Source organism: Noviherbaspirillum sp. Root189 (assembly GCF_001428545.1).
GTDB lineage: Bacteria > Pseudomonadota > Gammaproteobacteria > Burkholderiales > Burkholderiaceae_D > Noviherbaspirillum.
Genome location: NZ_LMHZ01000012.1, coordinates 1 through 57,671 on the forward strand (window position 1 = coordinate 1; position 57,671 = coordinate 57,671).

The window sequence follows — 57,671 nt, forward strand, 5'->3', positions numbered from 1 at the left end:
GAGAATCGTGATGCAGAGTTCGGACCGAATGGATGACCGGCGCAAGACGGTAATATGGCGCGAATGGAAAAGGGGAAGCCCCATGAGCCTGATTGCGCGTGTTTTAGAGAAACCACCTGCCACGGTGTTTTCCTATCTTCTCTATCACGGTGGAATCCAGCCGCGAGTGCGCTGTCGGCGACCGATCGCATTGTCTATCGAGGAGCGAGAGGAAATTTCCAGAGGCTTGGCCAATCACCACAGCATACGCTCGATTGCCTTGCATCTGGGGCGTAGCGCGTCTACCATCAGTCGAGAAATAAGCAGGAACGGTGGCCTTTCCAGGTACCGTGCCACGGAAGCAGATAARTCAGCATGGAAACGTGCTACCCGACCTAAGGCCTGCCGTCTTGCCCTCAACACTAAGCTCAAGAGCTTGGTTACGCAGAAGCTGTCGGAGGACTGGTCGCCAGAGCAGATCTCCGGCTGGCTCAAGATTGCCTATGCGAATAATGTTGATATGCAGGTGTCGCATGAAACTATCTACAAGAGCCTGTTCATACAGMCCCGGGGCCTGTTTCGCAAAGAGCTACGCGAACATTTAAGGACCAAACGGAAATTCCGCCATGCCCGGGGCCATCGAGCCGGCTCGCGCGGCCAGATCGTGGATGGGATCTCGATTCGTGAGCGGCCAGCTGCAGTCGATGACCGTGCTGTACCCGGACATTGGGAAGGCGACCTAATTTGCGGATCAAGGAACAGCTACATCGCTACAGTCGTAGAACGGCAGACACGCTTCACGATACTGGTCAAGGTAGAGAGCAAGAATACCGATCACGTGGTCAGCGCACTCTCCAAACAGATGAGCAAACTACCTGAACTCCTACAGCAAAGCCTGACGTGGGATCGTGGACAGGAGATGGCCAGGCATCACGCTTTTACGTTAGCGACAAATATGGACGTGTACTTTTGCGATCCACAAAGTCCCTGGCAGCGTGGGACTAACGAAAATACGAATGGGCTACTACGACAGTACTTTCCAAATGGGACTTGCCTGTCGGTTTTTACCCAGCAAGAGTTAAACAGGGTCGCATTAAAATTGAACACTCGACCAAGGAAAACGCTTGGCTTTCAAACGCCAGCCGATAAACTGGCCGAGGTGTTGCACTGACCGATTGAATGCATCGGGCATTAAAATTGAACACTCGACCAAGGAAAACGCTTGGCTTTCAAACGCCAGCCGATAAACTGGCCGAGGTGTTGCACTGACCGATTGAATGCATCGGCTTTGAAAGTAGAATTTCTCAACATTGAATCGAGGAAGTTTTACATGAAGAAGTCACGGTTTTCGGAAAGCCAGATCATCGTCATTCTCAAACAAGCCGACGGTGGCACTCCAGTTCCGGAACTGTGCCGGGAACACGGCATGAACTCGGCACTGTTTTACCGCTGGCGCAGTAAGTTCGGTGGCATGGACGCCTCCATGATGGCGCGGCTGAAGGAGTTCGAAGAGGAGAACGGCCGCCTGAAGAAGATGTATGCCGAAGAGCGCCTGAAGGCTGAGATCGTCGCTGAGGCGCTGGAACTGAACCTGCGCATCAAGCCGAAGAAGCGCCTGGTGCGCGAGAAGCCGGAGCCTCTGTCCGAGCCGACGGCACTTAACCAGGTGTGGTCAATGTACTTCATGCATGACCAACTGTCGGACGGCCGCAACATTCGGTTGTTCAACGTGATCGATGACTTCAACCGCGAAGGCTTGGACATTGAAGTGGATTTTTCCCTTCCATCCGAGCGCGTAATCCGTTCACTGGAGCGCATCATTGAATGGCGCGGCAGGCCGGATCGGATACGTTGTGACAATGCTCCTACTCTTGATGGCTGACATTCTGCATGTACAATGGTCCGGAATACGTCAGCGCAGCACTGATGGCGTGGGCAAATCGGCGTGGCATTCATGCCGAGTTCATTCGACCCGGCAAGCCGCAGCAGAATGCCTACATCAAGCGTTACAACCGGACAGTGCGTTACGACCGGCTGGCTCACTACCAGTTCGACAGCATCGAAGAGGTGCAGGAATTCGTAACCCGTTGGCTATGGACCTATAATCACGAGCGCCCCAATATGGCCATCGGCGGCATCACGCCGCAACAGGAACTGGCCTTGGCCGCATAGTTTCTACTCTCAGGCCGCATCAAAAATGGGGGGATTACCATCTGGAAGAGATGTACGGTACCGAGGTGTCGCCTATGCTCATTTCTTCGGTCACGGATGCGGTCATGGACGAAGTCAAGGCATGGCAGGCCCGTCCCCTGGATGCGCTTTACCCGATCGTCTATCTCGACTGCATTCATGCCAAAGTGCGTGACGGCGGCGCGGGCGAGTCAAGGCGGTGTATCTGGCATTGGGTGTAAACCTCAATGCCGACAAGGAGTTGCTGGGCCTGTGGGTGGCCCAGACCGAGGGTGCCAAGTTCTGGCTGCAGGTCGCCACAGAGTTGAAGAACCGCGGCGTGCAGGACATCTTCATTGCCTGCGTGGATGGTCTCAAGGGCTTTCCTGAAGCGATTGAAGCGGTGTTTCCGAAGACGGCGGTGCAGCTGTGCATCGAGCACATGGTGCGCTACAGCCTGAACTTCGTCGGCTGGAAACTGCGCAAGGCGGTGGCCGCGGATTGTGCGTTCTTCGACTACCCCGCCGAGATCCGAAAAGTGATCTACACAACCAATGCCATCGAGTCGGTCAACATGGGTATGCGCAAAGTCACAAGGAGCCGCGGCGCATTTCCCAATGACGATGCCCTGATCAAGCTGTACTATCTGGCACTGCGCAACATCAGCAAGAAATGGACGATGCCGATTCAGAACTGGAAAGCCGCCCTGAACCGGTTCACCATCATGTTCGATGAGCGTATGCCACAGCATTAAACAGTTTCCCGATTACACAAAATCGCGGACACCCCTCGTTCGCCCATAATTTAAATCTTGGAAACGGTTTATCTGGCCTCTTCTTTTGCTCTATCGTTTTGCTTCATTGATTAAATAACGCGTTTGTAAGGTTTGCTGAGGCATTTACATGCATATCCCGCTCGTTCGCCCTCGCCGATCCGACCAGTTTCGGCGGGTCGTTCGTTTATGATTAGAGCTGCTCGCTCTTCGTCAACAGTTCGCTGATCGACGCCATGAGCCGTCTATCTTTCCAGACCAAATATACTGCCTACGCGCTCCACGCATTCACTCCTATACGTGCCTACAAACTAGTAGGGTTCCTATTTGCATTTATCAACTCCAACCATCCCATCAAAGATCTCGCCCGTCCTCTCATCAAGTCATATAGCCGCCCAATCCGTTTTACCTTTCCAAATTAGCCCTAGCTTCACCTGCCATTCGCCCTTCCCTAAAGAACGATTCCGTACCGCAATATCTTTGCGTAAAATCAATTCCCTGAGGTAATCGCCTGCTACATTGAATTCATTGCACATGAGCAATAAGAGGTCTCTGTGTTTACCCTGCTTTATTGCCCTGCCTGGTTCGGCGTATTTAGATACGTTGGCGCCGATTCGCACAACGAAGTGCACAGGTATCCCTCGGCAGATATGACGCACTGCGTCTCAGTCAACCTTCCGATGGAATCCTGTCTGTCTTTCCCTTAATGCATTTCCGTAATTGGCATCAGCTTGAGGAGAAACAGATCATGACAAAAGCATACTCGAAAGTCGAGACGACAGAGGGTAGGTCCCAAGCACATGGATCGCGCCTCGGTTTGCATTGTCCGGTGGCCAGCCTGGCTGGGCTGCGCGCGGCGGTAAACAATGGTGCCGACGGTATACTTCTCGATTTCGACCAACCCTCTTCCTTACGCAGTCATTGCGCCGGACACGACCAGTTTCAAGCCCTTGCACGGGGCATACGTTATGCAGCAGAACAGCAAGTCGATACTGTCCTGGCGATCAAGGCATGCCATCTGGACGCATCATGGTCTTTGGCGCGCCTGGCAATCGACACTGCGGCGGATCTCCGCATGGATGCCGTCGCCATGTCGGATCCGGCGCTGATGCTCTACACCGCTGCGCGTTATCCCGATCTACAGCAACACTATACCGTCCCTCCTTCGGGCGTCTCTGCCGAGGCGATTGGCTTTCTTTGCAAGCAAATCGACATCAGCAGGCTGGTGCTCCCACGGATGGCATCTCTGAGTCAGGTGAAACGTGTAGCGGAGTACACGGGCATCAACGTGGAACTCGTAGGTTTTGGCCCATTGTGCAACATCATTGACAACCTTAAACCTGCGTTCGGGTTACGCGACAACGAAGCGGTAGATTGGCATTCCAGTCCTGAAGCTGCTTACTTGGACTTCGCCGCGCTCAACGCCAGTGGAGGTCGTTGCGCACTGGATGAAACGCCAAGCAACGATCATTACTACCTCGACATCGGAAATGCCGATGCAAGCGCACTGCGCCTTCTGCCACGACTCTCGGACGCCGGCGTTCGCGTCCTGCGCATCGAGGCGCATGTACATTCACCTGTTAAGCTCGGTCAGGCAACGAAGGTCTGGCGCGAAGCCATTGACCACTGCCTGGAAGATAGAGAAGGTTATACAGTACGCATGGCATGGGTTGAGCGACTAAGCCATTTGTCACCAGTACTTCGTGTCTGTCATGAGGGTTAGTGTGATCCATACTGCAAGTCGCCCGAAACTTAGTGCGACTCGTTATAGGGCGCTAATCGCCTTGCAAGCAGCGCCACTGCATAACGGAGATGGAACAAAGTCCATCGCTGCAACTTTAAATTCGGACGCGATAATCATTCACATCAACGATGTCGACAACGCAATCAAGCTCCAGTGAAATGAGCGATCACTGACCCGGGCCTTGACTATCCTGCTGTTGAAGGCGATTCCAGTCTGATTTAGCCAGCGCTAAGATTGCTTCTGCCTTGAATGTATGTTGCGCATTGATACTGTTTTGGTTGCGACGAAAATTTCGCGAAGCAAATAAACGAAACTTCCGATCAGGCAAAACATCCCGAGCACAAAACAAAAGGCAATGAAGCTAGCCAGGCCCAGATTCAGTGCATCGCCGATAAAAAGTGCCGCTACAACGATGCAAACTAACAGGCCACACGACGTACTCAAAGTGATAGCCCGGTTGATCAGGTGCGAACGTCGGTACAAGGTATCCAGTTCAGCATAAGCGTCCGTATGGTCGGCACCCGTCGTTGCCTGGATACGATCTTCAAGGACACGCGACCGGTCAATAATCCGGGCAAGGCGATTGGTCAACACCGAGAGCTTGGTACCCACGCCAGTCAGCAAAAACACAGGAGCAATCGCAAGCTGGATGATATGGCTGATCTCGCCTAACTGGATGTCGATATTCATGAGGTTGGCTTGGTTCGTAAAGCAGATCTGTCTTAATTGCATCTTCCTGGTGCCGTAGTCTATCAGCTCACCTCTGCAACGTGCCAATCTGCAGTCATGGACCTTTTGCCTACGTACGGCAAACGATTGAGCGAACGCAAACGGCTTTGTCACATGGGGAATCATGTTTACGCTGTGCTTACTATGCAGCAACCGCGCGATTGTGATTTCTCAACGGCGGTTGATTTCGCCCCGCTACTTTGAATTTCGCACTGTCTGATGCTGAGATATCTCTGAAGTCCCAACGCAAAGATATTGGTTTCGTCAACATGAGCGGCGTCGGGCGCCGGTATGATCAACCTGCATGTCTACAAAAGCGATACGTACCACTAGCAAGCCTTCGGGCGCAGATCTGAATAATGCGCACCTGCGGCCATATCATGCGGCGCGGCTCCCATCGGTACGCCGCCTTGCAACCAATCATTCGCGAATGCATAGCGCCGACCATCGGCCCTCAGGCAACAGAGAAATTGTGATGACAACCTATTTGGAACCCAGCACCGGCAAGCTGACAAACATCATCACCACACTTGCCCGATTTCCCACGAGCAAAGTGGGATCATCACTTCTTTCCGTCATCCAGTCCGCGATGGATGGGGTCATCATTATCGACGCCATGCGACAGATCGTACTGGTAAATCAGACGGCGGAGCGCATTTTCGGACACCCCGCGCAAACTCTGCTCGACCAGCCACTGGATATCCTGATGCCTGCACATTACGTTGATGAGCAATGCCAGAGAATGGACCGACTGGCAAGCGCACGCATTACCGGCCGTCGCGCCAAGGTCGAACTCAAAGGCCTGCATGCGGCAGGCAACCTGCTTTCCCTCAATGCAAACGTCGCGCGAGTAAATGTCTGCGGCGAGTTGTTCCTTGCGCTTATTGTCCAGGACCCATCTATGCACCAATCCGTTGCAGAATCCAAGCAAAGGCCTATACGGCCTTCCGAACTACGTAAATGGGCGGCATCAACGCAGCAGGCAACCGAAGTCGAGAAAAGGCGATTCTCCAAAAAACTGTACGATGACATCGGCCAGCGACTCAGCGTACTCAAGTTGGACCTTGACTGGCTGGAAAACAGCCTTGCGCAAACAGATGACGGCCTACCGGCCCGCGTTGCGCAAATGCAAGGTTTGCTGGACAACGTGATTACAATGACTAAAACGATGGCCTCTGCCTTGAGGCCGCCGTTGCTGGACGATTTCGGCCTCCTGCCTGCGGTGGAATGGATGGCCGAGAATTTTCAGAAAAAAACAGGCATTTCTTGCCGCGTCGAAAGCCAGGGGTTCTACAAGAAGCTTGAAGACCCAATTGAATCAGCGATTTTTCGGGTGATTCAGGAAGGGTTGTCAAATATCGAACGGCATTCACATGCTTCTCATGCGCGAATTTCCTTTGCGCATACAGGGAACCAACTCGATGTTATGATTGAGGATGATGGTATCGGCATAGAAGCCGGGAGCGAAAGCAAACCGGGATGCTACGGGCTCATTGCGATGCAGGAACGTATCTTTGTATTGGGGGGTACAATCAGCATCCGGAGCGCCGAACCACATGGTGTTGTCATTTACGCATCGATTCCAGTGGAGCCGATTTTTCCAAACGACCAGTCAACTTCAACGCCCACAAACCGCCTATGATTCGCATTGTTATTGCCGACGACCACACCATCATGCGTGAAGGACTTAAGCGCATTCTCGATGGAGCCGACGATATTGAAGTCGTTGGTGAGGCAGTAGATGGTTTCGAGGCATTGGCACATGTGCGGAAAGGCGGTTTCGACCTGCTGATGCTGGATCTGTCCATGCCGGGGCGTAGCGGCGTGGAATTGATTCGCCAGATCAAGGATGAAGTCCCCAAACTCCCTATCCTCATCCTGACCATGCATGAGGAAGAACAATACGCCGTACGCGCGATCCGCGCGGGCGCACGTGGTTATCTGACCAAGGAAAGTGCCGGTACGCAGCTGGTCAGTGCGATCCGTAAAGTCGCTTCCGGTCGCCCCTATATCAGTCTGGAAGTCGCTGAACAGTTGGCGATGGATGTGATGCCCGCCAATGAGGACCTGCCACACAAGCAGCTGTCCAATCGTGAATTTGAAGTATTTACCCTCCTGGTCAGTGGGAAATCGATTACCGAGATCGCCGACTTTCTTCACTTGAGCGCGAAAACCGTCAGCACCCACAAGACCCGCATCCTTACCAAAATGAATATGAACTCGCTGGCTGAAATGGTTCAGTATGCCGTTCAGCACCGCCTTCTCGGCCCCTTGAGAAATTAAGCCTTTCAAGTTCCTGGTACGGAACCTTGCTCTTCACACTGGGCTGTTCTGGCCTGTCGTATGCATGTTATCTCGCATTTTTTCTATACCGGCGAGCCACCATTTTTTGTAACTCGCTTGTCATACTTTCCCTACAGACTCTTGCTTGCAAGTTCCTGCGATTTTCTGTCGATGTGGACTAAGAACCTTATTCCTTGCGGGTTCTCAAGGAATGCAACAGATTCTTCTAACTTTTTTATCAGTAAAGTTCCCATACGCTTGTAAGGATAATCCTACGAGAAGCGCGAGTCTCCTACATTTCAATTCAGCCCACACCGATAGCAATTCGCTGTTGCGATTGCGATACTGGCCATTCATTCGAAGCATGACAGGCTAGAAACCCGCCACTGATTCTGGACAACCTGATACTACGTAGTTAGTACATAGGAAATTTTCCAAAAATCATAACTGGTGAAGCACTGATAATCATGCGGGCATTCCTGCCCCCGCATGAACTAAACTGATTGATCTGAATTAGGAGATGACCATGTTGTCAACGCAAACCCCCGACGTCCGCCCTGAGTCCACTTCGTCGACCATGCACTCCCCATCGATGGAAGCGGGCTGGCAGCGTCAAGGCAAGCTGTGGTCCAATCTTAAGGAATTGTGCGAAGTCCTTCGCATCCCTTCGGCGGCGATCCATACCGACGAAGAATTGCTGTTTCAGCATGTCCAGTTCAAGACCGGGCAGCGCATCCACACAATCGGCCAGCCATTCGACACCTTGTACATTGTGCATTCCGGCTTTTTGAAAACCGTTCTGATCGACGAATTTGGTAATGAACAGGTGTTGAGCTTTCCAATGAAAGGCGATCTGTTCGGCGTCGATGGGATCCATACCAAGCGCTATGCATCCGAAGCTGTTGCCCTGTCGAACTGCGACCTGATCCTGCTTCCATTTAAGAAGTTGACTGCGCTTGGGCGTGCGCATGTCGAATTCGAACACGCCATGTATAGCGTCATGAGCCGCGAACTGGTGCGCGAGCAAGCGATGGTCAGTATGCTCGGCGCCCTAAGTGCGGAAGCGCGCGTGGCACGCTTCCTGGTGAACCTGTCGGAGCGCTATGCCGACATGGGTTACTCGAGCAAACTCTTCAATCTCCGCATGACACGCCATGAAATCGGCAGCTATCTTGGCTTGACTCTGGAAACTGTCAGCCGCACGCTGTCTGCCTTCAATGAAATCGGTCTGATTACCGTAGACCAGCGCTCCATCGGCATTAAAGATCCGGAAGCCTTGCGGACCTTGCGCCGCCTGCCGCCGTCGAGCTCGCGTGCCAAGCAAGTCGCGGCCAAAAAATCCAAGCAGGCTGCTCAAAAAAATGACCAGCCGGATGGTGAAGGCGATTGGGGCCAACTCGCAACTGCCTGACACCTTATACCAATCCCAACCCATAACGCACCATGAGATCGCGTCTTTTTCCGCCTGCCTGCGTTGCACTCGTCGTCAATAGCTCGCTATTGACTCCTCGTCAGTCAAAAAAATCCATCGATCTCATTCGTTACGTTATAGCTTGGGATTGGTATTAGCGCATTTTCGCAAGATGAAAAAAGCCCGCATGATGCGGGCTTTTCCATTTCACAAAAATCCTTCGATCTAATTTTTTACGTTACAGGTCGGGATTGGTATTATTTCTTTTTGCCGCCTGTCGTCGGATAGATTTTCTTATCCGAGCCGCTTGCGTCGGCGGCGGCGTCGACTGCTGGCACGAGCACCTCCGGTGCGGATGCCGTTGCCTGGATACCGGAAGAGGCCGCTGTGGCCGCTGCTGCCGTCGCTGCGTCTGCCACATTGGTCGCAGCATCGGATGCTGCCTGTGTCATATTATTTGCGGTTGCCGCTGCTGCGCCCATGTTACGTTGGGCCAGCGTTGCGACATCCTTGAATGCGTTTTCCCACATCGAAAACATGCTGGCCATCGGGTTGGCATTCGTCGTGGCATTACTGCTTGTGTTTGCTGCAGTTGAAGCGGTGGAGGTTGTTCCCGCAAACGGCGTCTTGATGCCATTCACGGCCTGGTTACGAAATTGCTCAACATAATCCTGCATGCTTTGACCGATTTCGCTCTGCATCTCGACGACGATGCGTACTAGTTCACGCTGGTACTCAGTCGCCGGGCTCGAGTTGCGCGACATCATGCGTGATTGCAGCGCCGAACCGATGGCACCCGGATCGCGGGCGGTTGCCAGTTCTCTGACGAAATCAAGCTGGTCAGTGAAAAGTTGATGCGTCGCACCGATCATCACGCTGTCTATCTTTTGTGTGCCGGTGAAGAAGGCGTCTGCAAGACGGCGCGAAGCTTCAAGTTGCGTCTGATAGACGCCGGCAAGCGGGTTAAGTGCGTTTTGCATATGTTCAATCCTGATATGAAATGTTGAAGGAAAGCGAGTTCAGCGAGCCTATTTTCTGCGTTTTCTGACTGCACGCACGTACCCGTTCGATGCCTGGTTGACGTATGTCAATCAAGCATCGACGCAGTTCATTGCATGTGCTGTCCGCCATTGATAGCGATATTTGCACCGGTCACAAACCCAGCCTCGTCAGAGCAAAGATAGACGACAAGACCAGCGACCTCTTCGGGTTCGCCAAGTCGGCCCAGTGGTATTTGGGGAAGGATTTTTTCTTTGAGAATGCTTTCTGGTATCTGCGTCACCATCTTGGTTTTCAGATAGCCCGGCGATATGGTGTTGACGGTAATGCCTTTATTGGCGACTTCCAATGCAAGCGCCTTGGTAAAGCCGTGCATTGCCGCCTTCGCCGCCGCATAGTTGGTCTGGCCAAACGCGCCTTTCTGCCCGTTTACCGAGGAGATATTTACGACGCGACCCCACTGGTTTTCCAGCATGCCATGCAAAGCCAGCTTAGTCATATTGAAGACACTGTCAAGATTGGTTTTGCGGACGATTTGCCAATCCTCGAATGTCATCTTCTTCAATGTTGCATCACGCGTCACACCGGCATTGTTGACGAGAACATCAATACGGCCCTGATCACGCAAGACTTGCATAATGCCGGCTTCACAGGAAGAGAATTCCGCGACATCAATGCAGACGGTGCTGAAGTCGTATCCTTCGCTACGATGGGAAGCAATCCACGCCGATGCGTCCTTGTTTCCAGGTGAATGCGTTGCGACAACGCGAAATCCTGCGTCATGCAACTTCCTGCAAATGGCCTCCCCTAGCCCTCCCATTCCACCCGTCACGATGGCCACTCGTTTTTTATCCATGGCTGTCTCCTTGTGTTGAATGAAGATAGATTTCTAGCGATCGCTTCGGCATGGTTGGGGGCAATGCTCGATGTCCACGACCAAGGAATATTTAAAGCTCATCAAATGAATAGGCACAGATGTGCAGCAAGACGCTCTCGCTGTCTTGCCGGGGAAGATTCGAGTATGAGAATGTAAATTAGTTCGGATGCAATCCCGATCCAATGTCTTGCATCACGGATGCCAATGAATAGCCATGGTGCAGGGCGATATGCCGAGCCATTGCAGCAATTGCAGCCATTGCGGTTTTGACGCACGAATAGAAACGAAACGCGGGCCTGCCTGTTCGGCTGGAATCATTTGCCTGTTCTTATTCACGTCCGTGTCGAGTGGACTGGTCCATCACAGAACCATCAAACCTCAATTAGTCGCTCAATAGCTCAGGCGCGATCGCCTGAGTGTCCTTCAGCGTCTGCAGAACAATATTGGACTTGATGTCGAGTACACCCGCAGTCTTGTATAACTTCTCCAGGACAAACGAAGAAAAATGCTTGAGGCTGCGTGCCCTGACGCGTAACAGGTAGTTCGCTTCACCGGCAATGATGTACGAGCCGACCACCTCGGGCCAGGCGGCAATGGAAGCTGTAAAGTTTTCATGCCAGTGTTCGACATCACGCCGCATCGTGACCTGTACAAAGGCATCCACCTCAAGGCCCAGAGCGGCGGCATTCAGCACTGCGCTATAGCGGCTGATCATGCCACTTTCCTCCAGCATACGGACGCGGCGCAGGCAGGAGGAAGGCGACAAAAATACCTTCTCCGCCAGTTCAAGATTGCTCATCCTTCCATCTTGTTGGAGCAGGTTGAGTAACTTGAGATCGGTCGCATCAAGCTTCATGGTGTTTTCATTCATTTTTTCACGGATTCCTGCAATGATATTCTAATTGTCTTGCATTTGGCCGATCAGATTGCGTAAAAAATGCGGCGTTTACGGCTTAAAATTCGAGCAGAACATCAAGGAAATCTTATGCCCTCTTCCAATACCCTTTGGGATATCAGCCCTGTCCTTTCTCCTGCAATTCCGGTCTGGCCAGGGGACACGCCGTTCAGCACCGAGCCCACCTGGAAAATTGAAGGCGGTTGCCCCGTGCAGGTGAGCCGCATCACCATGTCAACACACACGGGCGCGCACTGCGATGCGCCGTCGCATTACGACGCCCAGGGTGAATCTATCGATAGCGTAGCCCTGCATGCCTATCTCGGCCCTTGCCGCCTGATCGACTGCATCGGCGTGAGCCGCGTCGAGCCGTATCATGTCGAAACCGCGTTGACCGATATGCCGCCACGCGTGCTGTTCCGCACCTATGCGACGGCGCCCCAGGACCGTTGGGATGCGCAGTTTGCGAGCGTATCCCCCGCCACGATCGCGTTGCTGGCCAGGCAAGGAGTCGTACTGATTGGCATTGATACGGCCTCACTTGATCCACAGGAATCCAAGACCATGGATGCACATCGCGCGGTTCGCGCCAACCGCATGGCTATCCTTGAAGGCATCATCCTTGACGGTGTGCCGGCGGGCGACTATGAATTGATTGCATTGCCCCTGAAGCTGGCGGGAATGGACGCCAGCCCCGTGCGCGCCATACTACGCAGCTTGCCAGGAGGTGCGCAATGATGACACGTGACGATTGCGTCGCTCGGGATAAGGCCGACAAACTTTCCTCGCTGCGGGACCAGTTCGACCTGCCCGATGGCGTCATTTACCTAGATGGCAATTCGCTGGGCGCACGCCCGAAAGTCGCGCTGTCCCGCGTACAGCAGGTGGTGAACGACGAATGGGGAAAGGACCTCATCCGCAGCTGGAATAAAGCGGGCTGGTTCGATCTGCCGTCCCGCCTGGGAGACAAGCTTGCTACGCTGATCGGCGCCAATCCGAATGAAGTCGTGGTGACCGATTCCACCTCGATCAATCTCTTCAAGACGCTCGCCGCAGCGCTTCACAAGCAGTCCCGTGCTGAAGGACGATCGCAGCGCCATGTCATCGTGACCGAACGCGCCAATTTCCCAACCGACGTGTACATCGCGCAGGGACTGACGTCCTGGCTGGATAGCGGCTATGAGATCCGAATGATCGATTCGCCGGACCAGTTAAATGCCGCCATCGACGAGGATACCGCTGTCGTCATGCTGACTCATGTCAACTACCGCACCGGACATATGCATGACATGCGCGAGGTCAGCACTCTTGCCCACGCGCGCGGCGCTCTGATGCTGTGGGATCTTGCCCATTCGGCCGGTGCCGTGCCGGTTAACCTGAATGCGGATGGTGCCGATTATGCGGTCGGCTGCACTTACAAGTACCTGAATGGCGGTCCAGGGTCGCCGGCCTTCATCTGGGTCGCGGCGCAGCATCAGAAGGATTTCCGTCAGCCGCTGTCCGGCTGGTGGTCGCATGCAAGCCCGTTTGCCATGCAGCCGCAGTTTGAAGCGACCGGCGGCATACGGCGCGCATTATGCGGCACGCAGCCAATCGCTTCGCTGGCGATGGTCGAATGCGGGCTCGACATTTTTGCGCAAACGTCGATGGCGGCGCTACGCGAGAAATCGCTGGCGTTGACCGATCTCTTCATCGACCTGGTGGAATCGCGCTGCCGCGTTCATCCGCTGGAACTGGTAACGCCACGTGAACATGCACATCGCGGCAGCCAGGTGAGCTTTGCCCATCCGCATGGTTATCCGGTCATGCAAGCCCTGATTTCGCGCGGCGTCATCGGCGACTACCGGGAACCACACATCATGCGCTTTGGCTTTACCCCGCTTTACACGCGTTTTATTGACGTGTGGGATGCGGTCGACATACTCGTCGATATTCTGGACAACAAGCGTTACGATCCGGCCGCCCTGCGCGACGCCGTGACCTGAGGAGGCAAACATGGACACAGACAAGAAAGCCACATCCTGGCATGGCGCGCAGATGGATTTCTCGAAGTCGATGAGCTATGGGGATTATCTCGGCCTTGAGCAGATCCTGTCGGCGCAGCATCCGCGTTCACCCGACCACAATGAAATGCTGTTCATCATCCAGCATCAGACCAGCGAACTATGGATGAAGCTGATGTTGCATGAGCTTTACGCGGCAAGACAGCAAATCCGTCAGGATGAACTGCAGCCCGCATTCAAAATGCTGGCCCGCGTGGCACGCATCATGGATCAGCTGGTCCATGCATGGGATGTGCTGGCAACCATGACGCCGCCCGAGTACAGCGCCATCAGGCCGTATCTCGGCCAGTCCTCGGGCTTCCAGTCCTGCCAGTATCGGGAGATCGAATTTATCCTCGGGAACAAGAACCCTTCACTGCTCGCCGTCCATGCAGCAGTGCCCGACAACTATCAGCATCTGGAAACAGCGCTGCGCACGCCCTCCATTTACGACGAGGCGATCATGCTGCTTGCCCGCGAAGGCTTCCATATCGATGCCGAGCGTCTCAACGCTGATCCGACCCAGGCGACGGTGGCCAACGAATCCGTCAAGCAGGCATGGCTTGATGTCTATCGCGAGCCCACGAAACACTGGGCCTTGTATGAACTTGCGGAGAAACTGGTGGATCTGGAAACAGCGTTCCGCTTCTGGCGCTTCCGCCATGTGACGACGGTTGAGCGCATCATCGGATTCAAAACCGGGACCGGCGGCACCGCCGGTGCAAGCTACCTCAAAAAAATGCTGGATATAGTGCTATTCCCCGAGTTGTTCGCACTCCGGACCGCACTGTAACGAAAAGAAAAAGTATGGGGAATCAGGAGGATAGCTCCGCAGCAGCAGGTATAATACGGCGCAAAGCACAGAGCGAGTGGTGAGCAATTGTTCAATGCGCCGTAATGAAATCCGCTTTCCCCAGACCGTTCGGGCCGCTTTCCATGCGGCCCGTTTCATTTGGCAAGCGGTGCATTCCATTTTGCTCACGGTGCGGCCGCGTCTACCGATAAGGCGATTACCCGATGAGCCGATAAGCGTTTATGTCAACGAAACAAAATAGCAAACCGATAGAGATCAAGATTTCAACCGTTGTCGCCGTGTCGGCCATACTGCGCACGGCCGACCTGGAAACGCTCGACGCCACCCTGAAGAAAACCACGGGTGGCGCGCCGGATTATTTTGACAACGACCTCGTGGTGATCGACGTCAGTGCCATCGACTTCAGCGGAACTGCCATTGATTGGTCTGCCCTGACCTCGCTGTTCAGCTCGTACAGCCTGAATCCGGTTGCGGTGCGCGGCGCCCCGCCCGAACTCGAACACCAAATCGTCGCCCATGGCATGAGTATCGATACGCTCGCCCCGCAGCGCCAGGAAGCTTCATCCGAAGAAACCGGGGCCGCACCGGCGCCCGTCATTGCACCGCCCCCTGCGTCGACACCGGCGCCGGCGCCGGTTCAGCAATCTCCCGAAGTGCATAGCCCGGTCGCGGCAGCAGTCCCCGCCATGATCATCGATTCCCCGGTACGCGCCGGCCAACGCATTTATGCTCGCGGTTGCGATCTGATTGTCAATGCCATCGTCAACAATGGTGCCGAGCTTATTGCAGACGGCAGCATCCATGTATATGCTCCGCTTCGCGGGCGGGCGCTTGCAGGGGCCAGCGGCAATGCGGAGGCACGTATCTTCACACTCAGCATGGAGGCCGAACTGGTATCCATTGCAGGCATTTACCGCACGTTTGACGGCGGGTTACCGAAGGATCTGGCGAAGCAACCGGCGCAGGTCCGTCTTCAGGGCGACCGGATAGATGTCCTGTCCATTCGCGCCTAGTTATTTGTCAATTAAGGAGTTTTTTGTGGCCAAAATCATCGTTGTAACGTCAGGTAAAGGAGGCGTGGGCAAAACCACCTCCAGCGCCAGCTTCGCGTCAGGACTCGCCCTGCGTGGGCACAAGACCGTTGTGATCGACTTCGACGTCGGTCTACGTAACCTTGACCTGATCATGGGTTGCGAGCGACGTGTCGTCTATGACCTGATCAACGTGGTCAACAACGAAGCCACCCTCAACCAGGCCCTGATCAAGGATAAGCATTGCGACAACCTGTTTGTGCTGCCCGCCTCGCAGACACGTGACAAGGATGCGCTGACCGAAGCAGGCGTGGAGCGCGTCCTGAACGACTTGCGCAAGATGGATTTTGAATACATCGTCTGCGACTCACCAGCGGGTATCGAACACGGTGCGGTCATGGCGCTGACATTCGCGGACGAGGCGATCGTCGTCACCAACCCGGAAGTTTCCTCGGTGCGTGACTCGGACCGCATTCTGGGCATCATCCAGGCTAAATCGCGCCGTGCCCTGGCCGGCGACGAACCGGTCAAGGAACACCTGCTGATCACCCGCTACGTTCCCAAGCGGGTGGAAGCCGGCGAAATGCTGTCGTTCACCGACGTCCAGGAAATCCTGCGCATTCCGCTCATAGGCATCATTCCGGAATCGGAGTCGGTATTGCACGCGTCAAACCAGGGCAATCCGGCGATCCACATTACAGGCAGCGATGTTTCGGAAGCCTATCAGGACGTCGTTGCGCGCTTCCTGGGACATGAAGTGCCAATGCGCTTTACCGCCTACGAAAAGCCCGGGTTGTTCCAGAGAATCTTCAAGGGTAAGTGATATGGCGCTACTCTCATTCCTGTTTAACAACAAACCCAAAACCGCAAGTGCGGCGAAAGAACGCCTGCAGGTAATCATTGCCCGCGAACGCAATGGCCGAGACGGTCCGGACTTTCTCCCCGCGCTGCATAAGGAATTGATTGCGGTGATTTCGAAGTACGCGAATGTGAACGCCGACGATATCAAGATTTCACTTGATCGCCAGGGCAATCTGGAAGTCCTGGACGTAAACGTCGTGCTGCCGGATGCGGTTCCGGGCAAGTAAGCTGCGTCAGACCAACTTACCAGCTTAATTTGATGAAACTCCTCTGAAGCCGACCAACCGGCCTTCAGAGGAGCCTTGCGTCATGAGATCCTATCGATTGGCCCTCAGCCTTGCAGGGCAATACTGTCAGCGTTTGCTTGCGCCGCAGTGCTCGGTTCAGCATTACAGTTCAATAAGACAACTCCACTATCCGCATCAGTGCAACTGGTGTTTCAGGTCAGATAGTTCACGGTGAGCCTGCATCACCACATCCCTGAGCTCGCTGTCGACCATCGGTGCGTTTTCGCAGGCATCCTTGGCGCGATCACCCAGCTGCTCCAGATCATCGACACATTGCACGATCTGTTGCTCATCTTGCGATTTCATCATGCCTCGCGCCTGGTCTATTCTCTGATCCAGCTGCTGCATGCAATTTTTCAACTCCATCGGTACGCTTTGCGTCGATTCGCAGCGCTGTGCAGCTTCGTGAATCATGCTTTCCACATGACTAAAGCGTTGCTGCAGTTCGTTTGCTTGCATCATGGTAGATCTCCTGTCATTGAGCGATGCCGGTAGCGGCAACGGGAAAGTTTTGATGACGGGCTGACAAGCGAGTTCCACCCGTTATGACCTGCAGCCATCAGGAAAAGAAATCACGGGTGAGTATTGATAGCCCGTAGTGCAACGGGTTTCGCACGGTGCCCTGCTGCGACGCAAGCACCTCATATTGTCGAACTCATCACAAATGAATATGTCCAATAACATGGCCCGACTGCACAATCGTGCAGGCCGTTGCACGGAGGCGTCCATGAAAACAATCAAACCACGGTTTCTCATTATCCTGGTCATTGGATTACTCTTCAGCGAACTAGCCTGGGCGCATGGTGGATACGGACATTACGGGCGCTGGCACGGACGGTCGCATGCTTCGGTCGGCATCGTCCTTGGGGTTCCACTGGTCGGCGCATGGGGCTACTACCGCCAGCCCGGCATTTATACCTATCCCCCCGTTGTCACCGTTCCCAATGTCCCGCAGGCCTACATGGAAAAGAATGCGCGTGAGCAGCAGGCAAATTCATGGTGGTACTACTGCCGTTCCGCCCAAGCTTACTATCCATACGTTCGCGAGTGTCCCAATGGTTGGGAACTGGTTTCGCCACAACCGTCAGATTTGCGGTGAACAGGAATGGTCATGACGCCGCATAGCTTGCTGGTTGGCATTACCCTCGTTTTCGTCGCAGGATGCACAACTGTGCCACCGAACCAGCCTAGCGTCATGGTGCTTCCCGGCACTGGGAAGAGTTTTGAGGAGTTCCGGGCCGACAACGAATTATGCAGGCAGTTCGCCTCCGAGCAAGTCAGTGGTGGTACGCCTGATAGTGCCGGAATTGACAGCGGTACGCGCTCCGCAGCGCTCGGGACTTTACTTGGTGCCGCAGCGGGCGCCGCAATCAACGGCGGACGTGGAGCAGCGGTCGGGGCCGGCAGCGGCTTGGCGCTTGGCGGGCTTGCCGGAGCCGGTGCAGCCGAAAGCAGTTCGGCGCAACTCCAGCGGCGTTACGATATCGGCTTCCAGCAATGCATGTATGCCAAGGGCCACCGGATTCCTTCCGCAGGAGGCATTATGGGGCAGTTTTTCCGTGATTTCCCGGCGCGGTCGACGGCAGCACCTCCCTTACCGCCACCAGGTCGCATTGTTCGCTGAAAATCTGAATATTGCCTCCAATTGCCCCTTCCCGAGCAACTCCTGACCGTGCTTCCTGTCAGAGCACACTGGCCTCTTGACATGCCCGCTCGGAAGCCGTCCGCAACGCATTTCCGGTACAATCCGCCCCAACATGAACACACCCAAAAACTTGTTTTCCTATCCCCGCTATCGAGCCGATTACACCTCGCCCGTTCCTTATCTGCCGATGTCGCGCGCAGAAATGGATACGCTCGGATGGGATTCCTGTGACGTCATCCTGGTCACAGGGGACGCCTATATCGATCATCCAAGCTTTGGCATGGCGCTGGTCGGACGTCTGCTTGAAAAACAAGGCTTCAGGGTGGGCATTATCAGCCAGCCGGACTGGCATTCTGCGGACGCATTCCGCGCGCTTGGACGTCCGAATCTGTATTTTGGCATTACCGCCGGCAATATGGATTCAATGATCAATCGGTACACCTCTGACCGGAAGATCCGCTCCGAGGATGCCTATACGGCCAATGGCGATCCCAACAGGCGTCCAGACCGTGCGCTCGTCGTCTATGCGCAGCGTGCGCGCGAAGCCTTCCCGGATGCCAGCATCGTCGTCGGCAGCATTGAAGCAAGCCTGCGCCGCATCGCCCATTATGACTACTGGTCTGATAAGGTCCGTCGTTCAGTACTGCCAGACTCCAAGGCCGATATCCTGCTGTACGGCAATGCAGAGCGCGCTCTGGTTGAACTGACACACCGCCTTGCTGCCGGCGAATCAATCAGGGAAATCCGTGATCTGCGCGGAACTGCGTTTATGGTGCCAAGCGGCTGGAAGCCTGCAACCGACTGGGCAGAAGCTAATTCGACCCGCTATGACACGCCCGGACGCGTGGAGCCGCATCCGGATCCGTATGAAATGAAAACCAAGGAACCGGAAAGCTGTGCCACTGGACCGGTTCCCGCGGCTGAAAAACCGATTCTGATCCTTAGCCGTGAAGAACGCCAGGCAGCATTAAAGGAACAGCGCAACAAGACCGTTGTACGGTTACCGGCTTATGAGTCCGTCAAGGATGATCCTATCCTGTATGCCCATGCGTCACGCATTCTGCACCTGGAGTCCAACCCCGGCAATGCCCGCGCGCTGGTGCAGGCGCATGGCGAGCGAGACGTCTGGCTGAACCCGCCGCCGCTGCCACTGGCGATGGATGAAATGGACGGTGTCTACGACATGCCCTATGCGCGTGCTCCGCACCCGGTGTATGGCAAGGCGAGGATTCCCGCGTGGGAAATGATCCGCTTCTCGGTCAACATCATGCGGGGTTGCTTCGGTGGTTGCACATTCTGCTCGATCACTGAACACGAGGGTCGCATTATCCAGAGTCGCTCGGAGCCATCGATCCTGCGTGAAATTGAACTGATCCGCGACAAGACCAAGGGCTTTACCGGAACGATTTCCGATCTTGGCGGACCGACTGCGAACATGTACCGCCTTGCATGCAAGGACAAGAAAATTGAAGAGTCTTGCCGCAGACTATCCTGTGTGTATCCGAGCATCTGTTCGAACCTCAATACCGATCACAGCAAGCTGATCCAGTTGTACCGGAAGGCGCGAGCCATTCCCGGCATCAAGAAGATTCTGGTCAGTTCGGGGCTGCGCTACGATCTGGCAGTCCGCTCGCCGGAATATGTGAAAGAACTGGTGACTCACCACGTCGGCGGTTTGCTGAAGATCGCGCCGGAGCATTCAGAGGATGGCCCGCTCTCCAAGATGATGAAACCCGGCATGGGCTCGTACTATGCGTTCAAGGAAATGTTCGAGCGTTTTTCGAAAGAAGCAGGCAAGGAACAGTACCTGATTCCCTACTTTATCGCTGCGCATCCAGGCACAACCGACGAAGACATGCTCAACCTCGCTATCTGGCTGAAGAAAAACAACTTCCAGCTCGATCAGGTGCAGACTTTCTTACCCACGCCAATGGCGATGGCGACCGCGATGTACCATGGGAAAAAGAATCCGTTGCATAAAATTTCCGCAGATTCTGAAGCGGTTGAGACTGCGCGTGCCGGCAAGATCAGGCGCCTGCATAAGGCTTTTCTCCGCTATCACGATCCGGAAAACTGGCCTATCCTGCGCGAAGCCTTGCAGCGCATGGGCCGTTCCGACCTCATTGGCAACAGCGACCGACATTTGGTGCCGCGCTATACGCCCCCTGCAGTAGGAACGCCGGCGCGAACTGGTCAACGCCCGGGTTCTGTTGGAACGGCAACCAGATCACGCAAGATATTTGCAGGTGCTGCCCCCGCTACACCAGTCAAGAATGCCCGTAAACCATTCGGTCAGGTGGCGAAACCCGGTCGAAAAGGATAGTCGTTGCCGCTATAGCAATATCGAGGCGACTATTTTATAAAGTCGTGCGAACATTTTGCTTCAAACAGCGGTACGACACTACACGTCATGCCTGTTATTCAAATTTCATATATCAGTTATTGTGAGAAAAAAGCAGACGAGTTCTAAACGGTGGACTATAGTGAATGTGTCTCCTCCAACTCTTCTTGAATTGGATTCAGCCCGCAACCGAAAGGTACGCGGGCTTTTTTTCGTCTGATGTACTTATCTGATGTACTTACAGAGAGGACGCATACGAGTTCCGTGAATGTGCGCACGCGACCAGCCATCCTTACATCAACTTGCCTGACTTCCTGCCAGCATCGTGAGGCAGAGCTTGTTTTTGATCAAAAGTAATTTCATGAAAGTTGCCTGTTGAACTATTGATTAGTGGCATGATTTCGTTAGAATGACATAAGGCAAGCAATTGCCATTTATCAACGGAGATGCCATGAGAAACGCAAGACGAGATGCAGTTGCTTATCAAGCCGAATCCGGATTTAACTTTAATAAGCTGCAAGCTGCCCTTTGCATTGCAACGTCCTCAGCAGTCAGTATTGGTTTGATGTATCTCGGCATTCGCTGGCTGAGCTAAGCATTAGATTTATATATCGCGCATCGGCGAGCGCTTGTTCGCTGAACGCCGCATGATCATACGTATTCGCGGCCGAAGCGCCCTCCTCAGCTGTACTCACATACTTTTCTTCCCAAGCGTCTTCGTAATTCTGTAAATCGAAGCAGATAACTTGGCACGCAGGGCAAAGCGCGCGTATTGAAATGTCGTTGTGCTCCGTGGCACACAGATGACAAATAATACCAATCCCAACCCATAACGCACCATGACATCGCGTCTTTTTCTGCCTGCCTGCGTTGCACTCGTCGTCAATAGCCCGCTATTGACTCCTCCTGCGCCTTGCCAGTCAAAAAAATCCATCGATCTCATGGTATAACGCGGCCATCCGCCCTCGGAGCGGCCCAGGGCGATAGTATTCTTAATACAAAATCAAATTCCCAATTTACCCAGGTCAAGGGCTAAACGACCGCTAAGCAGCGCTCCATCGTGATACATAAACAGTACATGGGTGTTTTCTGCTGTCTGGAGGAATGCCGACCGTAGCGCATGAACTTCGGAATCGTCCAGTTGAGCAAGATTATTGGTCGACAGATGGATCACTTCACGATAATAAGGGGCGTACCAACCCGCGATATGCCGCCCAAACGAATCAGACAACATGACCAAACGGCGATTGGGGGCAAGCGGATTGGTATAACGTGATACGTCGCCAAGTTTGGCCATGGGTGCCTGAAGTTGCGGGAAGCAGGTTGGCCCGCCGCACTCCGTAATACCTGAAGCCTTGAAATCGGCGACCTCGACCGAGCTGTCCAATTCAACGCCAGGAAAAAGATGGGAAATATCTGATGGCAAAGACTGCTGCGACGTTTGGAGTGTCGGTGTGGCACGCGCTTTGGCATCCCAGAAATGGCGCACGCTGGCTTCGGCAACCATACGTGGTCCGGTCCCGGACCAATGAAACCAGGTTGCGGGGATCACGTTTGCAGTGCGCTCGATGGCACGCATGTCGTCTATTGGATAATAGATGCGCTGACGTGCTTGCGGCGTCATGCTATCCGACGCAAGCACACGCGGGATTGGCTCAGCGGACGGGTCACATCGCTGAGCAAGCCAGGTCGGCAATTCATCCCGATAAAGGACTGGCGAACTCGGGGCGATCAACATCTTTGCATCGACTCCCAGCTTGCGAAATCCCGCATCAAATGCGCTAAGGTGCTTCGCAATTAAGTCGGTCTGCTCATACTGGTAGCCGCAAGCCTGAATAATCGCTGCATAGGGCGCATGCGCTGTCGAATGCGCAGCGAGGAATATTCTTCCCCCTTTGCCTTCAATGACTTGCATGGTCGGGAACTGCTTGAACAGCGTATAGCGGACCCGGTTATTCAGCTTGACAAGCAGGTCGCGAAACCCGAAATGGTCGTTAATCCAGAGATCAAGTTGCGCGGGAAATTTGACGATGCTGTCCCAGCTGTGCGGCCGCTCCGGGAAATTGGCAAGCTTGCGATTCTCCCCTACCCCTTCCTGCCGGCCGCCGGTCGCCAGCAGCGCGGGAATGAGCAGCACGGTCACAACCATAATCTTTGCAGCGTTTGCAGCAATCTGCGGTGCGAAGCCTGCCATGTCAGAAACGGAAATAGATAAACGGGTTATAGGTACCGGCAGCAAGGCTGGCCGCGCAAAGTACAAATGCCGCTGCCGCGCCAACCGCTCGCAACGGCAGGGAAGAAAGTGCCAGTTGCAGGCCCTTTCGCGGTGCGGCACTCTGGGTTGGCATATCTCCGGAAAAACGCCAGGTTGCGATCAAGGTGCCGGTGATCAGCGCTGCCGCAGCGGCTGCACCAAAATCCATCTGCCAGGGATGTGCGCCGCTGGATGCGCCGCCAAACATCACGCCCAGGAACTTCAACGCATGCGGCACATCATTGGCCCGGAAGAATACCCACCCGATCATCACCACAAGCAGCGTATAGGCGTGCGACACCATCGGCGGCAATCTTTCCAGCATACGGCCAAGTCCCATGCGTTCTATGATCAGCAACGCACCATGCCAGGCGCCCCAGATGATGAATGTCCATGCCGCACCATGCCACAAGCCGCACAGCAAAAACACAATACCAAGATTTGCGTAGGTCCTGAACGGTGAAACGCGATTTCCGCCAAGCGGAATATAAAGATAGTCACGGAACCAAGACGACAGACTAATGTGCCAGCGCCGCCAGAATTCAGTCACTGAGGTGGAAGAATACGGACGATTGAAATTGGGGGGATAACTAAAGCCGATCATATGACCGATGCCGATGGCCATGTTTGAGTACCCGGCAAAGTCATACAGGATCTGAATGGAATAGCACGCGATTCCTATCCACGCCCCGGTGGTCGACAGCTGGTCAGGTGCCACCGCGAAGAGCTTGTCTGCCGACAGTGCCACGGTATTGGCAATCAGCACCTTCTGGGCGAGTCCGACGATAAACTGTTGCAGACCTGCCAGTACCCGTGCATTCGGTATCGATCTGTGGTCAACTTCGTCCGCTATCTGTCGGTACCGGACGATAGGCCCGGCGATCAACTGGGGGAACATCGCCTTATACATTGCGAAGGTCCAGAAACTCTTTTGTGCATTGACGTCGCCCCGGTACACATCGATAAGATAGGAAATCCCCTGAAATGTGAAAAACGAAATCCCTAGCGGGAGGATGATTTCCGGGACATATAGCGGGCTCGAAAACAACGAAACCAGCTCATTAGCGATGGTTACAAAGAAACCGATGTATTTGTAATACATCAGGAAGACAAGATTGGCGGCCACGCCAAACCACAACAGCGGCTTTTTCCTGGCTGCAAAACGCTGGATCGCGTAGCCAACGCTGTAATTCAGCACCGCCGAAAACATCAGCAAAGGGACGAATCGTGGCTCACCCCATGCGTAGAACACGAGACTGGCGATCAGCAGTACCGGATTCTTCCATGGCAGAACATAGTAAAGAATCAGGAATACAGGAAAGAAGTAAAACAGGAAAGTTGCGGAGCTGAATACCATGTCACCCGGATACCGTTCTTGTAATAGCGGCTATATTGCCACATGAGAATGGGCGACACTTTACCATGCCTTAGCCTAGATTTTATTGACCGGAACGATGACAATCAAGGCTGTGCGACGAAAGAGTAAGCAACGAACCAGATGGATTATCGCTTTACATAGGTGAGATACAGATAACTTGCTGAAAGCACTGTCAGGACAATACAGGCAAACGCAAAGCCGATTCCGGCGCTCATGCAGAAGAACGCCGCACACAGGTAGTTGGTGCTTTGGGTAGTTGCCGTTGCCATCAGATCAGACAATACCTGGGTGAGCTGCATCATGCAGATGGCAATCCCAATCCATTTCCCCATAAAGAATGGCAAAATTTTGCGTTGCGCCCGGTTATACCGATAGTTTGCAATGCGCTGCTCCACGGTTCCCCGCCCGGCGTCGCGAAACATCCAGAAAGGGATGGCAAGTCGCCACAAATATTGAAGAGTAAAAGCCAGTTTTTTAACTAGCGTCTGATCGTTGCTTTTCATAGGGCCTTGCACCTCCTGCTACTTAGTCAGGATTTGAAGGTCGTTGTTCACGAGGACATGGTGTCTGAATCGATCAACCGCAAACAATGCCAGGGAAATGTCGAACGACTGAAGAATAGTGCAGGCACGAAAAAATTCCGCATTGCATGATGACCCATCATGCTACATGCCGTCACAGCGTGGTGCCTGAAGACCGCGTCCAGAGTGCTTGCATTCAGGACCGGCAAATCGCGCGATTCCCCCTTTTACAACTCACGAGCGCACCCCAAGCAACCTTTGAAATTGTGCACTGACGATGCCATAGCACTCGCAAGCCACCTCTTCGAGTCCTTTGCGATCAAGGATATGCACAACACCTCGCTTGTACTCGATGAGGCCAGCACGTTGCAGCGTCCCGGCAATCAAACTGACACTAGGGCGATGGACGCCTAGCATCATCGCCAGGTACTCCTGTGTAATTTGAAAATCATCACGTTTCATCCTGTCGTGGCTCATGAGCAACCAGCGCGACATCCGTTGTTCAAGACCATGTAACCGGTTGCAAGCAACCGACTGGGAAACCTGGCTCAGATACGCCTGAAGATACTTCAACACGACGCGTCGCAAGACGGTGTCCGTTGCAGTCATCTCCTTGAAAACGCTCGCAGGCATCCTCAGAGAATTGCCGGGGATTTGACACACAGTACTTTCAATCGCCAGGTCTCCCCCAAGAATGAGGTCAATTGTAGACATGCCCTCATAACCAACCGTACCAACTTCGACAGCTGCACCGTCCTCCATTGTCGCCAGAATCGAATGCTCACCGATCAGAGGAAAGTAGGCATAGTTAATTGGCTTGCCCCGCTCGAAGAGCACAAAATGAAGCGGCGTATCGATAAACACAAGATGTGGAAGCAATGCCTGATAGTCGGGCACAGGCAACATTGACAGCAAAAGATTGCTGCACTCCGACGGGGAGCCAGGGACAGTGCTCATTCAAGCCTCCTGATAGATCTGCCAATCTGATTGACAAAAATGCAATCCATAAGATCGCGACGCCCATGCTTCGCCTTACCACCAGTGTATCGAGCTTCAGAGGTGGGAGGAGTTCATGGCATTACCGGCAGTTTTGAATAAACTTGGGCTTCAAGCAAAAAGGCCAGCATGCCGCTAGCCTTTTCAGGTTAGGAAATGGTCACTTTAGTCAAGTTTGATCCCTTTGGAATGGATGACCTTGCCCCATTTCTCACGTTCGGCTTTTGCATATGCTGCCATGTCTTGCGGCGAACTTGGAATCGCTTCCAGCCCCAATGCCTGGAAACGCTCCTTGACCGCAGGTGTATCAATGGCTTTCAATAACGCCTTATTCAATACATCGACAGCAGCAGCCGGCGTCTTGGCGGGCGCCACCATGCCTTGCCATGCATAAGCTTCAAATCCCTTCAAGCCTTGTTCATCAAGCGTCGGTACTGTATCGAAGCTTTGTATGCGTTTCGGGCTGGCAACGCCGATTGCCCTGAGTTTTCCTGCTCGAATATGAGGAGCGCCACTTGCGGTGTCGACGAACATCATCGGTACTTGTCCAGCGATCACATCCTGCACGGCGGGTGCAGCGCCTTTGTACGGAACATGAGTGAGCTTGATCCCTACCAGGTCGGAAAACAGTTCAGTGGCGAGATGATGGGGGCTTCCTGCCCCGGGAGTGCCATAGGCAACGGCGTTCGGCTGTGCCTTTGCCCATGCGAGGAACTCCTTCAAGTCCTTTACCGGTACGTTCTGTGGATTGACGACCAAGATCATCGGAAAACGGGCCATCAATCCAATCGTCACGAAGTCCTTTTCCGCGCTATATCCTGGCTTACTGTATAGGAAAGGATTCGCAGCCAGCGTTGCTGTATCTGCTGTCAAGACCACATGACCGTCTGCACTTGCCTTGGCAACGTAAGCAGCACCAATGTTGGTGCCGGCACCTGGTTTGTTGTTGATAATAATCGGCTGACCAAGCGTCTTTGTCATTTCCGATGCGATGGTCCTCGCGACAACATCGGAGCCGCCGCCTGCGGCATAGGGAACGACCCATTCGATCGGTTGAGTTGGAAAGGCAAAGGCGGCGATTGGTATTGTGAGCGCAGCCAGTGCGGTCGAACGGTAAAGCAGTTTAAAAAAATTCATCGTGTGTCTCCTTAAGATTATGGTGATGATTGATATCAGGAACGATCAGGCCGGTTACAAATCCTTGGCCGCACTCCCGATCATGCCAAGGACAATTTCTTTATCCCCGATCTGGTTGGCCAGCAGCAAGCTAAGTTTTGCGAGGAGCAGTTCAGAACGCTCACCAGCTTGATCGATTTTCAGCGCTAATTCGTCGTAGATCATTTCCAAGTCCTGAGTAGGCATACCGGTATTCATTTGCACAATTCCTTACAGAAGTCAGTGGAGGTACGCGAATGCGCTCAAAGTGCGCCGTATCTGCTCAATACAATATGCATCGGGTTCCTGCCAGCAGCCTGCAATATGCTGGTCCGGGCGCACGAGAAAAACACGCGGCCGCTTGTCTTTGTTGCCCCAAACTGTCGCTCCAAAATTGCCAGCCGGGTCGACCAGGGACACGACTCCGTCGATCGCTGCTTGCTTGCCGCCTGCCATCGTGCGAATGGCTAAAAGCTCAAAAGGGCTTCCCTGCTCATTCATTTCGTGCTGCAGTCTGCATAGCATATCCATTCCGCTGATATCGGTGCTTCCTGCGTCGTCGCTAATGATTACCACGAATTTGGGTGAAAGATAATCAAGCAGATACGAACCATCACCGAGCTTCACGTTAGGCATGACCGCACCGACTTTGACGTCCGCAGCAAGTCCGACTGGCGTGGTCGAGGCATTGATTGGCGAGTCTGTATAGGTATGCGCGCGCGAAGTCCGCCAATGGAACAAAGGCCTGACGAATTCATGTTGCAATGCCAGTGACAATGTCGCATTGCGCATCAGCCTGAATCCATGACTGGGCGGGGTCATGAAGCGGGTGCTTCTGCCACCTTCCTGAATGATTTCGCGCGCTGCGCCGACGCGCTCGTACGAATAGGTTTCGAGACAATCCGGCTGCGCTCTCTTCTGGCAGACCAGCGCAAGCTTCCAGGCAAGGTTCTGTGCGTCCTGGAATGCGGTGTTCGCGCCTCGCACACCAAAGATCGGCAACATATGTGCGGCATCGCCAACAAACAGAATGTGTCCATGCCGGTAGTCCGGCAGGGTCATGGCCCTGGCAGAGTAGACCGAACACCAATCCATTTCCCACGGCAATCCACCTTTGCCGATCATTTCAAGCTGGGCATCGATGCGCGCTTTCAACGATTCGGGCCTTAATGCTTCCTCCGGCGACTCGCCTGTCGGCAACTGATAGTCGATACGCCAGATGCCATGTGGCTCCCGATGCATCAGCACGGTATTGCCCGGGTTCCAGGATGGATCAAAGAAGGCCAGGCGTTCAGTCGGATAATCCAGATCGATCCTGATATCGGCAATCACAAACTTGCCTTCATAAGAATCGCCTTCCATTTTCAGCCCATACTTTTGGCGGATCGCCGAGCGCGCTCCGTCTGCTGCAATCAACCAGTCGGCCTGCATTTGATATTCGCCTTCTGGCGTATCGATCCGCAGCGTCACGACCGGCTCATGCGCGATGATGTCTTCAATCTTGTTGCCCCACCTGATTTCAATTCCCGCTTCGCTGCACGCGTCGACCAAATACTCTTCGAGGTACTGCTGCTGGATATTGATCAATGGTGGAAACCGGTCATTTTCGCTCAGCGCGGCGTCCATGCGGAATACCCGTTGCCCCCTGTAGAACGAATTGCCTGCATGCCAAGGCAACCCATTTTCCATAATACGATTCGCCACCCCAGCTTGCTGCAGGATTTCCATGGACCGCCGTGTAAAGACAATGGCACGACTTCCCTGGCTAACCTGGCGTTCTGCTTCGAGAATCACACAATCGACCCCCATACGTTTGAGAATCAGTGCAGCAGTCATCCCCGCCGGTCCGGCACCAGCGATGACAACTTGCTTGTGCGGCTGCGCCTTTAATGTGGCCAGTGGCAGGCACGGGTAAACCTGATAGTGGTAATAGATGGAAGGACGAGGCGAAGCGTCGGGCTGGTGCATAAGGATCTCGCAAAGATGCAACGTTTTCTGGACATTCGAGGAGCTGTAGCAATTTTTGCCTTATAAGCGTACAGTTTTCTCATTATCTGATAATTAAGTCTATCTTTCGACGTATTTGATGTCAACGAATTCTCAGATGCGATAATGAACTTCTTGTTTAATTAATCAGTTGCAATATAGTAAAAATGGCAAACTCTTCTTCGCCTTCAGTCATCGGTCGGGTCATGGTGATCCTGAACTTGTTTCGTGAACACAAACCATGGATTACAATCGAAGACGTTGCTACCGCTTTGGAAGTGAGTGCTCCATCGGCATACCGCTATGCCGGCGAGCTAACGCAGGCAGGCCTTTTATTGAGAACCTCCGGACGTTACCGCTTGGGGCCAAAAATCATCGAGCTGGAATACCTCATTCGTTCATATGATCCGATCATCCAGGCAGCACACAACCTGTTGTATGGCTTGGCCGAATTAACCGAGTGTGATGTATTGCTGTGCAATGTCTATGACCAGACCATCGTCAATGTTTTTCACGTTCCTGGCAAGCATCCAGTTAATCTGACCTACACAAAAGGGCTGCCAATGCCGCTTTTTCGCGGGTCGCAGGCACATGTCATTCTTGCCCATATGGAGCGCCGCAAGCTCAAACGTATCTATGATGCAGCAATGGCGGATCCCGCTCTTGCTGCCGACGCTAGAGCAATCGGTTCCGACTGGGCCGCATTCTCGAAGGAATTAAAGCGCATTCGCAATAGCGGCTATTACATTTCGCGCGGAGAACTTGACAAGGATGTAACCGGCGTTGCGGCACCCGTGTTTGATGAAAAAGGAGAAATTGTAGGAAGTTTGGTATTAAGTCTGAACATAAAAGCATCGCCGCCGATCAGTGAAGAAATGCTGATTGGGATGGTCATCCAGACCGCAAACGAAATCACCAAGCGCATCGAACAGATGGCCGTCGAGCCGACGTTACCATCGCCATGACCCATGGCTGCTTAATGCGTTACATGGACGCCGCCAGTGCCCGATACGCCCGGCTGGGATACTGACTGCTCTGATCTCACAGAACAGTGCGAATAGCTGTAGAGTTGCACCGACCGATGCCTTTTACTTCATCGGATGGGCAGGAAGCACTTGTCCAGTACAGAGCCCGAAGCCAACCCGGTATCCTTCACCCTGACACCATCCACGCAGCGTTAGCTCATCACCATCTTCGATAAAGGATCGTGTCTCGCCTGACTGCAGCTTTATTGGTTCACGTCCGTTAAACGTCATCTCTAGTAATGATCCGAGGGAACCCGGGGTTGGACCGCTGATTGTTCCCGAACCCATCAGATCGCCTACCCGTGTATTGCATCCGGATACGGTGTGGTGAGTAAGCTGCTGGGCCATGGTCCAGTACATATACTTGAAATTGGTTTGCGTAATCGTGGTCGCTTCTGCCGCAGTTTCTGGCTTCAGCGTTGCCTCGAGGTGAATATCAAATGCATGCTCGCCTGTGTGCTGAAGATAGGCAAGCGGCAGTGGGACTTGAGTTGGTTGAAGTGTGCGAAACGGCTCGAGCGCATCCATCGTTACTATCCACGGTGAAATAGTAGTCGCAAACGTTTTTGCATTAAACGGTCCAAGGGGAACATATTCCCACGCCTGAAAATCTCGCGCGCTCCAATCATTGAGCAATACCATACCAAAAATATGCTTCTCGGCTTCTTCGATCGGAATTGGTTCGCCTAGTGCATTGGGGATGCCGACAATAAAACCGGTCTCTAATTCAAGATCGAGCTTACGGCATGGACTAAACACTGGACGATCCTGATCGGGCAGTTTGATTTGACCATTCGGTCGCCGTACAGGTGTGCCGCTGACAATCACCGATGAAGCACGTCCGTTATAACCGATCGGGATTTCGGACCAGTTTGGCAGCAATGCATTCTTTGGATCACGGAACAACATGCCCACATTGGTTGCGTGTTCCCTGGATGAGTAAAAGTCCGTATAACCCTGAATTTCCACCGGCAGGTGCATCGTAGCTGCCGCCTGCTGAATCAGGGCTTTTTCGCGCAGCGCCGCATTGCCTTGCAATGTATGGTTGGACGCTGATAGCAGTGCACTGATTTGTTCACGGACTTTGCGCCATACGATTGGGCCTAATGCAATGAAGTCGTTGAGACGGACTTGCGTAACAACCGTTAGGGGACACGCAATCAGACCCTCTTCAGCTAGAACTGTCAGATCGAGAATACTATCGCCAATCGCCACACCAACACGTGCTGCCGAGTGCTCAGTGCTGAAGATCCCGTACGGCAGGTTTTGGATGGGAAATTCGCAATCTGGTGCATTGGCACGCTCGACCCAGCTCTTCAGTTCTGGCGCCGTAGTTTGGTCATGCGCGCTCATTTCTTCTCCGGATTGAAATTCTTCTTCAGGTTTTGCCAGCATTGGTAATACTCGTTCTGCAGTTGCGAGGTTTCCAACGCAAATTGCGTCGGCTTGATCACTGCCGGCGTCTCGAACATAAAAGCCATGGTGTGGTCAACCTTGCCGGGCTTGGAGGTGTCCGACTGGCTGGCCTTCTCGAAAGTATCGGCGTCCGGGCCATGCCCGGACATGCAGTTGTGCAGGCTCGCGCCGCCCGGGACGAAACCTTCGGCCTTGGCGTCGTACTCACCATGAATCAAGCCCATGAATTCGCTCGCGAAGTTGCGATGGAACCAGGGCGGACGGAACGTGTTTTCCGCCGCCAGCCAGCGTGGTGGGAAGATGACAAAGTCGATCGTGTCCACGCCCGGGACTGCGCTCGGTGCCTGCAATACCAGGAAGATGGACGGATCGGGATGGTCGTAGCTGATCGAACCGATTGTGTTGAAGCGCCGCAGGTCGTACTTGTACGGCGCGTAGTTGCCATGCCAGGCAACTACATCCAGCGGGGAATGATTGATGGACGCACTCCACAGCCGGCCATTAAATTTGGCCAACAATTCGAAGTCGCCCTCCACATCTTCAAAAGCAGCAACCGGGGTCAGGAAATCGCGCGGATTTGCCAAGCCATTGGAACCGATCACGCCCAGGTCAGGGAGGCGAAACAGCGCGCCAAAGTTTTCACAGATGTATCCCCTCGCCTGGCCATCCGGCAGTTTGACCTGGAAACGGACGCCGCGCGGAATAACGGCAATCTCCTGTGGTTCGACCTCAATTAATCCCAGTTCAGTCGCGATCTGCAGTCGACCCTGCTGAGGCACGATGAGCAATTCGCCATCGGCATTGTAGAAATAACGGTCTTGCATCGATTGATTGGCCGCATACAGGTGAATGCCGCAACCGGTCATTGCCTCCGGCGAGCCATTGCCTGCCATCGTGACCCAGCCATCGATGAAGTCAGTGGACGCATCGGGCATGGGGAGCGGGTCCCATCGCAGCTGGTTGGGCGGCGTCGGGGGCGTGGCCGTAAAATCAGAGACGATGCGAGGACCTTCAACTTGCTTGAAGGGCTGGTGCACTGCAGCCGGCCGGATACGGTATAGCCAAGAGCGGCGGTTGTGGCTGCGCGGCGCGGTAAAGGCCGTGCCGGAAATCTGTTCGGCATACAAGCCATAGGGCGCACGCTGCGGCGAGTTTTGTCCAACCGGCAAGGCGCCGGGCAACGCCTCGGTCGCAAATTCATTACAAAAACCCGACAGATAATGCATCTGCTTCGGCGTATCGTTGAATCCATTCATCTTTGTGTCCCCATGTTGGATTGGTTTCTACCTCTGAAGCTTGGCTTAAGCGTGAGCGCTGTGGTTCGTCCTATGCAGTCTTACCATGAGGCCGACAAGCGCCCGTTCTCAATGATGGTCTCAACATGAATGGCTGGCGAATGCATTGGCGTCTCCGTTTGCAATTGTTGTGACGGACAGTGGTAGCTCAATGCTGCTATCACGTCACTATAGTTAATCGTATTATTGTTTAAAATAGAAATTCCTAAATATCAATTATTGATATCCTAAATAATGATCGACATCGCACACATCGACCTCAACCTGCTTGTCGTATTCCATGAGATGTATCGATTAAGAAATGTTTCTCAAGTAGCGAAACGGCTCGGGCTATCACAACCGACAGTAAGCAATGCGCTGTCGCGCCTTCGCAAGACGTGCGGCGATGAATTGTTCGTGCGGACCGGGCAAGGCATGCAGCCGACCCCGTATGGACAGCGAGTCTCCGAGCCGATCGCCCATGCGCTGTCCAGCGTGACCCAGGCGCTTAACCAGGAAGACCATTTCAATCCAGCCACCAGCAAGCGCAATTTTGTAATTGCGATGACGGATGTTGGAGAAATCCATTTCATGCCGGCCTTGGTGGATTTATGTCGGCGCACTGCGCCCTATATAGGGATCGGTTCGGTGCGAGCAAGCGCGGTCGACTGGCAGCAAGGAATGGAAACGGGGCAAATAGATTTGGCCATCGGGGCGTTTGCCAATGTGCCGGAAAGCCTATATCACCGGAAACTGTTTAGCCAGGGCTATGTGACCATGTTTCGCCGAGGTCATCGCTTCGGAAAAGGTTCGGTTGACTTGAAGACCTTCCTAAGCGCAACGCATTTGCTTGTCACTTCACGCGACAGCCCTTACGACCAGATCAATGCCCGACTCGAAAAGGCGGGCGTTGCCAGCACAGTAAGTTTTCAGGTACCCCATTTCACCGCGGTTCCCTACATTATCAGTACCACCGATATGGTCGTCACCGTGCCGAAGAAACTGGCCGAACAGACTGTCATGCCATTTGCGCTAGACTTCATCGAGCCTCCGTTTCGACTGCCAATGCTCAATACCAATATCCTTTGGCACCGACGCTATAATCAAGATAAAGGAAATCAGTGGCTACGCGGACTGATCGCGGAAAGATTCAAAGAATAAAAACCATTCGCAGTTTACGAGCAATAGACATCGGCGTCGCGCCTTCTCCTCGAAAAGCATACGCTACCTCATGCTTTAAAGGAGCCACAATGAAAAAAGCCTGCTCAATCGGCAGGCTCTTTTTGACTCAACTATGCCCCAACTGAGTGGGTTTGCGCAGTAAAACGTTGTAGATACTGCGGCTGAAGTTCTTGAATTCTTGGTGGACAGTACTGGGATTGAACCAGTGACCCCCGCCGTGTGAAGGCGGTGCTCTACCCCTGAGCTAACTGTCCGGGAGGCGGCATTATCGCACAGATGCCACGATGAATCAATTTGCTGTGGGTGCCGGCTCCAGACGCCAGACGCAGCTACCCTTCGCTTCCTTGTCGAGCCGATCCAGCAAGGCTTCATGTTCAGCAACTTCATCATCGCTCGCGCGCACGATGATCATCTCCGAGACTGAAATTGATTCTATCAATTGCTCACCGCCGGACGTATTGGACTCCACGGCCAGATCGATTGTGAGGCTGTTCTGGCCGCGTGTCATCGCCAGATAAACCTCGGCGAGCAGCTCGGCGTCGAGCAGCGCGCCGTGCAAGGCACGATGCGCGTTCGAAATACCGTAACGGTCGCACAAGGCATCAAGCGAATTACGTTTTCCAGGGTGCATTTCCTTTGCCTGCACCAAGGTGTCGGTTACCGCCGCGACGTGGGTAGCGAAACGCGGAAACCCGAGCCGTGCAAACTCGGCATCGAGAAACCCGAGGTCGAATGGCGCGTTGTGGATGATGACTTCGGCATCGCGCACGTAATCGCGCAACTCATCCGCGATCTCTGCAAATTTCGGTTTGTCGCTGAGGAATTCAGTCGTCAGGCCGTGTACGGCGAGCGCACCCTCTTCCGAGTCGCGCTCGGGGTTGATGTAGGTATGAAAGTTGTTGCCGGTCAGGCGACGATTGACGATTTCCACGCAGCCGACTTCAATGATGCGGTCGCCGGAGCGTGGGTTAAGGCCTGTGGTTTCAGTATCGAGAACGATTTGTCGCATGTTTAATGTGCAGTAGCGGCAATCGGCGCCACGGGCTCGGCCGGATCAACCGGCGCCGGCAAATGGGCCTTCTTGCGCGCAAGGAAAGTGTAAAAGGTGGGGACGACAAATAAGGTCAGCAAGGTACCAAAACTCATGCCGCCTACAATCACCCATCCAATCTGGATGCGCGATTCTGCACCCGCACCGGTGGCGAGCGCAAGCGGAATCGCACCGAGCACCATCGCACCTGTTGTCATGAGGATAGGACGCAGACGCAGTACCGCAGCCTCAATGATGGCGTCATGCATGGACTTGCCCTCTTCCCGCAATTGATTGGTGAATTCCACAATCAGGATGCCATGCTTGGTAATCAGCCCTACCAATGTAATGAGGCCGATTTGGCTGTACACGTTCAACGTCCCGCCAGTCCATTTCAATGCTGCCAGCGCACCTGCCATCGACAACGGAACGGTCAGCATGATGATGAATGGATCGACGAAACTTTCGAATTGCGCCGCAAGCACCAGGTAGATAAATGCCAATGCCAGGATAAAGGTAAGTGCCAGGCTGCCGCTGGACGCACGGAACTCACGCGACGAGCCGGACAGGTCCGTTGCGTAACCCGGCTTGATAATGGACTTGGCAGTCTGCTCCATGAACTCGATTGCCTCGCCCTGCGTATAGCCATTGGCAAGGTTGGCCGAAATCACGACCGCGCGCCGCTGACCGAAGTGATTAAGCTCGCGCGGGGCGACCGTTTCCCTGACCTTGAGCAGGCTGGACAGCGGGATCATCTGATCGGGCGTGCCATTCTTGCCGACGCCGCGGACAAAGATGTTATTGATATCGTCGGGCGCGTCGCGCTCACCGTTACGAATCTGGACCACGACATCGTACTGGTCGCCGCCCTTTTTGAAGCGCGTTACGTTGCGTCCGCCAAGCATGGTTTCCAGTGTGCGGCCAACGGTTTCGATTTGAACGCCGGCATCCGCCGCCTTGTCCCGGTCCACGTCCACGTTGACCTGTGGCTTATTGAGTCGCAGGTCTGTGTCGATGTTAACAAGTCCGGGGTTCTTGCTGGCTTCAGTGACGATATTTTGCACCACGCCCTGCAGTTCCTCGTAGGAGGCGTTGGTCATCACGACCAGGCTCACCGGGCGCTCCCGGATCGATTGGCCGAGGGACGGAGGTGCATTCGGAAATGCCAGCAGGCCGGGTATGCCTGCCATCTTCGGTTGCATTTCCTTAATCATGTCCAAGGTTGATCGATCACGGTCGGCCCAGTCGACCGTGCGGAAAATGGCGATACCGCGTTCCACTGTCGGATTGCCGGCGATGATGAACATGCGGTCAATTTCCTTGGTTTCGTCGGCGATTTTCTCAAGACGGTTCGCATATTTTTCAGTGTATTCCAACGATGCGCCGTCAGGTCCGGTCAGGGAAGTGAAGATCGTACCGCGGTCTTCCACCGGTGCCAGTTCTTTTTTGAGGTTAAGACCCAGCCACACAAGACCACTGATCACTAGCAGGTAGATCAGGGTAACTAGCCAACGGCTGGACAGGCTCGCAGTTAACAGGCGGCGATACCCGTTGGTCAAGCCGTTCAGACCGCTCTCGATCGTACGATACAAAAATCCGTGCTGTTCCTGGTGGCGCAAGAGCACCGAACACATCATCGGGGACAGCGTCAGCGCGATGAGTCCGGACACAACGACAGCACCTGCGAGCGTCAACGCGAATTCAACAAACAATCTGCCAGTGCGGCCGGGGGTAAATGCAACCGGCGCATACACGGCGGCAAGCGTCAGCGTCATCGCGACGACCGCGAAGCCGATTTCCTTTGCGCCTTTGATCGCGGCGTCGAATGGTTTCATGCCGTCTTCGACGTGACGATAAATATTCTCAAGCACGACGATTGCGTCATCAACCACAAGGCCAATGGCGAGAACCAGGGCCAAAAGCGTCAGCGTATTGATACTGAAGCCTGCCATCGACATCACGGCGAACGCCCCGATCAGCGACACGGGAATCGTTACCAAGGGAATGATGGCGGCCCGGAAAGAACGCAAGAAAATAAAGATGACAATAGCGACCAGAATCACAGCTTCGCCGATCGTCTTGTACACCGAATTGATGGAGCGGTCGATGAACAACGTGTTATCCACCGAGATATCGATACGCACTCCCTGGGGCGCCAGCTCCTCGTTCAGCCTCGGCAACTCCGCCTTGACATAGCTCGCGAGCTCAAGCGGATTGGCGGTCGCCTGGCGAATGACGCCCAGCGATACAGCATTCTTTTTATTGAACCGGACCGAAGAGCGCTCGAGCGCCGGCCCTACCTCAACCTGCGCCACGTCGCGTATGCGCACAGCATAGCCATTGACAGTACGGACGATGATGTTTTCAAACTGCTCCGGCGTTGTCAGGTCGGTTTGCGATACGACGGAAAATTCTCGCTGGCGTGATTCGATACGACCGGCTGGCACTTCGATGTTTTGCTTTCGCAAAGCATCTTCAACATCAGCCGGCGTCAGTCGATACGATGCAAGCTTGTCGCGATTGAGCCAAACGCGCATTGCATACTTGCGCTCGCCGCTGATACGCACGTCGGCCGCACCCGGCAGCAATTGCAGGCGCGGCTTGACGATACGGTTGGCCACATCGCTCAGGTCAAGCGCGGACCTGGTGTCGCTTGAAAACGAAAGCCACATGATGGGGCTGGCATCGGCTTCGACTTTGGCGATGACCGGCTCTTCAATGGTTTGTGGCAGCTTGGAGCGCACGCGCGATACGCGGTCGCGCACATCGTTGGCGCCGGAATCCGGATCTTTCTCGAGGCGAAAACGTACCGTGATCTGGCTTTGTTCAGCGCGTGAAATCGACGTCAGGACATCGATGCCGTCAATGCCGGCAATCGAATCTTCCATTGGCTTGGTTACCTGCGATTCAACAATTTCGGAACTCGCTCCCGGATACCGGGTTTCCACCGTGACCACCGGTTCGTCAATCTTTGGATATTCGCGTACCGCCAGCCTGTTGTAACAGACAAGACCGATCAGCACGATAATGAGGGACATCACGGTGGCGAAGACCGGACGGCGTATACAGATGTCAGATAAGACCATGTGCTCTCCGCTTAGCGTTTCGCGAGCACCGCACCGTCCGCGGGTGCAGCCGCCTGGCTGGGACCTCCCTGGACGGCGGGTTTATTGGAGGGCGAACCACCCTGCGCGTTCGGTGTACCCGGCGCGATCTGGACCGGCGTGCCGTCTTTGGACAATCGGATCTGGCCGGCAGTGACGACAGTGTCACCCGCCGACAGGCCTTGCACGATTTCGACCTTGGCCGCGCGGCGCAATCCGGTCTTTACTTCCGTGCGCATGGCCTTGCCGTCGACGACCTTCCAGACAGTCACCTTGCCGCCCTGGGGAACGATTGCCTCTTCGGGAATCATCAATGCGTTTTCTCGTTCTGCAAGAAGCAGCCGCACCCGTGCAAACATGCCTGGCTTTAAGCGACCTTCTGGATTGTCGACGCGTCCGCGCAGCAGCGCGGAGCGCCCGGAACTGTCGACCTGGGGATCCACGGCATCCACTTTGGCCTTGAAGGGTTTGCCGGGCAAGGCGTCGACAATCACTTCAATCGCCTGCCCAGGCTGCACCAGGTCGGCATAGCGTTCCGGGATACGGAAGTCGACCTTGACGCTGGAAATATCTTCCAGATTAACGAGGTCCGCACCATCCTTGACATAGTCGCCCACACTGACGGTACGTATGCCAACAATGCCCGAGAACGGCGCCTTGATTTCCAGCTTGGATAAACGCGCTTCCGCAAGCGCCAGCTTGGCCTCCAGAACCTGCACGTTGGCCTGAGATTCATCACGTGCCCGGTCAGAAATGAATTTCTGTTTGGCGAGGTCGGCGTTGCGCTCGAAATTTGCCCTGGCAATACCCAGTTCCGCCTTTGCCTGCAAGACTTCGGCCTGATTGACGGTAGAGTCGAAGGCAACCAGCACTTGTCCCTTCTTCACCCGCTGGCCGTCACCGAAATTGAGGCGGGTAATCCGTCCCGCCACTTCGGGCCGGATCACAACGGATTCATTGGATCGGATATTCCCGACGGCATTGATGTCGTCGACCAGATTGACGACGGTCACCTTGGCGACATCGACGGCAGCCGGGCCATTATTCGCCGAAGCGCGCGGCCCTCCGGCTTTTTCCGGCGTCGGTGTCGAAGTTTGTTCGGTTGGTCCCTGGTGTTTACGCTGTTCGAAATACGCGTAAGCCCCAAGTGCGGTGATTCCAACCGCCGCAATGACGGGGTAAAGCAGTCTCCGGGTATTCATTTGTCTTTATATCGTTCCAAATTGCAACATTTTTGCTGTTGGACGAATGTAGCACAACAGAACAGTTCAGGACACTGACGCTACGCCCATATTTGCAAGCGCATCAGCCCGTTCGTTGCCTTCATGCCCGGCGTGTCCTTTTACCCACCGCCATTCAATTGTATGCGTCGCGCGCGCGGCATCAAGGGCTTGCCACAAATCGACGTTCTTGACAGGCTCCTTGGCGGCGGTTTTCCATCCGCGCGCTTTCCAGCCGTGTATCCATTCGCTGATGCCCTTTTGCACGTACTGGCTATCGGTATGCACAATGACCGTGCAGGGACGCTTGAGTGCGCTCAGTGCCTCGATCACAGCCTTCAGTTCCATGCGGTTGTTGGTGGTGTTCGTTTCGCCGCCAAACATTTCCTTTGTATGCTCGCCCGCGACCATCAATGCGCCCCAACCGCCGGTGCCTGGGTTTCCCTTGCAGGCACCGTCAGTGTAAATCTCTACTTTATCCATGTTGCACTTCAGTTCTTGCCTATTCATTTATGTTTTTGAACACGATTGGTGACGGCAACGCCTTGCCGCGCGTGGGCGGGTTTCCTGGTCCAGGCTGGACCGATCAGGCGCATGCCGCGTACCCGCTTGATGGCCTGCACTATATAGATTGCGCCGAGGTAAGGCCACCATCTGTTGCCGGCTTCTTCCATGAATTCAAACCGGGTCAGCCATTTTTCGGTCATGCAGGGCGGCGCGTAACAGCCGAAGTGGCCACGGTTGACTTCCATATTGAGCAGCTTGAGCCAGTCCTTCAGGCGCGGCAGGCTGATGAATTCACCATTTTGCGGCAGGAAGTGGGCACCGGTCAGGCGACCCGTAACCTGGCGCAAGCCCCATAGACTGGCGGGATTGAAGCCGCAAATCACCACCTGGCCTTCTGGAATCAACACGCGCTCAACCTCGCGCAGAACCTGGTGAGGTTCCTCGGCGAACTCCAGGACGTGGGGCAGAACGACTAAATCCAGGCTTTGCGAGGCGAAAGGAAGTTCAGCGAAGTCGTGTACAACCACGATGCGTGATGAACCATCACTCCCGTCGTTCTCGTTCGGAATATGCGTATCCGTCAACCACTTGTTGGGCATCCGGTTGGCATTCAATGCATTGATTTGAGGCAATCCGATTTGCAACGCATTGAAACCAAAAATATCAGCGGTCAGCAAATCCAGTCGTTCCTGCTGCCAGGCGCGCACATAGCTGCCCACTGGCGTCTCGAGCCAGGGACCGAGCGCTATAATCGGCTTTTCAGGTAACCGGTGATCCATCGTATGTTAAGTGTATTGACTGTTCCGGCATTCCAGGACAATTACCTCTGGCTGATTCACGATGGCATCCGCGCCGCCGTAGTCGACCCGGGTGACGCGACGCCTATCCTCGATGCCCTTGCTGCACATGGTCTTTCCCTCGCCGCTATTCTACTGACACATCACCATGCTGACCATGTCGGCGGCGTGCCGCAATTACTGACGCGATTTAATGTGCCGGTTTTTGGCCCGCGTCAAGAAGCGATTTTCGGCGTCACCTATCCTTTACAACAGGGAGACAACGTTGATGTGCCCGACCTGAACCTTCGTTTCGAGGTGTTGGACGTTCCCGGCCATACGCGTGGCCATATTGCCTACTATGCGCCCGAGCAGTCGTGGCTGTTCTGTGGCGATACCCTGTTTGCCGGCGGCTGTGGACGCTTGTTTGAAGGTACGCCGGAACAAATGGCAGAGTCACTTGGCAAACTTGCCGCGCTGCCGGACGATGTGAAAGTGTTTTGCGCACACGAATATACCTTGTCAAATCTGCGCTTTGCGCAGGAAGTCGAACCGGGAAACAAGGCTTTGAGCGTCCGGATGACGCAAGAGCAAGCCAAGCGCGACAAGGGCGAACCGACCGTACCGTCGACCATCGCCCTGGAAAAGGCGACAAACCCGTTCCTGCGTTATCGCGAACCAGCGATCGCAGACCGATTATTAGCTACAGGAAATATTTCTAGCAAGGAACCTATTGCCGTGTTTGCTGCCTTACGGCAATGGAAAAATTCCTACCGTTGACGTCCACGGTATAGTTGCCGAAATATTATCGATCACCGATAAATCTTGACGCAGGAAAACACCATTACGTAAACTCTGTCGATTAAACTGGGCGCCATATTGGCCCTTATTCCATTAGCAAGCGAGGAAACATGTATCCGCTGAAAAGAAGAACATTCCCACTAACAGCGCTTCTCATCCTCGGCGTCCCGGCCGCCACCCAAGCAGCAGATCTCTCTCTTCCTTTCTATAACTGGTCGCAGGTTTCCGCGATGGAGCGGCCCTACGATCCCAACGACCCGCTGGCCCAGATTCTGGCTATCGAAGAAGTGGATGTTTGGGCACGGATCCGCAAAGGTTTTGCCATTCCCGATCTGGAAAGCCCGCTTGTGGTAAGCCAGACTCAGTGGCACAGCTCTCGTCCGGACCATATACTGCGCACGACCACTCGTGCGTCGCGTTACCTCTTCCACGTTGTCCAGGAACTTGAAAAGCGCAATATGCCCACCGAACTGGCATTGTTGCCTTTTATCGAATCGGCATTCAACCCTCAGGCATATTCGAGCGCGCATGCGGCCGGCATGTGGCAATTCATTCCATCCACCGGGCGTGATTTCAACCTGACGCAAAGCATGTTCAAGGATGAGCGCCGCAACGTGCTTGCTTCGACCGATGCCGCACTGTCATATCTTGAAAAGCTTTACGGCATGTTCGGTGACTGGCAGCTTGCACTGGCCGCCTACAACTGGGGCGAAGGCTCAGTGCAGCGCGCAATCAACAAGGCTCGCGCCGCAGGCCAGCCCACAGATTTCAATACGCTGTCGCAGTACATGCCTCTGGAGACGAAAAATTACGTTCCCAAGCTGCAGGCTGTCAAGAACATCATTGCAGCGCCGGCAAATTATGGCATTACGCTACCAAAGATCGATAACCAGCCCTACTTCGTCACCATCGGGAAAACGCGGGATATCGATATCAAGGTAGCCGCGCAACTGGCGGAATTGTCGATCGACGAATTCAAGGCGCTCAACCCGCAGTTCAATCGACCGGTGATTACCGGCAGCTCGGACACAAAAATTCTCCTGCCGCAAAGCAATGCCGAGAAGTTCAAGACCAATCTTGCGAAATGGGGACGCACCCTGTCATCCTGGACTGCCCACAAGGTCACCAGCGCGAAAGAAAGAATCGAGACGATCGCGTCGCGCTTCGGCACCACGCCGGAGGTGATTCGTGAGGCGAACAACATTCCGCCGAAAACGCTGCTCAAGGCCGGCTCCACGGTCCTCGTGCCGCGATCCGACCATGCGCCGGAAGCGGACATCGCGCCAGAACTGGTGGATACGGCAACGATGATTACCGCGCCGGATGTACCGGATACGCGACGGATCTACGTCAAGGTAGGCAAGAAGGATACACTCGCGTCGATTGCCCGGCGCAACCAGGTGACCGTCGAACAGATCAAGCAGTGGAACAACCTGAAGCATGATCGTGTCAGTCCGGGTGGAAGCCTGCAGTTGAATGTGCCGTACAAGCAGGGGACCGCAGTCGCTCGCAAGGCAGCACATGGACCACGCAAAGCGGTGCAGCAAGCGCCGAGGTACCGCAAGGCCGCCCCTGCTTCAGCTCCAGCGAAGAAAACTGTCGCGACGAATAGCAAGAAAAGCCGCAGCTGACGAATTTGCGCTGACAAAACCTATCGGCACTATCTGCCACTATCGGCCGTTTATCGCCTGTCATTCCCACACGCCGGGAATGACAGGTCTCAATCCGGCCAACCTCACACCACGCACTGTCAGGTCATGGCGGACCGGGCAGTTTTTCAGGCTTCTTTTGCCTCTTCCACTTCCAGCGTCGAGTAAGTCGCCGCCGCCAGCAGTCGCTTCGTATACATTTCCTTTGGCCGCGATAACACTTCTTCGGTAGGCCCGCTTTCAACGACCTTCCCGTCCTTCATCACCATCACCCGATGCGCCATGGCACGAATCACGGCAAGGTCATGGCTGATGAAAACATAGGCAATTCCGTACTTGTGCTGCAGTTCTGCGAGCAACTGCAGCACCTGCCTCTGCACCGAAACATCAAGGGAAGACGTTGGCTCGTCGAGCAAAATCAGCTCCGGCTTCAGGACCAGCGCGCGTGCGATCGCGATTCGCTGGCGCTGTCCACCAGAAAACTCGTGCGGATAGCGTGTCATCATTTCCGGGGCCAGGCCAACTTCGGACAACGCATTGGCGACCGCTTCACGCAGACCATCGCGCCCCAGGTCCGGCTGGTGCAAGGCAAGGCCCTCGCCCACGATTTGTTCGATGGTGCGCCGGGGCGACAACGATGCGAACGGATCCTGGAAAACGACCTGCATTTTTGCCCTGAGCGGCCTTAACTGGGCACTGGTCATTTCGCTGATTGGATGGCCAATGAAGGAAATGCGTCCATGAACAGTTGCCGATGACAGCCGGACCAGCGCCATACCGAGGGTGGATTTGCCCGATCCGGACTCGCCAACAATGCCCAAGGTCTCATGCGGCTTCAGTTGCACTTCCACGCCATCGACAGCGACGAAGGGGATGGTCTTGAACATGCCGCGCTTGATGGCGAAGGTGCAGCGCAGCTTATCCGTTGCAAGCAGCGGCAGCGCATCGTCGCGTATTTCATTCACCATGCGTGTGGGATGGCTGGCGAGCAGCTTGCGCGTGTACTCTTCGCGCGGATTGGCAAACAGTTCGGCGGTCGTTGCCGTCTCGATCAGAAGTCCCTTTTCCATGACGCCAACGCGGTCCGCAAAATGACGAACCAGATTGAGGTCGTGGGTAATCATCAGCACCGCCATATTCTCTTCGCGCTGTAGCTGGTTCAGCAGCTCGAGAATTTGTACCTGTATCGTGACATCCAGCGCGGTAGTCGGTTCGTCGGCGATCAGCAGCTTGGGTTTGCAGGCAAGTGCCATGGCAATCATCGCACGCTGACGCTGCCCGCCCGACAACTGGTGCGGAAATGCAAGCGACCTTCTTTGCGGCTCGGGAATGCCGGTTTTATCCAGCAACTCGACGGTCCGTCGTGCTGCCTCCTTGGCACTGATGCCTTCATGCAGCATGAGCACTTCGGCGATCTGGTTACCGATGGTGAACAACGGATTGAGCGCTGTCATCGGTTCCTGGAAGATCATCGCAATGTCTTTGCCGCGAACTGCCCGCATCGCGCGCTCAGGTTTTTGCAACAGGTCCTGGCCTTCGAACAATATACGGCCACCATATTCGGCATCAAGGTTCAGGCGCAGTATGGAAAGTGACGTCACGGTCTTTCCGGAACCGGACTCGCCAACCAGGGCAAATTTTTCACCCGGCGCGATACTGAAACTGACATCGGTTACAACAGTCGCCGGGCCAAAGCCGACTCGCAGGTTTTGTACAACCAGCAGGCTCATGCCTTCCTCCGCACGTCGAGGGCATTGCGCAAGGCATCGCCGATATTGGTCAGCAGCAGGAGCGTCATGGTCAGCACGACAAACGTCGACAACGCGATCCACCAGGCATCCAGATTGTTTTTGCCTTGCGCCAGCAACTCGCCAAGGCTGGGGGTCGACGGTGGAACGCCAAGGCCGAGGAAGTCGAGACTGGTCAGGGCAAGGATGGCCGCGCTCATGCGAAATGGCAGGAATGTCACTACCGGGGTCAGGCTATTCGGCAATACATGGCGCCAGATAATCTGGCCATTCGACAGGCCGAGCGCACGTGCCGCCTGCACATACTCGAGGTTACGATTACGCAGGAAATCGGCGCGCACATAGTCCGACAAGCCCATCCAGCCGAACAATGACAGCAGAATGAGCAGCAGACCCAGTCCCGGCTCGAAAATCGAGGCGAAAATGATGAGCAGGTAAAGTTCGGGCATTGAGCCCCAGATCTCCATGAAACGCTGGAAGAACAGGTCGGTCTTGCCCGCAAAGTATCCCTGTATCGCTCCGGTAACCAAGCCAAGAATCACGCCGGTGATCGTAAGCGCCAGCCCAAACAATACCGAGACGCGGAAGCCATACAACAAACGTGCAAACACATCTCGTCCACGATCATCCGTACCCAGCCAGTTCTCGCTGGACGGCGGCGCCGGGTTGGGCGACTTGGCAAAGTAATTCAGTGTATCGAATCGGTAATGGTTGATGGGATAAATAGCCCAGTTACCATCGCGCTGAAACTGGTCCTGGATAAACGGATCCAGGTAATCGGCCGGCGAGGCGAAGTCTCCACCGAACGCTTTTTCAGAGTACGTCGTCACAATCGGAAACATGATCTGGCCGTTATAACGGACCATCAACGGCTTGTCATTGGACACCAGCTCGGCAACCAGGCTGATGCCGAACAGGATGCAAAAAATGATCAGACTCCAGTAGCCACGGCGGTTCTGCTTGAAACGCAGCCAGACGCGCCGGCCTGGTGAAATCGATCTGGTTGGTTTACTCTGATTCATCGGTTCAGGCTTTCGAATTGCACGCGTGGATCAGCCCACACATAACACAAGTCTCCCAACAGTTTGACGACGAGCCCGATCAGCGTAAACAAATAAAGCGTCCCCATCACGACTGGATAATCACGTCGTATCACCGATTCATAGGACAGCAGGCCCAGTCCGTCCAGCGAGAACAGGGTCTCGATCAATAGACTGCCGGCAAAGAAAGCGCCAATGAACGCAGCGGGAAATCCGGTGACCAGCGGGATCAGTGCGTTGCGGAACACATGCTTATAAAGTACGGTTTTTTCATTGAGGCCTTTGGCTCTTGCCGTCAGTACATATTGCTTGCGAATTTCTTCCAAAAAGGTGTTCTTGGTCAGCATGGTCATGACCGCAAAGGAGCCTGCAACCGATGCCGTCACCGGCAAGGTGATATGCCAGAGATAATCCATTACTTTGCCTGCCCAGGACAGTTGTTCCCAGTTATCCGAGGTCAGTCCCCGCAGAGGAAACCATTGAACGAAACTGCCACCGCCAAACATCACCAGCAGGAATACGCCAAGCACAAATCCGGGAATCGAATATCCAACGAGGACCGCGATACTGGACACGACATCGAACCGGCTACCTTCCCGTACCGCCTTGGCAACTCCGAGCGGCAGTGAGATAAAGTAGGTCAGGAAAAAAGTCCAGAGGCCCAGGCTGATCGAGACTGGCAGCTTGGACTTTACAAGGTCCCACACATCCTTGTGATGATAGAAGCTGTTACCGAGATCAAAGGTGGCGAAACCCTTGAGCATCTGGATAAATCGTTCAAGCGGCGGCTTATCGAAGCCGTATAACGCTTTGATTTCCTTTACCCGTTCCGCGTCGATCCCCTGCCGTCCCCGGTATTCGGAGCCGCCCCCGCCGCTTGCTTCGCCGGCGCCGACCTGTCCTTTTTTAAGCTCCATCAACGCTTGTTCAACAGGACCGCCGGGCACGAACTGGATCACTGCAAATGTGATGGCAATGACACCAAGCAGTGTTGGGATCATCAGGAGAATGCGCTTGCCAATATAGGACCAGATATTCATTGCTTACCTCGGCTTCTTCTGCCACCAGGTGGATATCACATAGGGATCGGCTGCGTAATACAAGGGCATTTTCTCAGGAATGCCGAATCGGTCACGGTACGCAACCCGGTGCGTCGACGAAAACCAGTGCGGCACAACGATGTACTTATTGAGGAGGACACGGTCCAGCGCCCTGGCCGCTCCTTCCAGTTCCTTGCGCGATCCGGCAGCAACGAGGTTGGCAACCAGCTTGTCGACGATCGGATCCTTTAAACCCCAGGCATTACTCGAGCCCTTTTCGTCGGCAGCCTTGGAGCTGAACATGTCGAACAATTCATTGCCCGGGCTGGTCGTATCCGGGAAACGGATGCTGGTCATGTCAAAGTCAAATTCTTCCATGCGCTTCTGCACAAGCGCGTAGTCGGCGGTGCGCTGGTTGACCTGAATACCCAGCTTCTGCAGGTTACGCACATAGACGCTGATGATGCGCGACAAGGCGGACTGATCGTCCAGGATTTCGAAGGTAAATGGCTCGCCCTTGGCGTTACGCAAGGCCCCGTCACGATATCCCCAGCCGGCCTCCTTGAACAGGGCGCGCGCCTGCAACAGGTTGGCACGCAGCGATGAGGGAGGGTCAGTGCTTGGCGGCACGGGTACCGGACCGAATACCGCGGGATCAAGCTGGGCACGCATGGGATCGAGGAGCTTCAGCTCTTCTTCGGAAGGTGTGCCAGTCGCGGCAAGATCGCTGTTATTGAAAAAGGAATAGATGCGCTTGTATTGGTTGTAGAAAAGCTGGCGGTTCATCCATTCGTAGTCGAGTGCCAGCCCAAGCGCCTTGCGCACGCGGATGTCTTGAAACTGCGACCTGCGCAGATTCATCACAAAGCCCTGCATGCCGGCGGCATTGGAATGTTTAAGTTCGCGCTTGACGATCTCGCCGCTGGTGAACTTCGGCCCAATGTAGCTGCGTGCCCAGTTTTTTGCGCTGTATTCGACCACCACGTCGAACTCACCGGCCTTGAAAGCTTCCAGCCGCGCGACGTCGTCCTTGTAGAACCGGTAGATGATGCGTTCGAAGTTATACATGCCCTTGCGTGAAGGTACGTCATTGCCCCAATAATTCGGATTCCGCTTGTAGATGATGGAGCGGCCGACATCGTAGCGATCGATCAGATAGGGACCCGTTGCAATCGGCGGCTCCAACTGGATATTGTCGAAGCTTGTGTTGGCGCCCCACTTTCGCGAAAACACCGGCACGCCGCCGACGATCAGCGGCAACTCCCGGTTAAGTGCCTTGAAATCGAAGCGTACGGTGCGGTCATCGACGACGACGCATTCCTTGACGTCGGCGAAGATCGACTTGAACTGCGGCGCGCCCTTTTGCACGAGCATGTCATACGAATGCTTGACGTCCGCCGCCGTCACCGGGTCGCCATTATTAAACTTTGCTTTTGGATTGAGCCGGAATGTCATTGCCATCCGGTCCGGCGCCAACTCCATGTCCTCTGCCAGCAAACCATACATGGTCGCGACTTCATCCGAAGAGCCCGTCGCCAGTGTTTCGAACATCAGGTTCGAAACACCCGCCGCCGCAACTCCCTTCAGCGAAAACGGATTGAACTTGTCAAAGCTGGTACGCCGATCGGGATTGGCAAGAAAAAGCTCGCCACCACGCGGCGCATCGGGATTAACGTAATCGAAGTTCTTGAACCCGGCCGGATAGCGCGGCGTGTCGTACAGGGAAAAAGCATGGGCGCCGAAAGCGCTACCGCTGTAGGGAACAAAAAGGAGAAGCAGGAGTGAGGTAAGTAGTGTGCGCATTCGCCTGATTGAAAGATGCGGAAAGATGCGTCTGGCAGCGCCAGGGTCGGAGTATTTTACCCAAAGGTATATTGCATGGTGCCGGTTTTCATCGAATATCAACAATCTTGCCCGGTGTTAATGGAATTTCCTTGTTTTATCATGCGAACCGCAAAGAAAACTTGCGTTTGGCCAAGGTGACCGCCGATACGAAAAGTTGCTCGCTTGACCAAGTCTCCCTACAATCTTGCCCAGTTCACGCAATGACGGCCTTGGCCGTACATGTCGGCCGGGCAGCAATAACAGCGATATCCGTGCCGTACCGCGTAAAATACGACAAATTCATCTGGAGTCATCTATGGCATTTCTTCAAGGCAAAAAAATCCTCATTACTGGCCTGTTGTCTAACCGTTCCATTGCCTATGGCATCGCACAGGCATGTAAACGCGAAGGCGCTGAACTCGCCTTCACCTATGTCGGCGACCGTTTCAAAGACCGTATCACAGAGTTTGCGAAGGAATTCGGCAGTGACCTCGTGTTTGATTGCGACGTCGGCAGCGATGAACAGATCGAAGCAGTCTTTGCCGATTTGGGCAAGTCCTGGAGCCAGCTTGATGGCTTGGTCCATGCCATTGGCTTTGCACCTCGTGAAGCGATTGCCGGCGACTTCCTGGATGGCTTCACACGCGAGAATTTCCGTATCGCGCATGACATTTCGGCTTACAGCTTCGGTGCCATGGCCAAAGCGGCACGGCCGATGCTGAGCCAGAACGCGTCGTTGCTGACCCTGAGTTATCTGGGCTCGATGCGCGCTTTGCCCAACTACAACACCATGGGTCTTGCCAAGGCCTCTCTGGAGGCGAGCGTACGTTACCTCGCTGAGTCGCTTGGCCAGCGTGGCGTGCGCGTGAATGGCATCTCCGCAGGCCCGATCAAGACACTGGCGGCAAGCGGCATCAAGGACTTTGGCAAGATCCTTAATTTCGTCAAAACCCATTCCCCGCTGCGTCGCAATGTCACCATCGAAGATGTTGGAAATACCGCCGCTTTCCTGCTATCGGATCTGGCAGGTGGCATTACCGGCGAAATCACCTATGTCGATGGCGGTTTCTCCCATGTGGTTGGCGGTATGGCCGATCCAGACGAAGCTTAATTAATAGTTACGCAAAGTTACGCAAGTCCGGGTCATGTCAGAATTATTTTTCATTGACCCGGGCTTACGAGGACGTACTTTGCACTGGGAAAAATAGTCGGACACGACAATTTATAACTCTGTATAATGCGTCCTGGTGCATCGCAACAGGCGATCACCCTTAGTCGCATCGCAACCCTTTAGCAATAAACCCTAAAGCCATCCCGCCTCTGGTGTCGCCTTAACAGACACCGTCCCGGCGCAAAGCTTTTGTGCCGAAATTTCTCAGAACATTTCTCAGCTGTTTCGTTGGTTGGCGTTGCCTTTTTAATACGCTCGCAGACCCGTCACGAATTTGGTCGCGGCGTTGATCTTTAAGAAAGAAACACAATGACTTTTGAAGCACTTGGCCTGCACTCGTCCATTCTCAAAGCACTGACGGAAGCCGGCTACACAAAACCTACTCCGGTCCAGGAGCAGGCGGTTCCCGCAGCGTTGCAAGGTCGTGACCTGATGGTCTCCTCGCAGACGGGTTCCGGCAAGACGGCCGCATTCATGCTGCCGGCGTTGCACAAATTCGCAGAAGCAGAACTGGAAGCACAACCAGGCGCCAAGACTTCCAACCAGGAACGTCAGTCCGCCCGTTCACGCGGCGAGCGCCCGCGTTTCCAGCCTGCGCAACCGAAGATGCTGGTCCTGACACCGACACGCGAACTCGCGCTGCAGGTGACCAATGCCACCGACAAGTATGGTTCGAACCTGCGCCGTGTACGTGCGGTCTCCATCCTCGGCGGCATGCCCTACCCGAAGCAAATGCAATTGCTGTCCAAGAATCCAGAGATTCTGGTAGCGACGCCTGGCCGTTTGATCGACCATATGGAATCCGGCAAGATCAACTTTTCCCAGCTCGAGATCCTCGTCCTGGACGAAGCCGATCGCATGCTCGACATGGGCTTCATTGAAGACATTGAAAAGATCGTCGAAGCCACACCCGAAACACGCCAGACCATGCTGTTCTCGGCAACGCTTGATGGCGTAGTCGGTAACATGGCAAAGCGCATCACGCGCGATCCACTGGTTATTCAGATCGCCAGCGCAGGCAACAAGCATGAAAACATCCAGCAGCGAGTACACTTTGTCGACGATCTGTCGCACAAGAATCGCCTGCTCGACCATCTGCTGCGTGACGCAACGCTCGACCAGGCTGTCGTATTCACCGCGACCAAGCGTGATGCCGACACCATCGCGGATCGCCTGAATATCGCCGGCTTCGCGGCTGCCGCACTGCATGGCGACATGCATCAGGGCGCGCGTAATCGTACCCTGGACGCATTGCGCCGTGGTCAGGTTCGTGTATTGGTGGCGACCGACGTTGCAGCACGCGGTATCGACGTACCGGGCATCACTCACGTCGTGAACTACGACTTGCCGAAGTTCCCGGAAGACTATGTGCACCGTATCGGCCGCACTGGCCGTGCAGGCCGCAATGGTCTGGCAATTTCGCTGGTCAATCATGCTGAAAACATCAATATCAAGCGCATCGAACGCTTTACCAAGCAGTTGATTCCGGTTGATATCATTGAAGGCTTTGAGCCAAAGAAGACAGCATCGGCACCACGCAGCGCACGCAAGCCGGGTGGCTGGAAGCCAGGTGACAACCGCAGCAACAGCAAGCCGGGTCAGCGTACGTTCAGCAAGCCGGGCGCTCCCCGCAAGGAAGGCAGCGGCGGCTTCAACAAGGGTTCGCGTTTTGGTGACAGCGGCGGCAACCGCCGTTCCTTCGGCGACCATTGATGCACCAGTGATCAGGCACCCTTGGTGCACGCGGACGTCTGATCGCAGAATGTGAGCTGTAAGAATCAAAATGGCCATCGGGGCAACCCGATGGCCATTTTTTATGCCAGCAAGTGAAGCTGCCCTACCCGCTACAATGCGCAGGTTCGAAAGCCTGCAAACAGATCATCGCGCTCCGGCAAGGCGAAATTCCGAAACTTCAACGACCGCATCCTGCGCCGTGTGGCAAACGATGCACCGCGCAATACCTGGTGGCTATTGAAATGCGGTGCCGAATATTCTTTATAAGCGTCGGCGGAAAATCCCGGATAGGGTTCAAAAGGCGAACAGGTCCATTCCCACAGATCACCCCAGCGTAATGCGGGATGGCCGGAAAGAGCCGCATATTCCCATTCTGGTTCCGTTGGCAAACGTCGGTCAGCCCAGACACAATACGCCTGCGCTTCATAGAGACTCAAGTGCCGCACCGGCTCATTGGGCGGCAATACGATCTCTCTGCCGTAGCGCTGACATAGCCAGCGACGCCCATCACGTATCCAGTCGCGTGGTGCAAAACGGTCCCTCGCCATCAGCCAGGTACGTCCACCATCCGTCCAGAAGTGTGGTTTCTGATAACCGCCATCTGCAACGAACTCGCCGTACTGCGCGTTTGTCACCAGTGTCGAATCCATGATAAAGGCGGGAACGTGACAGGCATGCGCCCACTTTTCATTGTCGAATACGAAGCCTGCGTTATGCGGACTTCCAAGCTGTATGGTCCCGCCCGGAAAACGGATGTCGCCCTGGGCCCAGCCTGGGGTCATTTGTTCTGCAAGCTGAGGCGGCAAGGCTATGCCAAGCGTCTGCAGTGCCTGGGTCATGATCTCAGCCCGCATATCCTCATAGGCGAGCACCAGCCGGAACGGATAAAGCGATGCATCATCCTTACCCGTGCGTCCAAGCTTGTCGAGAACACGATCCAGGACCTCGTAGCAATAGGTCTTCAGCGCGCCGGTACGTGGCAATTCCACTTTCCAGCGCGCGCGATGCGACACGGTATTGGGATCAAACCAGTCATCGCCTTTGGTCAGCATTGAGGTACGCTGCGCGGCGATCGGATCGCTCGAATGCGCTTCGCGCAGCACATACCATTCGGCAAACCAGGCGATATGTCCAAGCTCCCACAAGGGAGGATTGAATTGCTCGCTCACAGGCACAGGAACCTTTGCGGCAACATCAAGGCCGGAGGCTGCAAAGGTATCGAACAAGGCGAGCGTATCCCGACGTGCTTCTTGCAGAGCAACGCCAAGCTCGGTCGGTAATGCAGTACGGAAAGAAACGTTCATGATTGCATCTGGGTTACTGCACTCCTACTGGAGTGCGCCGGCACCGGCGCAGTTATATGCAATTGCAGGAAGCAAGCCGGCATATATGCTTATACCGACCCGCTTTATGCTAATTTTGCACGCTCTGCACCAGAGAAGAACAATGTACACCAACCACACATCGGGAGATACACCATGCCGGTAAGCACGCGACAAGCCGTTCTGGCCGACCTCGACCTGATTGCCCCACTGTTTGACGGCTACCGCTGTTTCTATGGCAAAGACACTGACCCGGCGACAGCCCATGCGTTTATTGCCGAACGTCTGATGCTGCGTGACTCCGTCCTATTTCTAGCGCTGGATGAAGCCGGCGGTGCCTTGGGCTTCACGCAGCTCTACCCGTCGTTTTCTTCGGTCAGCGCACGGCGCATCTGGATTCTCAACGACTTGTTCGTCACGTCACAGGCACGCGGGCGCGGGGTCGGCAAGGCACTGCTGGAAGCGGCCAGGCAATACGCAATTCAGACCGGCGCTAAACGTCTTGCGTTGTCGACCGCGCACGATAATCCGGCGCAAAAATTGTATGAATCACAAGGTTATGTGCGTGACACAGGATTCTTGCACTATGAACTTGAGCTGGATTGAGATCAGTGCAAGCAATTTTCGCTTGACACGTCGCCGTAGCATCTTCTACATTGAGCGGATGTTGACCACATACGCACAACTTCACACGCTATCGCTACTAGCAGACTCCCTGCTAGCGGCGGCGCTACTACGCGTCGCACGCTGATACCCTCCCCGTGTTGTTTGTTGTTGTGTTGTACCCGCATCCAGATTGCGGTGCTTAAAATTCCAAAGGTCGACGATCCATGTATTTCAAGCGCATGCCAGTGACGTTCATTCAAGGCGATGTCATCGCTGCGATGATCTTTGCGCGCGCGCTATCGCTGCTACCGCTACCGATCGGTTGCCTGGCCTCGCGTTAGTGGCAGTCAGGCAGCCTTTCCGCCACATCGTACGACTATCCACATTTCCTTAGAGGTATCCCATGATGTTGCAGAATCCGGCGGCGAAATATCGCCCGTTTCCTCCCGTACGCCTGACCGACCGAACGTGGCCTGACAAGGTCATCACGACACCACCTGTCTGGATGAGCACCGATCTGCGCGATGGCAATCAGTCGCTGATCGAACCGATGAATCCCGAGCGCAAGCTCCGTTTCTTTGAGATGCTGGTCAAGATCGGGATCAAGGAAATCGAAGTCGCCTTCCCTTCCGCGTCGCAGACCGACTTCGATTTCGTGCGCAAACTGATCGACGAAAAACGCATTCCTGACGACGTGACCATTGAAGTGCTTACCCAGTCGCGCGAAGACCTGATCCGCCGTACGGTCGATTCGGCAACCGGCGCCCGCCGTGCCATTGTCCATCTGTACAACGCCATTTGCCCGTCTTTCCGCCGGATCGTATTCGGCATGTCGCGCGAGGAAGTCATAAAGATTGCGGTGGACGGTACCCGCCTCATCAAACAGTTGACCGACGAGCGCCCCGAGACGGAATGGGTGTTTCAGTATTCGCCTGAAACCTTCAGCATGGCGGAACTCGATTTTGCGAAAGAAGTCTGCGATGCGGTCACTGAGGTGTGGCAGCCGACGCCAGAACGCAAGATGATCTTCAATCTGCCCTCCACCGTGGAGTGCAGTACGCCCAATGTTTATGCTGACCAGATTGAATGGATGCACCGCAATCTTGCGCGCCGTGACAGCATCATTCTCAGTGTCCATCCGCACAATGACCGTGGAACCGCCGTAGCGTCTGCAGAGCAAGCGGTCATGGCAGGCGCCGACCGTGTCGAAGGCTGCCTGTTTGGCAATGGCGAACGCACCGGAAACGTCGACCTTGTAACGCTTGCGCTCAATCTGTACACGCAGGGCGTGCACCCTGGACTGGATTTTTCCGATATCGATGAGGTGCGCAAATGCGTGGAGGAATGCAACCAGATTCCGGTGCATCCACGTCATCCCTATGTCGGCGATCTGGTATTCACCGCCTTCTCGGGTTCGCACCAGGATGCAATCAAAAAAGGGTTTGCGCAGCAACAGCCTGACGGCATCTGGGAAGTGCCTTACCTGCCGATTGATCCGGCTGACGTCGGACGCAGCTACGACGCCGTGATCCGGGTAAACAGCCAGTCGGGCAAGGGCGGCATGGCCTATCTGCTCGAACAGGAGTACGGCTTCAAGCTGCCGCGCCGCTTGCAGATCGAACTCAGCCGTGCCATCCAGAAGATCACTGATGCGACAGGCAAGGAAGTGGGCGCCGAAGACATCTACGCGATCTTCCGTGAGGAATACCTGGAACGCAAATCGCCATTTATCTACCAGGGCCACCAGATGCTGCAAGAGGCCGGGACCGAGCAACGCGTCGAAGTGAAAGCCGACGTCGAGCGTGCCGGACGCCGACTTAGTGTCACCGGAATCGGCAATGGGCCTATCGACGCCTTCGTTCAGGCGTTAGGCGTCGATATCACTGTCATGGATTATCACGAACACGCTATCGGCGCAGGGGCCGATGCGCGCGCCGCATGTTATGTCGAACTGCGCGTGGATAATGGTCCGACGCTGTTTGGGGTTGGCGTTGACAGCAACATTGTAACGGCATCGTTCAAGGCGGTGCTGAGTGCTGTGAACCGGCAGCTTGGCGGCGAGTCAAGCGTCGACGCAATCGCTGCATAAACATCCATCGATTACTGGATTGGTGGAGATTGGTGGATCAGGCAGGAAAGCCTTGTGCCTGCTTGCCTGATCCATACGGAACGGCACTCCGCCACGTCCGGAGTGCCAAGATGTTTCCTCATCAGAGCGAACGGGCAAGCCTGATTCCCGTGAACTGCCAGCGTGCGGTCGCCGGAAAGAAGTTACGGTAAGTCGCACGGGTATGTCCCTCAGGCGTCGCGCAGGATGATCCACGCAGTACATATTGGTTCGACATGAACTTGCCGTTGTATTCGCCTATAGCGCCTTCCGCGACCTGATATCCGGGATACGGCGCATAGCTGCTGAGCGTCCATTGCCACCCGCAGCCAAATAATTGCGACAGACCGCCTTGCGTATGTGCCTGCGCATACGCATCGTCCGCGTCCGGATGCAATGCGGGCTTTCCATAATAACGACAGGCGCTTGCTGCGTTTTCCCATTCCGCTTCGGTCGGCAGGCGTGCCCCGCTCCAGCGTGCGTAGGCATCCGCTTCAAAGAAGGATAGGTGCGTCACAGGACGATGCGGATCGATTTTTCGAAGTCCATACAAGGTGAACTCCTGCCAGCCGCTTTTGGTACGTTGCCAGTACATCGGCTTATCGATCTGACTCGCTTTCACCCAATCCCATCCCTCAGATAGCCATAGGGATGGCTCGGCGTACCCACCTGCTTCGATGAACTTCAGATATTCAGCATTCGTCACGAGCCGTGACGATAAGGCATAGCGCTCGACAAACTGGCGATGCCGCGGCACCTCATTGTCAAAGCAAAATTCTGCTCCTGCATGCCCGATATGAACTACAGCCGCATCGAATTCCTGCCACTGCATTGGCGGCGCCGCATCGCACTCTGCAAAATGCTCGTTGCTGTAGGCAGGATATAGCGGGCTCATCGACAGCATATGCTTGACGTCCGTCAGCATCAGTTCCTGATGTTGTTGTTCGTGATGCAGGCCCAAATCGACCAGCCGCGCAATCGTATCGGCATTCGCGTCTCGCTGCTCCGCGAGCAGCACGCCAACGCGTTCGTCGATGTTGCGACGGTAAGCCAGTACATCGCCAAGTGCCGGACGGGTCAGCAATCCTCGCTGCGGGCGGGGGTGCTTGTCACCAACACCGTTGTAATAAGAATTGAACAGGACACGAAACGCCGGCTGGAAAGGCTGGAAGTTTCGCTCGTACTGTTCAAGGATAAACGTCTCGAAGAACCAGGTGGTGTGCGCAAGATGCCATTTGATCGGACTGGCATCTGGCATCGACTGCGCACAGCAGTCCTCATCAGACAGCGGCTCCGCCAGCTGGCGGCTACGCTTGCGTACCGAATGAAACCGTGCAACCAGGATGTCGGTATCCATGATAGTTTTTCTATGCGACGCGCGCATGGCAAACCAGAAACCAACCACGCTCATCGGTCCATGTCTGCGCTGCGGCAAAGCCCGCGCGTTCAAGCAATTGCAAAAAGCCCTGGCGCGTGTACTTGTAGCTGCTTTCGGTATGGATGCGTTCGCCTTCCGCGAACCGGCGCACCCCGCCTGGCCAGCGCACGGTAACGTCGCTACGGGCTTCAAGGTGCATTTCAATGCGGCTCGCCGATTCATTGAAGCAGCCGACGTGGCGCCAGTCACGCACATGAAAATCGGTACCGATCAGCGTATTGAGATGCAGCAGCAGGTTCAGGTTAAACGATGCAGTGACGCCCAGCGCGTCGTCATACGCTGCAGTCAGGACATCCTTGTCCTTGACCATGTCGACGCCGATCAGCAGGCTGCCATCGGCCTGGCATGCTTCACGGATACGACCGAGCAAGGCTGCTGCTTCGATGGGCGAAAAGTTGCCTATCGATGAGCCCGGGTAAAAGAAAAGCCGCTTTTCCCGGCGCACCACAGGCGGCAATTCCATTGTGCTGGAAAAGTCCATGCCGATA

At 54.7% G+C, this 57,671-nt stretch carries 50 protein-coding genes, 1 tRNA gene and 3 pseudogenes (1 of these 54 running past the window's edge); 26 read left to right on the top strand and 28 right to left on the bottom strand.

The window, feature by feature from the left end:
* The first annotated feature begins 10 nt into the window (after positions 1–10).
* The 4 genes and pseudogenes from ASE07_RS07935 (at position 11) to ASE07_RS07960 (ending at position 4,643) form a co-directional block, all read left to right on the top strand.
* The gene (locus ASE07_RS07935) at positions 11–1,150 is read left to right on the top strand and encodes an IS30 family transposase (RefSeq protein ID WP_057290550.1); all 1,140 of its coding nucleotides are present in this window, start codon (positions 11–13) and stop codon (positions 1,148–1,150) included.
* A 159-nt stretch (positions 1,151–1,309) separates the two neighbouring features.
* Positions 1,310–2,151 (top strand): annotated as a pseudogene (locus ASE07_RS07940) (transposase).
* A 38-nt stretch (positions 2,152–2,189) separates the two neighbouring features.
* A pseudogene (locus tag ASE07_RS07950) lies at positions 2,190–2,902 on the top strand (IS256 family transposase); the annotation flags it as partial.
* A gap of 766 nt (positions 2,903–3,668) precedes the next feature.
* Positions 3,669–4,643, top strand: coding sequence for a peptidase U32 family protein (locus tag ASE07_RS07960; protein WP_162256866.1), 975 nt, complete (start codon positions 3,669–3,671; stop codon positions 4,641–4,643).
* A 249-nt stretch (positions 4,644–4,892) separates the two neighbouring features.
* Here ASE07_RS07960 and ASE07_RS07965 read toward each other — a convergent pair whose 3' ends face one another.
* Complete coding sequence (locus ASE07_RS07965; protein WP_057290551.1) at positions 4,893–5,348, bottom strand: DUF2721 domain-containing protein; 456 nt, start codon at positions 5,346–5,348, stop codon at positions 4,893–4,895.
* A gap of 661 nt (positions 5,349–6,009) precedes the next feature.
* Between ASE07_RS07965 and ASE07_RS30635 the strand changes: the two are divergent.
* The 4 genes and pseudogenes from ASE07_RS30635 to ASE07_RS07980 form a co-directional block, all read left to right on the top strand.
* Positions 6,010–6,234, top strand: a pseudogene (locus ASE07_RS30635) (PAS domain S-box protein); the annotation flags it as partial.
* Positions 6,235–6,294: 60 nt separating this feature from the next.
* A complete protein-coding gene (locus ASE07_RS29620) occupies positions 6,295–7,035 on the top strand; it encodes a sensor histidine kinase (RefSeq protein WP_235548390.1) in 741 nt (246 codons plus the stop codon).
* Entirely contained in the window at positions 7,032–7,676 is a 645-nt protein-coding gene (locus ASE07_RS07975; protein WP_057290291.1) for a response regulator, read from the top strand. Before ASE07_RS29620 ends, ASE07_RS07975 begins: the two co-directional genes overlap by 4 nt.
* 592 nt (positions 7,677–8,268) lie before the next feature.
* Positions 8,269–9,087 carry a Crp/Fnr family transcriptional regulator gene (locus ASE07_RS07980; protein ID WP_057290292.1) on the top strand — a complete coding sequence of 273 codons (819 nt, stop codon included), beginning with the start codon at positions 8,269–8,271 and terminating at the stop codon, positions 9,085–9,087.
* 257 nt (positions 9,088–9,344) lie between these two features.
* On the opposite strand, the gene ASE07_RS07985 is transcribed toward ASE07_RS07980, so the two are convergent.
* From ASE07_RS07985 to ASE07_RS07995, 3 genes are all read right to left on the bottom strand, one after another.
* Positions 9,345–10,067 carry a phasin family protein gene (locus tag ASE07_RS07985; RefSeq protein ID WP_057290293.1) on the bottom strand — a complete coding sequence of 241 codons (723 nt, stop codon included), beginning with the start codon at positions 10,065–10,067 and terminating at the stop codon, positions 9,345–9,347.
* A 128-nt stretch (positions 10,068–10,195) separates the two neighbouring features.
* Positions 10,196–10,942, bottom strand: a complete 747-nt coding sequence (phbB, locus tag ASE07_RS07990; protein WP_057290294.1) for an acetoacetyl-CoA reductase — start codon at positions 10,940–10,942, stop codon at positions 10,196–10,198.
* A gap of 403 nt (positions 10,943–11,345) precedes the next feature.
* Positions 11,346–11,819, bottom strand: a complete 474-nt coding sequence (locus tag ASE07_RS07995; RefSeq protein ID WP_057290552.1) for an Lrp/AsnC family transcriptional regulator — start codon at positions 11,817–11,819, stop codon at positions 11,346–11,348.
* A gap of 129 nt (positions 11,820–11,948) precedes the next feature.
* Between ASE07_RS07995 and kynB the strand changes: the two genes are divergently transcribed.
* From kynB to minE, 6 genes are all read left to right on the top strand, one after another.
* Positions 11,949–12,596, top strand: a complete 648-nt coding sequence (gene kynB / locus ASE07_RS08000) for an arylformamidase (RefSeq protein WP_057290295.1) — start codon at positions 11,949–11,951, stop codon at positions 12,594–12,596.
* Positions 12,593–13,843, top strand: coding sequence for a kynureninase (kynU, locus tag ASE07_RS08005; RefSeq protein WP_057290296.1), 1,251 nt, complete (start codon positions 12,593–12,595; stop codon positions 13,841–13,843). Before kynB ends, kynU begins: the two co-directional genes overlap by 4 nt.
* Positions 13,844–13,853: 10 nt before the next feature.
* Positions 13,854–14,693, top strand: coding sequence for a tryptophan 2,3-dioxygenase (gene kynA / locus ASE07_RS08010; RefSeq protein WP_057290297.1), 840 nt, complete (start codon positions 13,854–13,856; stop codon positions 14,691–14,693).
* A 242-nt stretch (positions 14,694–14,935) separates the two neighbouring features.
* Positions 14,936–15,727 (top strand): septum site-determining protein MinC, encoded by a 792-nt coding sequence (gene minC, locus ASE07_RS08015; protein WP_057290298.1) that lies wholly within the window; start codon positions 14,936–14,938, stop codon positions 15,725–15,727.
* Positions 15,728–15,752: 25 nt separating this feature from the next.
* Positions 15,753–16,568, top strand: coding sequence for a septum site-determining protein MinD (gene minD, locus ASE07_RS08020; RefSeq protein WP_057290299.1), 816 nt, complete (start codon positions 15,753–15,755; stop codon positions 16,566–16,568).
* Position 16,569: 1 nt separating this feature from the next.
* Positions 16,570–16,833, top strand: a complete 264-nt coding sequence (gene minE / locus ASE07_RS08025) for a cell division topological specificity factor MinE (protein WP_057290300.1) — start codon at positions 16,570–16,572, stop codon at positions 16,831–16,833.
* Between the two features lie 195 nt (positions 16,834–17,028).
* Here the strand turns inward: minE and ASE07_RS08030 are convergent, their stop codons facing one another.
* Positions 17,029–17,355 carry a hypothetical protein gene (locus ASE07_RS08030; RefSeq protein WP_057290301.1) on the bottom strand — a complete coding sequence of 109 codons (327 nt, stop codon included), beginning with the start codon at positions 17,353–17,355 and terminating at the stop codon, positions 17,029–17,031.
* Between the two features lie 265 nt (positions 17,356–17,620).
* Here ASE07_RS08030 and ASE07_RS08035 point away from each other — a divergent pair, with 265 nt between their 5' ends.
* The 4 genes from ASE07_RS08035 to ASE07_RS28690 all read left to right on the top strand — a co-directional run bounded on the left by ASE07_RS08035 (position 17,621) and on the right by ASE07_RS28690 (position 21,474).
* Positions 17,621–17,992 carry a hypothetical protein gene (locus ASE07_RS08035; protein WP_057290302.1) on the top strand — a complete coding sequence of 124 codons (372 nt, stop codon included), beginning with the start codon at positions 17,621–17,623 and terminating at the stop codon, positions 17,990–17,992.
* Positions 17,993–18,004: 12 nt separating this feature from the next.
* Positions 18,005–18,517, top strand: a complete 513-nt coding sequence (locus ASE07_RS08040; RefSeq protein ID WP_057290303.1) for a glycine zipper family protein — start codon at positions 18,005–18,007, stop codon at positions 18,515–18,517.
* A gap of 133 nt (positions 18,518–18,650) precedes the next feature.
* Entirely contained in the window at positions 18,651–20,861 is a 2,211-nt protein-coding gene (locus ASE07_RS08045) for a YgiQ family radical SAM protein (protein WP_082584014.1), read from the top strand.
* 469 nt (positions 20,862–21,330) lie between these two features.
* Positions 21,331–21,474, top strand: coding sequence for a hypothetical protein (locus tag ASE07_RS28690; RefSeq protein WP_156396465.1), 144 nt, complete (start codon positions 21,331–21,333; stop codon positions 21,472–21,474).
* 96 nt (positions 21,475–21,570) lie between these two features.
* On the opposite strand, the gene ASE07_RS28695 is transcribed toward ASE07_RS28690, so the two are convergent.
* From ASE07_RS28695 to ASE07_RS08080, 8 genes are all read right to left on the bottom strand, one after another.
* A complete protein-coding gene (locus ASE07_RS28695; RefSeq protein WP_156396467.1) occupies positions 21,571–21,813 on the bottom strand; it encodes a hypothetical protein in 243 nt (80 codons plus the stop codon).
* Between the two features lie 69 nt (positions 21,814–21,882).
* Positions 21,883–23,073 (bottom strand): hypothetical protein, encoded by a 1,191-nt coding sequence (locus ASE07_RS08050; protein ID WP_057290304.1) that lies wholly within the window; start codon positions 23,071–23,073, stop codon positions 21,883–21,885.
* Position 23,074: 1 nt separating this feature from the next.
* Positions 23,075–24,490, bottom strand: coding sequence for an MBOAT family O-acyltransferase (locus tag ASE07_RS08055; RefSeq protein ID WP_057290305.1), 1,416 nt, complete (start codon positions 24,488–24,490; stop codon positions 23,075–23,077).
* 146 nt (positions 24,491–24,636) lie between these two features.
* Positions 24,637–25,014, bottom strand: a complete 378-nt coding sequence (locus tag ASE07_RS08060) for a hypothetical protein (protein ID WP_057290306.1) — start codon at positions 25,012–25,014, stop codon at positions 24,637–24,639.
* Between the two features lie 252 nt (positions 25,015–25,266).
* Complete coding sequence (locus tag ASE07_RS08065; RefSeq protein ID WP_057290307.1) at positions 25,267–25,989, bottom strand: Crp/Fnr family transcriptional regulator; 723 nt, start codon at positions 25,987–25,989, stop codon at positions 25,267–25,269.
* A 204-nt stretch (positions 25,990–26,193) separates the two neighbouring features.
* The gene (locus ASE07_RS08070; RefSeq protein WP_057290308.1) at positions 26,194–27,165 is read right to left on the bottom strand and encodes a Bug family tripartite tricarboxylate transporter substrate binding protein; all 972 of its coding nucleotides are present in this window, start codon (positions 27,163–27,165) and stop codon (positions 26,194–26,196) included.
* A gap of 54 nt (positions 27,166–27,219) precedes the next feature.
* Positions 27,220–27,402 carry a DUF2783 domain-containing protein gene (locus tag ASE07_RS08075; protein ID WP_057290309.1) on the bottom strand — a complete coding sequence of 61 codons (183 nt, stop codon included), beginning with the start codon at positions 27,400–27,402 and terminating at the stop codon, positions 27,220–27,222.
* 21 nt (positions 27,403–27,423) lie between these two features.
* On the bottom strand, positions 27,424–29,151 hold the full coding sequence (locus ASE07_RS08080; protein ID WP_057290310.1) for an FAD-dependent monooxygenase: 1,728 nt from the start codon (positions 29,149–29,151) through the stop codon (positions 27,424–27,426).
* A gap of 185 nt (positions 29,152–29,336) precedes the next feature.
* Here ASE07_RS08080 and ASE07_RS08085 point away from each other — a divergent pair, with 185 nt between their 5' ends.
* Positions 29,337–30,134, top strand: coding sequence for an IclR family transcriptional regulator (locus ASE07_RS08085; RefSeq protein WP_082584015.1), 798 nt, complete (start codon positions 29,337–29,339; stop codon positions 30,132–30,134).
* Between the two features lie 123 nt (positions 30,135–30,257).
* On the opposite strand, the gene fahA is transcribed toward ASE07_RS08085, so the two are convergent.
* Together fahA and hmgA are read right to left on the bottom strand one after the other, a co-directional pair.
* Positions 30,258–31,589 (bottom strand): fumarylacetoacetase, encoded by a 1,332-nt coding sequence (gene fahA / locus ASE07_RS08090; protein ID WP_156396469.1) that lies wholly within the window; start codon positions 31,587–31,589, stop codon positions 30,258–30,260.
* Positions 31,544–32,866, bottom strand: coding sequence for a homogentisate 1,2-dioxygenase (gene hmgA, locus ASE07_RS08095; RefSeq protein ID WP_057290313.1), 1,323 nt, complete (start codon positions 32,864–32,866; stop codon positions 31,544–31,546). The genes fahA and hmgA overlap by 46 nt, the downstream gene beginning before the upstream one ends.
* 273 nt (positions 32,867–33,139) lie before the next feature.
* Here hmgA and ASE07_RS08100 point away from each other — a divergent pair, with 273 nt between their 5' ends.
* Complete coding sequence (locus ASE07_RS08100) at positions 33,140–34,045, top strand: LysR family transcriptional regulator (RefSeq protein WP_057290314.1); 906 nt, start codon at positions 33,140–33,142, stop codon at positions 34,043–34,045.
* Between the two features lie 200 nt (positions 34,046–34,245).
* Here the strand turns inward: ASE07_RS08100 and ASE07_RS08105 are convergent.
* The 6 genes from ASE07_RS08105 to ASE07_RS08130 all read right to left on the bottom strand — a co-directional run bounded on the left by ASE07_RS08105 (position 34,246) and on the right by ASE07_RS08130 (position 40,706).
* Positions 34,246–34,320 (bottom strand) — tRNA-Val (locus tag ASE07_RS08105).
* A 35-nt stretch (positions 34,321–34,355) separates the two neighbouring features.
* Entirely contained in the window at positions 34,356–35,075 is a 720-nt protein-coding gene (gene dnaQ / locus ASE07_RS08110; protein WP_057290315.1) for a DNA polymerase III subunit epsilon, read from the bottom strand.
* 2 nt (positions 35,076–35,077) lie between these two features.
* Positions 35,078–38,182 carry an efflux RND transporter permease subunit gene (locus tag ASE07_RS08115; protein WP_057290316.1) on the bottom strand — a complete coding sequence of 1,035 codons (3,105 nt, stop codon included), beginning with the start codon at positions 38,180–38,182 and terminating at the stop codon, positions 35,078–35,080.
* An 11-nt stretch (positions 38,183–38,193) separates the two neighbouring features.
* Positions 38,194–39,402, bottom strand: coding sequence for an efflux RND transporter periplasmic adaptor subunit (locus tag ASE07_RS08120; protein WP_082584016.1), 1,209 nt, complete (start codon positions 39,400–39,402; stop codon positions 38,194–38,196).
* A gap of 66 nt (positions 39,403–39,468) precedes the next feature.
* Complete coding sequence (rnhA, locus tag ASE07_RS08125) at positions 39,469–39,903, bottom strand: ribonuclease HI (RefSeq protein WP_057290554.1); 435 nt, start codon at positions 39,901–39,903, stop codon at positions 39,469–39,471.
* Positions 39,904–39,926: 23 nt separating this feature from the next.
* On the bottom strand, positions 39,927–40,706 hold the full coding sequence (locus ASE07_RS08130) for a class I SAM-dependent methyltransferase (protein WP_057290317.1): 780 nt from the start codon (positions 40,704–40,706) through the stop codon (positions 39,927–39,929).
* Between the two features lie 3 nt (positions 40,707–40,709).
* On the opposite strand from ASE07_RS08130, the gene gloB reads away from it, so the two are divergent.
* Both gloB and ASE07_RS08140 read left to right on the top strand, forming a co-directional pair.
* Positions 40,710–41,483, top strand: a complete 774-nt coding sequence (gene gloB / locus ASE07_RS08135; RefSeq protein WP_057290318.1) for a hydroxyacylglutathione hydrolase — start codon at positions 40,710–40,712, stop codon at positions 41,481–41,483.
* A gap of 131 nt (positions 41,484–41,614) precedes the next feature.
* Complete coding sequence (locus tag ASE07_RS08140; protein WP_200960905.1) at positions 41,615–43,135, top strand: transglycosylase SLT domain-containing protein; 1,521 nt, start codon at positions 41,615–41,617, stop codon at positions 43,133–43,135.
* A 146-nt stretch (positions 43,136–43,281) separates the two neighbouring features.
* Here ASE07_RS08140 and ASE07_RS08145 read toward each other — a convergent pair whose 3' ends face one another.
* Genes ASE07_RS08145 through ASE07_RS08160 form a run of 4 tightly spaced genes read right to left on the bottom strand, consistent with a single transcriptional unit; the run spans position 43,282 to position 48,784 of the window.
* Positions 43,282–44,883 (bottom strand): ABC transporter ATP-binding protein, encoded by a 1,602-nt coding sequence (locus ASE07_RS08145; RefSeq protein WP_057290319.1) that lies wholly within the window; start codon positions 44,881–44,883, stop codon positions 43,282–43,284.
* Positions 44,880–45,923, bottom strand: a complete 1,044-nt coding sequence (locus ASE07_RS08150; protein WP_057290320.1) for an ABC transporter permease — start codon at positions 45,921–45,923, stop codon at positions 44,880–44,882. Before ASE07_RS08150 ends, ASE07_RS08145 begins: the two co-directional genes overlap by 4 nt.
* Positions 45,920–46,981, bottom strand: a complete 1,062-nt coding sequence (locus tag ASE07_RS08155) for a microcin C ABC transporter permease YejB (RefSeq protein ID WP_057290321.1) — start codon at positions 46,979–46,981, stop codon at positions 45,920–45,922. The genes ASE07_RS08150 and ASE07_RS08155 overlap by 4 nt, the downstream gene beginning before the upstream one ends.
* Before the next feature lie 3 nt (positions 46,982–46,984).
* Positions 46,985–48,784: an extracellular solute-binding protein gene (locus tag ASE07_RS08160; RefSeq protein WP_057290322.1), complete on the bottom strand. Its 1,800-nt coding sequence runs from the start codon at positions 48,782–48,784 to the stop codon at positions 46,985–46,987.
* A gap of 337 nt (positions 48,785–49,121) precedes the next feature.
* On the opposite strand from ASE07_RS08160, the gene fabI reads away from it, so the two are divergent.
* Together fabI and ASE07_RS08170 are read left to right on the top strand one after the other, a co-directional pair.
* On the top strand, positions 49,122–49,916 hold the full coding sequence (gene fabI, locus ASE07_RS08165; protein ID WP_057290323.1) for an enoyl-ACP reductase FabI: 795 nt from the start codon (positions 49,122–49,124) through the stop codon (positions 49,914–49,916).
* 369 nt (positions 49,917–50,285) lie between these two features.
* On the top strand, positions 50,286–51,689 hold the full coding sequence (locus ASE07_RS08170; protein WP_057290324.1) for a DEAD/DEAH box helicase: 1,404 nt from the start codon (positions 50,286–50,288) through the stop codon (positions 51,687–51,689).
* A gap of 131 nt (positions 51,690–51,820) precedes the next feature.
* On the opposite strand, the gene senA is transcribed toward ASE07_RS08170, so the two are convergent.
* Positions 51,821–53,014 (bottom strand): selenoneine synthase SenA, encoded by a 1,194-nt coding sequence (gene senA, locus ASE07_RS08175; RefSeq protein WP_057290325.1) that lies wholly within the window; start codon positions 53,012–53,014, stop codon positions 51,821–51,823.
* 174 nt (positions 53,015–53,188) lie between these two features.
* Between senA and ASE07_RS08180 the strand changes: the two genes are divergently transcribed.
* Together ASE07_RS08180 and leuA are read left to right on the top strand one after the other, a co-directional pair.
* A complete protein-coding gene (locus ASE07_RS08180) occupies positions 53,189–53,638 on the top strand; it encodes a GNAT family N-acetyltransferase (RefSeq protein ID WP_057290326.1) in 450 nt (149 codons plus the stop codon).
* A gap of 403 nt (positions 53,639–54,041) precedes the next feature.
* Positions 54,042–55,727 (top strand): 2-isopropylmalate synthase, encoded by a 1,686-nt coding sequence (leuA, locus tag ASE07_RS08185; RefSeq protein WP_057290327.1) that lies wholly within the window; start codon positions 54,042–54,044, stop codon positions 55,725–55,727.
* A 121-nt stretch (positions 55,728–55,848) separates the two neighbouring features.
* On the opposite strand, the gene egtB is transcribed toward leuA, so the two are convergent.
* Positions 55,849–57,102, bottom strand: coding sequence for an ergothioneine biosynthesis protein EgtB (gene egtB / locus ASE07_RS08190; protein ID WP_057290556.1), 1,254 nt, complete (start codon positions 57,100–57,102; stop codon positions 55,849–55,851).
* A gap of 10 nt (positions 57,103–57,112) precedes the next feature.
* Positions 57,113–57,671, bottom strand: the 3' portion of a protein-coding gene (egtD, locus tag ASE07_RS08195; RefSeq protein WP_082584017.1) for an L-histidine N(alpha)-methyltransferase. It continues 422 nt past the right edge of the window; the window shows 559 of its 981 coding nt (coding positions 423–981); its start codon lies off the right edge, out of view; its stop codon occupies positions 57,113–57,115.

Coding starts and splice junctions, on each gene's coding strand:
- ASE07_RS07960 (WP_162256866.1), top strand. CDS start 3,669: ATGACAAAAGCATACTCGAAAGTCGAGACGACAGAGGGTAGGTCCCAA.
- ASE07_RS29620 (WP_235548390.1), top strand. CDS start 6,295: ATGCACCAATCCGTTGCAGAATCCAAGCAAAGGCCTATACGGCCTTCC.
- ASE07_RS07975 (WP_057290291.1), top strand. CDS start 7,032: ATGATTCGCATTGTTATTGCCGACGACCACACCATCATGCGTGAAGGA.
- ASE07_RS07980 (WP_057290292.1), top strand. CDS start 8,269: ATGGAAGCGGGCTGGCAGCGTCAAGGCAAGCTGTGGTCCAATCTTAAG.
- ASE07_RS07985 (WP_057290293.1), bottom strand. CDS start 10,067: ATGCAAAACGCACTTAACCCGCTTGCCGGCGTCTATCAGACGCAACTT.
- phbB (WP_057290294.1), bottom strand. CDS start 10,942: ATGGATAAAAAACGAGTGGCCATCGTGACGGGTGGAATGGGAGGGCTA.
- ASE07_RS07995 (WP_057290552.1), bottom strand. CDS start 11,819: ATGAAGCTTGATGCGACCGATCTCAAGTTACTCAACCTGCTCCAACAA.
- kynB (WP_057290295.1), top strand. CDS start 11,949: ATGCCCTCTTCCAATACCCTTTGGGATATCAGCCCTGTCCTTTCTCCT.
- kynU (WP_057290296.1), top strand. CDS start 12,593: ATGATGACACGTGACGATTGCGTCGCTCGGGATAAGGCCGACAAACTT.
- kynA (WP_057290297.1), top strand. CDS start 13,854: ATGGACACAGACAAGAAAGCCACATCCTGGCATGGCGCGCAGATGGAT.
- minC (WP_057290298.1), top strand. CDS start 14,936: ATGTCAACGAAACAAAATAGCAAACCGATAGAGATCAAGATTTCAACC.
- minE (WP_057290300.1), top strand. CDS start 16,570: ATGGCGCTACTCTCATTCCTGTTTAACAACAAACCCAAAACCGCAAGT.
- ASE07_RS08030 (WP_057290301.1), bottom strand. CDS start 17,355: ATGATGCAAGCAAACGAACTGCAGCAACGCTTTAGTCATGTGGAAAGC.
- ASE07_RS08035 (WP_057290302.1), top strand. CDS start 17,621: ATGAAAACAATCAAACCACGGTTTCTCATTATCCTGGTCATTGGATTA.
- ASE07_RS08040 (WP_057290303.1), top strand. CDS start 18,005: ATGACGCCGCATAGCTTGCTGGTTGGCATTACCCTCGTTTTCGTCGCA.
- ASE07_RS08045 (WP_082584014.1), top strand. CDS start 18,651: ATGAACACACCCAAAAACTTGTTTTCCTATCCCCGCTATCGAGCCGAT.
- ASE07_RS28690 (WP_156396465.1), top strand. CDS start 21,331: ATGAGAAACGCAAGACGAGATGCAGTTGCTTATCAAGCCGAATCCGGA.
- ASE07_RS28695 (WP_156396467.1), bottom strand. CDS start 21,813: ATGGATTTTTTTGACTGGCAAGGCGCAGGAGGAGTCAATAGCGGGCTA.
- ASE07_RS08050 (WP_057290304.1), bottom strand. CDS start 23,073: ATGGCAGGCTTCGCACCGCAGATTGCTGCAAACGCTGCAAAGATTATG.
- ASE07_RS08055 (WP_057290305.1), bottom strand. CDS start 24,490: ATGGTATTCAGCTCCGCAACTTTCCTGTTTTACTTCTTTCCTGTATTC.
- ASE07_RS08060 (WP_057290306.1), bottom strand. CDS start 25,014: ATGAAAAGCAACGATCAGACGCTAGTTAAAAAACTGGCTTTTACTCTT.
- ASE07_RS08065 (WP_057290307.1), bottom strand. CDS start 25,989: ATGAGCACTGTCCCTGGCTCCCCGTCGGAGTGCAGCAATCTTTTGCTG.
- ASE07_RS08070 (WP_057290308.1), bottom strand. CDS start 27,165: ATGAATTTTTTTAAACTGCTTTACCGTTCGACCGCACTGGCTGCGCTC.
- ASE07_RS08075 (WP_057290309.1), bottom strand. CDS start 27,402: ATGAATACCGGTATGCCTACTCAGGACTTGGAAATGATCTACGACGAA.
- ASE07_RS08080 (WP_057290310.1), bottom strand. CDS start 29,151: ATGCACCAGCCCGACGCTTCGCCTCGTCCTTCCATCTATTACCACTAT.
- ASE07_RS08085 (WP_082584015.1), top strand. CDS start 29,337: ATGGCAAACTCTTCTTCGCCTTCAGTCATCGGTCGGGTCATGGTGATC.
- fahA (WP_156396469.1), bottom strand. CDS start 31,589: ATGCTGGCAAAACCTGAAGAAGAATTTCAATCCGGAGAAGAAATGAGC.
- hmgA (WP_057290313.1), bottom strand. CDS start 32,866: ATGAATGGATTCAACGATACGCCGAAGCAGATGCATTATCTGTCGGGT.
- ASE07_RS08100 (WP_057290314.1), top strand. CDS start 33,140: ATGATCGACATCGCACACATCGACCTCAACCTGCTTGTCGTATTCCAT.
- dnaQ (WP_057290315.1), bottom strand. CDS start 35,075: ATGCGACAAATCGTTCTCGATACTGAAACCACAGGCCTTAACCCACGC.
- ASE07_RS08115 (WP_057290316.1), bottom strand. CDS start 38,182: ATGGTCTTATCTGACATCTGTATACGCCGTCCGGTCTTCGCCACCGTG.
- ASE07_RS08120 (WP_082584016.1), bottom strand. CDS start 39,402: ATGAATACCCGGAGACTGCTTTACCCCGTCATTGCGGCGGTTGGAATC.
- rnhA (WP_057290554.1), bottom strand. CDS start 39,903: ATGGATAAAGTAGAGATTTACACTGACGGTGCCTGCAAGGGAAACCCA.
- ASE07_RS08130 (WP_057290317.1), bottom strand. CDS start 40,706: ATGGATCACCGGTTACCTGAAAAGCCGATTATAGCGCTCGGTCCCTGG.
- gloB (WP_057290318.1), top strand. CDS start 40,710: ATGTTAAGTGTATTGACTGTTCCGGCATTCCAGGACAATTACCTCTGG.
- ASE07_RS08140 (WP_200960905.1), top strand. CDS start 41,615: ATGTATCCGCTGAAAAGAAGAACATTCCCACTAACAGCGCTTCTCATC.
- ASE07_RS08145 (WP_057290319.1), bottom strand. CDS start 44,883: ATGAGCCTGCTGGTTGTACAAAACCTGCGAGTCGGCTTTGGCCCGGCG.
- ASE07_RS08150 (WP_057290320.1), bottom strand. CDS start 45,923: ATGAATCAGAGTAAACCAACCAGATCGATTTCACCAGGCCGGCGCGTC.
- ASE07_RS08155 (WP_057290321.1), bottom strand. CDS start 46,981: ATGAATATCTGGTCCTATATTGGCAAGCGCATTCTCCTGATGATCCCA.
- ASE07_RS08160 (WP_057290322.1), bottom strand. CDS start 48,784: ATGCGCACACTACTTACCTCACTCCTGCTTCTCCTTTTTGTTCCCTAC.
- fabI (WP_057290323.1), top strand. CDS start 49,122: ATGGCATTTCTTCAAGGCAAAAAAATCCTCATTACTGGCCTGTTGTCT.
- ASE07_RS08170 (WP_057290324.1), top strand. CDS start 50,286: ATGACTTTTGAAGCACTTGGCCTGCACTCGTCCATTCTCAAAGCACTG.
- senA (WP_057290325.1), bottom strand. CDS start 53,014: ATGAACGTTTCTTTCCGTACTGCATTACCGACCGAGCTTGGCGTTGCT.
- ASE07_RS08180 (WP_057290326.1), top strand. CDS start 53,189: ATGCCGGTAAGCACGCGACAAGCCGTTCTGGCCGACCTCGACCTGATT.
- leuA (WP_057290327.1), top strand. CDS start 54,042: ATGATGTTGCAGAATCCGGCGGCGAAATATCGCCCGTTTCCTCCCGTA.
- egtB (WP_057290556.1), bottom strand. CDS start 57,102: ATGGATACCGACATCCTGGTTGCACGGTTTCATTCGGTACGCAAGCGT.